Genomic DNA, 57,671 nt, shown 5'->3' with positions numbered 1-57,671 from the left:
GGGATGGCGGGAATGCCGTAGAAGAGAATCTTGACCTTTCGGCCCACATTGAGCAACGGGGCATCGATGCCGTCGGCCACCATTTCAAGGGCCCTGTCTACGCTGTTCGGCGAAATTCTGACGAGTTTTTCTCCGGGCCGCACGGTTTCGCCGGCGCCCGCCTGCGCCATTTTTACGACGGTGCCATCGATGGGGGAGAGAATGCGGCTGGCCACCCGCCGTTGATTGGCGTTGGAGAGACGCAGGGACACGTCCGCAACCTGATCGGCGGCTCGCGCCGCTTCTCCGATCGAGGCATCCCGCGCCGCTTCTGCGTCAAGGAGACGCTGAAGAACTTCTGCGCTCACCTGTTCCCGTCCGAAACTCAAGGCCTTCATGCTCTGTTCGGCCGCGCTCAAGTTGGCCTGCGCGCCCTGCAGGTCGGCCTTGCTGGCCAGCGCGGATTGAATTGTGAGTTCCAGTTCGCGCTGAGAGACCAGGCCCTGCTGCGCCAGTTGCTGATGCCGCTCCACATTGAGTTCGGCTGTGGCCACGGCGATCTTTGACGCTTCGATTTTTTGCCGCGCCTCGCGCACCTTGCTTTCCGCCTCCAACACCCGCGCGCCCGCCGAAGGCACGGCCGCTTTCACGAGGTTCTGCATTTCTTTGATTCGTTTATCGAGCTGATCGGCGCGACTGAGGGCGGCTTTCCGGGTATCCTCCAGCGCCTGCTTCCGTTGTTCGAGAAGGTTCAAGAGATCCGGGGCCATAAAGTTCGGGTCGTAGTCGTCGAGTTCGAGGATGACGTCGCCTGCTTTGACACGCACCCCTTCGAAGATGTGCCACTTTCTGATGCGGCCGGTAATCTGCGCCTCGATGTCTTGCGGGCGTTCAAAGGGGGTGTAGGCGGAGAGTTGGCCGGTGACCGTAATGGTCTGGGTCCAGGGGACGAAGGCCACGATTAGCATGAAGAAGCCGACCAGAAGAATAGCCAGCCGTGACGAGAACCGAAGCCGTTCTGGGATTTGGACGGCTTCCCAGGACTGGAGCCTGGTCGAGGTCGCCAGGTCGTCGACGGCCATTTCATCCAGGCCTGTCCGCTGGGTGACGAGGGAGCGGAATCGGGTTTTGAGTCCCTCACGGATACGCTGCACGTGACCCCTCCGGGCGCAAGAACACGTAGGCGTATCATAGTGGAAGACAAAGGAGTTGGTCAATTCAATGAGGGGTTCCGTCGGGGATCGGCTTGACCCCTCCACTGGAGAACGGCTATGGTTCGCCGCATCATTCTTTCTTTCAGCCAGAGGTGTGGTGTCCATGCCGAAGAACAAGAAAGCGGGTCGGGCGTTGGTCGGGGTATTGGGCGGTAGCACATCGGACTTCCCCATTCTTGAAAAGGCCGTGGCCATGTTGAAGGAGCTGGGGATTTCCAATGAGCTGCTCGTGGTGTCGGCCCATCGTACCCCGGATCGCCTCTTCGCCTATGCGGAACAGGCTGTGGCGCGGGGGATTCAAGTCATCATTGCCGGCGCCGGAGGGGCGGCTCACCTTCCCGGAATGGTGGCGGCAAAGACATCGTTACCGGTCATCGGGGTGCCGATTCCCACCGAAAATCTTCGCGGGTTAGATTCCCTGCTGTCGATCGTCCAGATGCCCAGAGGAATTCCGGTCGCGACAGTCGCAATCGGGGGCGCTGAAAACGCGGCCATCCTGGCGGCGCAAATTCTGGGAGTACAATCCGTCTTGATCAGGCAACGCGTCGAACGATTCCGCGCCGCTCAAACACAAGCGGTTCTCGATTCCCAGGACGACGCCCGATTGTCTCCTCCCTTTCCGACGCCACGCAGCGCCAGGACGAGCCGCCAGCCGTGAACGTACCAGTGATCGATCCCGGCTCGACCCTGGGTGTGCTCGGAGGCGGGCAACTCGGCGCAATGTTCGCCACCGCTGCCCGCCGCATGGGGTACGCGATCACCGTCTGGGATCCCGATCCTGAAGCGCCTGCCCACCGGATTGCCGATCATTCCCTCATTCATCCCTTCACGGACGCCGACGCGCGTGCAGAATTTACCCGTCGCGTCCGTGCTGTGACCTATGAATGGGAAAACGTGCCGGCTGACCTTTGCGAACAATTGGAGCGTGACCTGCCGGTGCGTCCTTCGAGCCGTGTGCTGCGTGTGATTCAGGACCGCATCGAACAGAAGACGTTTTTGCGGACTCACGGGCTGGCCGTGCCGGCCTTTTCCGCTCTGTCATCGCCGGATGACCTCGGCCGTCAGTCCATACCCTCGTATCCGCTGGTCTGTAAAACCGCTACCGCCGGCTATGACGGCAAGGGGCAGTGGAAAATCCTTCGAGCGGAGGATTGTCTTGCGGTGCAGCAGGAGTTGGCTCGGAACACGAGGCCGGATTCACGATGGATTCTGGAAGAATGGCTTCCGTTCGAACGCGAGCTGTCGATTCTGGTCGTGCGAGGGGCCGACGGCGCTTCACAGACTTATCCATTGGTCGAGAACGTCCATGAGGACGGGATTCTTCGCCAAACGATTGTACCGGCAGACGTGCCGGAATGGGTCGCCGGTCTGGCCGGTAGGATGGCTCGCGAGGCGGTGCAAGTTTTGGATGGGGTGGGTGTGTTTTGCGTCGAAGTATTCCTCATGGCTGACGGACGGTTGGTGATCAACGAAATCGCACCCAGGCCGCATAATTCCGGACACTACACCCTGGATGCCTGCACCGTCTCGCAGTTCGAACAACAGGTGCGGACACTCTGCGGCCTGCCGCTGGGAGAAGTCCGATTGCTCAGTCCTGCCGTGATGCTGAACCTCATCGGTGACGATGTTCGACTGGTGACGCACTCCCCCTCAGCGCACGATCTCCTGCGTGTGCCTGGCGCGATTGTCCACCTGTATGGAAAACGCACAATTCGACCAAAGCGGAAAATGGGCCACATTTCATTCCTCGCTCCTACGCGCGCGGAGGCCCTCACCGCCGCGTCGACCTTCCGCTCGCGCTGTGTTCCGCCTCGACCCTAAGAAAGCGACAGCCACGACGATGATCCGGCGGGGTACACGGCTGGATATTGTCCATTCCTTTCGATTGAAGTTGTTCGGCCGGTCTGAGACTGTCCGTTTTTGTGAGACGAGGAGAGTTCACCGGCCGTTCATGGCCATCCTTCATTTTCCTCTCCCTGAAATTGCGATGACTTGCCACAATGGAAAGACGGTATGGGACTTGCTGCCTTCCAGACTCGTTCCACAGTCTTCTCTTGAGGGCAGGCACAGCGGTGAGCGTTCCACTTTCCTCCGAACTCGATCAAACCGGGCGGCATCCCACCATGCGAGGATTGGGCCGGTGGCTCTCCCATTCGCGGGTTCGGGTGATGTTTCTGCAGAGTCTCGTGGCCGGCATCCTGTCGTACGAATTGCTGGTCAGTAACGAGACGGTCTATGGGCAGACCGTCAGCCGGATGGTGGCACTTGGACTGATGCTGATCAGCGCCGGAATCATGTTGTTGCCGAAGACGGCGTTAGAGAGCGCCTGGTTTCCCGGCGCCTTGATTAGCATCAATACGTTGCTCGTGACGGGAACCATTTATCTCTCGGGTAACGCCAGCTCGGAACTGTATCTCACCTATTTTCTTCTGCTTCTGATTGCCTCATCTTCGCCATCCATCAAACACCTGCTCGGCCTCTCGGTCATCATCTGTGCCGGGTACGGTGTCCTGGTGTATGAACATGCCATGCAATCCGGCACCCTTGCGGTCGGGCATCTGCTTGGCATTCCTGTCTTGCTGATCATGTCGGTGTTTTACGGCCTTACTCTTGAAACGGTCGCAGTCGAGCGGCGGCGGAACCGTCTGTTGCGGGAGGATGTGCAAGGGTTGAAGCAGTCCGAGCAGGTCCTGGAGGAACGGCGCACGCAACTGGAAACCCGTGTGCAAGGGTTAAAGCAGGGTTTGTCCCGCGCGAATCAGGAGATCCGCCAAGGCAGGGTGGAACGCACCGGCCTGGAGCGGCAGTTGCGGGAGGCGCAAAAGTTCGAAGCGATGGGCCGCCTGGCTTCCAGGCTGGCGCATGAATTCAACCAGGTGTTGGAAGTGATCGGCGCTCAGACCGGAGCCATGGTCTCCAGGCTGAAACCCGATGATCCGCTGCATGGGCCGGTGGAGGCTATTTTCCGGAGCGGGGAGCGTGCCGCAACTCTGACGGCGCAACTGCTCGCCCTGGGGGCGCACGAAACGACCATTCGCGACACGTTATCGCTTGGCGCGGTGATGGTGTCGATGCGTGAGACGCTTCAAGGTCTGCTTCCCGGACGGATTGATATGCGGGTGCCTGACGAGTCCACGCCCGTATTGGTGGAGATCGGGCATGACCGGTTGGAGTGTCTGTTGTTACACTTGGTCGCCAATGCGCGGGATGCTATGCCGAGTAGCGGACGGGTCGAGATCTCGCTGGAGGTCGTGACCGGAGAGTTGTTGCCGGCTGAGCAACTGGAAAAGAATCCCCGCAAGCGTATGGCGCGGATTGCTGTGAGCGATAGTGGCGGCGGGATGAATCTGGATGTCCAGGCCCAGATGTTTGAGCCGTTCTTTTCGACCAAGGAGACTCATGCCGGTCTGGGGCTCACGCTGGTGTATGGGATCGTGCGTCAATCCGGAGGGACGGTTGAAGTACAGAGCCAGCCCGGACAAGGCACCACGGTACGTGTCTATCTGCCCCTGGTTGAGCGTAACGGGGTGCTGCGGGACACGAGGGTTCTCCCCGAAGCGCTGTCGAAAGGCGCTGAAACGGTACTGCTCGTTGAGGAAAATGAAATCGCCAGAAAACTGGCGCTCTCGACGCTGCACTGCCATCGCTACCATGTGCTCGAAGCGGGGTCGGCGGTGGAGGCCTTGCTCGTGGCCCAACAATACCAGGGGCCGATTCACCTCACGGTCAGCCATCTCTCGCTCCCGGAAATCAGCGGCCGGGAGCTGGCCAAGCGGCTGGTGCAACAACATCCAAAGATGAAGGCATTGTTCGTGTCAGGATTTTCTGACGAAACGATCGCCAGTCATCGGGTGAATAAAAAGTATTTCCTGCAGCAGCCGTATCGCCAGCACGACCTGGCCGGAAAAGTCCGCGAATTGTTGGATGTCTGAGAGATGGCTTGCGGAGTTAGTATCGCCAGGACTCGGTGCGGCCTGGCTTGAAAAATCGCACGTCCGGCCGCTTGAAGAAGCCGATTAGCAGCATTCCCGCAATGAACCCGCCGATGTGCGCAAAGAACGCCACGCCTCCTCCTTGCGATCCCAGGCTCGCGCCGCCGTTCAGCAGCTGCATGACAAACCACAAGCCCAGCACGATGCCGGCCGGCACATAGGTTGTCCCCACCACGGGGGCAATCAGCAAGACGCGGGCATGGGGAAAGAGCAGCAAATAAGCGCCCAGTACTCCTGAAATCGCTCCGCTTGCGCCGACCATCGGAACCGTGGACGTCGGGTCGGTCAACGCGTGGCTCAACGCCGCCAGGATTCCACATCCCACATAAAAGACGATAAATCTGCCGTGCCCCATGATGTCTTCGATGTTGTTGCCGAAGACCCAGAGGTAGAGCATGTTGCCGATCAGGTGCATCCAGCTGCCGTGCAGAAACATGCTGGTGAGAATGGTCGCATAGGCGGGAATGGTCGCAATTTCCCGGGGGAGGGATGCCTGGCCGAACACGATGGAGGGGATGGCCCCATATTGATAGACGAAGGTTTCGCCGGAAGCCGACCCTAATGAACTTTGGTACAGGAAGACGAGTGAACAGGCGACGATGAAGGCAACCGTGACGGCGGGGGTGCGTTCGGTCGGGTTGTCGTCACTCAGGGGTAGCATGGTGACACCTGGTCGAAGAAGGCTATGAAGCTGCCGGTCGTGGAAGCCGGGGATTCGACGAGGGGACACCGTCGGCTTGCAGCGGAACCGAAAAGCCGGCCGCGTGGGTATGGCCGCCGCCGCCAAAGGACGCGGCGATCGCGCCGACATCGGTGCCATCCTCGCGGGAACGCATACTGAAGTATCGGCGACCGTTGCGATCATGCCAGATCACGCAGAACGGATGGTCGGCGGACAACCGTTCGCCGATTTGACTGGTGAGGACCGAGCTGTGGACCGACGGAACCATGGCGCCTTCGAACCGAACCAGCGTCGCGTGCGAGGCCAGTTTTGTGACGAGTTCGTTTTCGTAGCGGAGAATGGCCCGGCCTTCCCGTTCGAGCTCCTGTTGTTCGAAACGGGTCCAGAGGTTGAAGTCGAACGGGTAGGACGCCAGGGCGGCGCTGATTTCACGGCTGTGTGGAAGCGCCCACTGCCATAAATCCTTGTCTTGGATGTAACGCAGCAACCAGGGCGCCGGTTCATCGTGGGCCCATTCCCAGCCCAGTACTGCGCCCGACTTGTTGAGGTCGAAGTAGGCATAGGGGAGGTCAGCCAGCGCCTGCTCGGCTGTGATGTGGTGGTCCAGCACGACCAGGCTGGCCGCGTCCTTGGCCATGGCTTCAAGCGTCGACCGGTTGTAACTGAAATCCACCATGACAATGTGATGGTTGGTGAGATTGGCCGGCGGTGCTTCGCCGTGCTTCACCGGGCGGTACTCCGCTTCAGGATAACGACGCCAGATGGCCCAGGCGGCGCCGAAACCATCCGCACATTCGGCGTGATAGAGGATCAACGTGGGAGGAAAGGAAGACAGCGTTCGCATGGTGGCTGCGCTCATAGGCTGCCCACCTTAGCATGTCCGTTCATGGAGACTAAAGGGCTATCTCAGGAGACGGGCGAGCCGGATTGGCTACCGGCATCGCCTGAATTCACTTATGCAGTCGCCGGTAGGTGGTTGAGGTGATTGATCAATTGCCGGAGGCGGCCCGCATTGCGGCGATTGAAGGAAAAGGTCAATCGTGCGAGGTCCTTCAAGCCCGGCTCATCGATCTCTTCCGGAAGCGACGGCCGTTGCTCAAACGTGCCTTCCGTCAGCATATCCTTGAATTGACGCTGCACCTCTTCGACTTGCTCCGCCGTCAATGGAGTTTTGAGTCTGATAGCGAGCTGGCGTCCAACGAATCGCAGGGAGTGATAACGCCGATAGAACGTGCGGATTTCCGTGACCGCATCCTCCACGTTATCGACGATGGTGAAGAGGGCGAGATCTTCAGCATTGATCAGGCGGCGCTGCAACAGTTGTTCGGCAATAAATGAGTTCCAGTGGCTCCAATAGTCGCAGCCGGGAGCCTGAAGGCACACGATCGGCTTCGGATCGCTCTTGCCGGTTTGCACGAGGGTCAGGATTTCAAACCCCTCGTCATGGGTGCCGAACCCGCCTGGAAATAGAGCGATCGCGTGTGATTCTTTCTGAAACATGAGCTTGCGGGTGAAAAAATACTTAAAGGTGACGAGTTTGGGATCATCGGCGATGACGGCATTGGCGCCCTGTTCAAAGGGCAGCATGATGTTGACGCCAAAACTATGTTCGCGGCCGGCGCCTTCCTGCGAAGCCCGCATAATGCCGTCGGCCCCGCCGGTGATGGTCATGTAGCCTTCCTCCACCATTCGCCGGGCAAACTGAAACGCCAGTTGGTAGTTCGGATCGTCGGCGGGTGTGCGGGCTGAGCCGAATACGCTGATTTTCAAGCGATCTCGATAGCCTTGAAATACCCGGAAGGCATGCCGCAGTTCTTTGAGCGCCCGGTTGACGATTTTCAGGTCCAGGACATCCAATTGCGATTCAGACAGCCGGATGACGCCCGCGAGGATTTCTTTCATGAGCGCGGCCTGAACATCGTCGTCCGGGCGATCGAGAAGGGCGGTAATTTGTGTGAGAATTTCGTCTTTGGTCGGAACCGGTTTGGAACGCGGGGCAGGACTTTTCATGAATGACCACCTACAGCACGGTAAACTCCGGACGGGTATCGCCGGAGAATGAAATCATAACAAGCCGGGGAGCTCGAAGCAAAAGATTCATCGGAGGATGCTTAGGAGAGGTCCGAGGCGCGCGGCAGGTTCTGCAACACCCACGCACGAATTTTCGATTCGTCGGTAGACGGCATGGGAGTGAATTGAATGTCGACCCCAGGATAGGTTCCGAGCATGCTCCGGTCTTCGTGGAATTCCGGCTCGTAACTGCTGGTGAGAATGGTGCCTTGCAGAGAGAAGCTCAAATCCGATCCGGGTAGAATGAACGATAGCACGATGCTCGTGCCGGGAAGCAGCAACGTGCGGCTCTCGATCGACGCGCCGACATGGCTGAGTTGCCGGATCGTGGCGGTGTGTTTTGCGCCTTCGCCCTCGCCGTTGGTTACGCGAACAGTTGCGGGAAGGCAGGTCTCGCAGCGTTTCGGCGCCAGGGCCAGGTCTCGTGCCGTCAGGATGCCGACCGGTTGCCCTTGTTTGGTGACGATTAGGAGAGACGTGCCAGTGGAGGCCATGACGCTGGTGGCGTCGTCAAGAATCTGGTCAGATTCGACAGAATGGACGGGCTTCGACATGATGGACCGCACTTCCACATCGTGCGGTTCAAGCCCCTGGGCGACGACTTTTTTCACGATGTCGCCGGAGGTCATGATGCCGAACGCGGCCTCGCCGTCCTTGACCAGCAGGCAGGGCATCTGTTCCCGATCGAGGAGCGAGGCGGCCTCGCTGACAGAGACATCCCCGGGAATCTGTACCACGCCGGGTGTCATCATATGGGCCACCATAGGAGTTGTGGAACGAGTCGGTTTGTCGCGGAGCATGGAGCCGGTTTTTGTCATGGTGTAAGCCTATTTCTCGCCGTGAGAGGGGCTAACGGTGCGGCCCGGCGACCACCACGTCGAAAGAAAGTATATCAGATGGATGTGCCGGACCCGTTTCTCCATCTTCCCTTGTCAACCAAGAGGTTAGGCGCTTAGACTGCACATGAACTATAGTCACTATGATTGTTCCAAAATATGCCAATTGCGGTCTGATGAAAAGCGAATTCACACAACGTGCGAATAACCTTCCTGCGCATGGTCTGGGGCTGTCCGTGGACGTGTATTCTCCGGATCTGCTGCACCTGGTTCAGGCGCTCCGTGATACGGACTTGGAGCCGGGATACCTGGAAGTGTTCAAAGCGACGACATCTGCTCTGCAGTGGGTGCGGCGGCAACTGCCGGATATCAAGCTCTCCTACCATGGTGAGGGCTTGTGGAGTACGCAACCGGAGTTCCCCCGCAGTGGCTCCGGCCGACAAGGCGTGGCGGAAGCCTGTGCGCAGATCGCAGCCTTGCACAGCGCCTGGCTGAATCATGAATGCGCGACGAAACAGATGGCGGGTTATGCGGTCGGTACCTATCTGCCGCCTTTATATACGGAGTTGTCAGCCAGGATGACGGCTGAGAACGTCGCCTATCTCCAAGGCCGAGTGGATCAGCATGCACGAGAACATGTGATCGATCCGGCGCTGGTTCTCTTGGAAATGCCGCCGCTCACGTATTTCGGCTGCGGTGCGCTAGCGATTCCTGAGTTTTTCCGCGCCGTGACCGACCGGTCGGCCTGTGGCTTAGTACTGGATATCGGGCATCTGTGGACCGTGTATCGTTACACGGGGAGCTGGCGGCAACAGCGGTTGGAGGATTTCGCCGCCGAGTTCTTGGAGGCGTTTCCCATGGAGCGGGTGATCGAGATCCATGTTGCAGGACTGGCTGAATTTGCGAATCCCCGCGCGTCCGGAATCGCCGCGGGTGAGCCTGCGTTGCCATACTGGATCGATGCCCACGGGGCTCCGATTCCAGTCGTCTTGTTCGACCTGCTGGATCAAGTCCTGGCCCATCCCGGCCTGACAGCCTTAAAAGGCGTCGCGCTCGAAGTTGATACGAAGCCGATTGCGATGATCGTTGAGGAGTTCCGCCAATGTTGCGATCGGTTTGGACCAACGGTTGATGAGATGGTACACCGCGGACGCCCCGCATCGTTGCACCCGCAACGGCCGCCGATCGCCCGTCCGGTTGCGGAGATACCGTGCCTGACTCCGGAGGAACAAGCGGTTCTGCAGCACCAGTATCGGACCTACGCGCAACTCGTCACCACGCCTGCTTCTCTGCCCTCTCCGGGAGATCTGTCACTGTTGGGCGGATCGCTGGAAGATCTCAACCGGTATCGAGACACCTACCTGCCGCATGAATTACTGCATTGGGGCGGCGATGTGCACGACATGTTTCCAGAAACCTGCCGCGCTCTGGCAGGAGCGGACCTTCCGTTGGAACGGTTTGTTCCCTTCTGGTTTAGCCGGCCGAGACCTGAGCAGGAGGACTATGATTTTTTCCTGCTGAAGATCGATCGATTCGTTGAGTTTGCAACGGAGACGTGCCCGACCGTTGCCATAACCGTCCTGAATGAGGCCGAAGCGCTACGCCATGCGTATTGCGAGGCGAACGAGCCGGTCGGATCGGCCGAGGCGCGGGCATGAACTTTTGGGCGGCGTTGCCACAACCTATCTTAGGGTTGGCTCCCATGGATGGGGTGACGGATGCCGCCTTCCGTCGCGTGGTGGCCTCTCAGGGACGGCCCGACATCACCTTTACCGAGTTCACCAATGTCAATGAGATCTGCCGTGGCCCGGACCATCTGCTGTCGTCATTGATTTACAGTGAGGCCGAGCGGCCGATTGTGGCCCAACTGTATGGCAAGGATCCGGAGCAGTTTTATCGCGCGGCGCAGGTGGTCTGCGAACTCGGGTTCGACGGACTTGATATCAACATGGGCTGCCCGTCGAAGAGCGTCGCGGCTTCAGGCTCCGGGGCGGCGCTGATCAAGACGCCGGATCTGGCCCATGCCATCCTGCGGGCATCCAGACAGGGGTTGGAGGATTGGGCCGGGGGGCAATCGATTCACAGCCAGGGTTTTAAACCCTCGCGCATCGAATTTATTCATACGCTGAACTACAATCGGTGTGGCGTGCCCGTCGTTCCACGCCGGCTGCTTCCGCTCTCCATCAAGACGCGGTTGGGGTTTGATTGCGTGGTGGTTGAGCGATGGGTGGAACATTTGTTGGAAGTCCGTCCCGCAGCCATCACCGTACATGGTCGAACCTTGCAGCAGATGTATCGCGGCGCGGCCGATTGGACGGCCATTGCCGAGGCGGCCAAGCTCGCCCGTGGTACGGAGACATTGATGCTGGGCAATGGCGATGTCGGTACCTTAGTCGATGCCGTGCGGCGCGCGGCTGAGAGTAACGTGCAGGGCGTGTTGGTCGGACGAGGAACGTTGGGATCGCCCTGGTTCTTTCGGGAAAAGGAACAGGCCAGGCGAGCGTTCAGCGAGCAGGGAGACCTGTCCGCGTTGCCCGCCACCGCGTGGGAGCCGCAGGTTTCGGTGAGCCATCGCATGCAAGTCATGCTCGACCACGCCAGGCAGTATGAAGCGATCGCCGGGCTGGAACGGTTCCGGTCCATCCGGAAACATCTGGGCTGGTACTGCAAAGGATTTCCTCATGCCGCGGCGATGCGGGGCAAGATGTTCGGAGCGTCCAACGTGCAGGACGTCGAGCGGATCGTGGCCGAGTTTTGCCGGGCCCTCATGCAGTCGGAGCGAGACGCGTCTGTTCCCGTTCCGCTTGCGGCACAGACCTCTTCCGTCTCCGCTGCGTAACCCATGCGATTGATTCTCGCTTCCACCTCGCCGAGACGGCATGAATTATTGACCCTCCTGGGGCTGCCCTTCGACGTCGCGGCCCCGCCGTTTGTCGAACAGGTGGTGCCAAATAGGTCAGCCGAGCAGCAGGCAGTCGAATTTGCGGCAGGTAAGGCCAAATCCTGCATCGAGCAGTGCCCCGATGCGCTTATCCTCGGCAGCGACACCCTGATCAGCCTTGGCTCGGAGGTGCTGGGAAAGCCGGCCAATCTGGCCGATGCTGAATCCATGCTCAGGCGTATGGCCGCACAGACGCACAAAATCTTTACTGCCGTTGCGCTGGTGGGGCCCTGGCCTGAGCCCTCCGAGGTGCAGATCGCCATCGTGTCAGTCTCGATGAAACCCTTGAATGAAGAGGCCTTGTCCGCCTACCTGCTGACGGGGGACAGTCTGGGGAAGGCCGGCGCCTATTCTATTCAGGGTGGTGGTGCCGAGCTGATTGAGCGGATCGAGGGCGATTACACCGCGGCCGTGGGGTTGCCGCTGCGGCTTGTCGCTGAGATGTTGCAGCAGCGCGGCATGCCCTGTCCGGTCGACATCGAGCAGCTGTACGCCCGCACACCCTATCCCAACTGGAACCGCTTCAGTTCCTAGCAGCGCCCAATCGCCTATCGATATCCCGATTCGCGCGAGATTGAAATGGCCTTCCCAATCCTTTTACAATGCGCCGTTGCTTGGAGATAGGTCAGGGAGGTAGACATGCGCGCGAATGATGGCAGGGCAGGTCGGCGTAGAAACACTCAAGCGGTAATCGGGTTGGTGGTTGGAGCCATGGCGCTGGCAGTCAGCGCGCCGGCGTGGGCGATCGATGTCAAGTTGTCGCCAGAAGAAGCCAAGAAGGCCTTGGAAGTCGGGCGAGCGCCTATGGAGAAAGCCGGTTCGCCGGAAGACGTGAAAAAAATCTTGCAGCAGGCCTCACTCGTCACACGAGTCGGCGCAGATCCCGAAAAAGATCCCTGCGGCGCGAGCGCCATTCTGCGCACCAAGCGCTACCGCTTGGAGGCGTTCGGCAGGCAGGAAGCGGCCGAATCGAAAAAGCAGAAGAAAGAGGTGCGCATGCCCGACGAGTTTATCCAAAAAGTCGTGGACATGCCGAATATGGAAGTTGAAGTGCAACTCTGCGGCGATGACGAATACTTCGCGGAAAAGGCGGACGTCGTGTTTCAGCAAAAGGGCAAGAATATCCGCCCGGTCGATCTCAGTCCGGCTGATCGAGGGAGAAAAAACGACGGCACGGGTCCCGCCTACCGGTCGCGTTTCACGGCCCGGTTCGGGTACGAGTCGTTTGACCCCAATGCCAAAACCGCGATCATTGTGACCCTGCAAGATGGTCAGACCATGCAGTTCGATGCTGATTTTTCGCAGGTGAAATAGCCTCCCGTGTTGGTGCGGGCATATGTGCCCGCACCAACATCGCCGTGCGATCCCATTCCTCCTTCGACATTGGGTTTTTCATTCGTGCCATGCTGTGCTGACGACCGATGATCGCGGTTGAGTCGTCCTGTCGTGGACATGCATAATGGCGGACATGGACAAGGCCGATCTGCTTTCCCTCTATCGCCGGATGTTGCTGATCCGCCGGTTTGAAGAAAAATCGGCGGAGATGTATGCGCTCGCCAAGATCGCCGGATTTCTCCATCTCTATATCGGGGAAGAAGCCATTGCGGTCGGCGCGATTGCCGCGCTGCGTCCGGATGATTATGTGATCAGCGCCTATCGCGACCATGGACACTGTCTGGCTCGCGGGTCGGATCCCGGCAAGGTGATGGCCGAGCTCTTCGGCAAGGCGACCGGGCTCTGTCAGGGCAAGGGCGGCTCCATGCATCTGGTGGATCTCCAGAATCGCTTCATGGGCGGCTACGCCATCGTCGGCGGGCATATCCCCCTGGCGACAGGATTGGCCTTCGCGTCGAAATATCAAAAGCAGGATCTGGTCACCGTCTGTTTTTTCGGCGAAGGCGCCGTGCCGAGCGGCCAGGCGCATGAAGCCTTCAATCTGGCGGCTCTGTGGAAACTGCCGGTGATTTTTATCTGTGAGAATAATCGATACGGCATGGGTACGCCTGTGCATCGGGCCGTGGCCTTGTATGAGAACGTGGCGGAGGCCGCGCGCTCCTATGGCATTACGGCGGAGCGGGTGGATGGTATGGATGTGTTAGCCGTGCGGGCCTTGATGCGACGGGTGGTGGATCAGGTTCGCGCAGGACAGGGGCCTTGTTTCATCGAAGCGATGACGTATCGCTTCATGGGCCACTCGATGGCCGATCCCTCCCATGGCCACTACCGGAGCAAAGACGAAGTGGAGGAACATCGCAAGCGCGATCCGCTGACGCTGCTGAAGGAGGCGATGCCGAGCCAGGCTCAGTGCAGCGAATCCGACGTGAAGCAACTCGAGCGGGAGGTCGGTGATGCCGTGGCGGCGGCGGTCAAGTTCGCCGACGAGAGCCCGTTTCCCGATCCTGCAAGCCTGCATGCCGATATACTGGCGGAAGATTAGCCCATGTTGATGTCCTACCGGGAAGCCCTCAACCAGGCCATGCGGGAAGAAATGCGTCGAGACCCGCGCATCTTTTTGATCGGTGAAGAGGTGGGCTATTACCAGGGCGCCTTCAAAGTCACCAAAGGATTTGTCGAGGAATTCGGTCCGCAGCGTGTGGTCGATACGCCCATTACGGAGGCCGGATTTACCGGGCTGGCCATCGGAGCGGCTATGGCCGGATTGCACCCGATCGTTGAACTGATGACCATGAACTTCGGCATCGTCGCGCTCGATCAGATCGTCAACAACGCGGCCAAGATCCGGTATATGTCAGGCGGCCAGCTTTCGGTGCCGCTGGTGATTCGCGGGCCCGGCAGCGCGGCGCATCAGCTGGGGGCGCAGCACTCACAAAGTTTGGAGGCCTGGTTCTGTCATGTCCCCGGCTTGAAAGTCGTCGCGCCGTCCACGCCTCATGACGCAAAGGGATTGTTAAAGAGCGCGATTCGGGATCAGAACCCGGTGATCTTCATCGAGGCGCAACTGCTCTATGGCACAAAGGGTGAGGTTGACGAAGGCGAGTATACGATTCCGCTTGGCCAGGCTGACGTGAAGCGGGAAGGGACCGACGTGACGATCGTGGCCTATTCCAAAATGCTCCTCGTCGCGCTGGAAGCCGCCGAACAGCTGAGCCGTGAAGGCCTTGACGTCGAGGTGATCGACCCGCGCACGCTCAAACCCTTGGACCTCGATACGATCGTCACCTCGGTTAAAAAGACGGGGCATCTGGTGATCGTCGAAGAAGGCTGGCGATTTTGCGGGCTGGGCGCGCAGATTGCCGACAGCATCTACTCGGCGGCATTCGATTATTTGGACGGTCCCATCGTTCGCGTGACCGGCGAAGAGGTGCCCATGCCCTACAGCCGTCCGCTGGAAGACGCGGCCATCCCGGATGTGCCGCGTGTGGTCGCGGCCGTCAAATCAGTCTGTGGTGCCGCGTGAGAAACGGTCGCCGTTTGATTCGAGCCGGTGTACGGAGATGGTCCGCATCCTGGAGGAGGATCCATGGCTAGTCGCGTGGTCATGCCAAAATTGACGGATACGATGGAAGAGGGTGTGTTGCTGGCCTGGAAGAAGCGCGAAGGTGATCCGGTGCATGCGGGCGAAGTGATCGCTGAAATCGAAACCGACAAGGCGGTGATGGACCTGGAAGCTTTTGCCCCGGGCGTGCTGCGCAAGATTCTCGTGCGAGATGGTGAAACCGTACAGTCCGGTACGTTGATCGCGGTCATCGCCGCGGCCGATGAAGACATTGCGTCGGCCTTGTCTGACGGCGTGACGGCTGCGCCTTCGATCGGCAATGGCGCCAAAAATGGTGCCGCGCCGGGAGCGGCCCCTGCTCCACTTGCAGCGGCGCGCCCGGAGGGCGCTCGTCCATTCGCCTCTCCGCGAGCCAAAGCCCTGGCGGCTGAACGGGGCATTGAGCTGTCTACTCTCACCGGCACCGGTCCGGGCGGGCGTATTGTCGAAGACGACGTGGCCGCCGCCCTGTCTACCGGCGCGCAAGCATTGCCCGCCGGCACCGATCAGCCGTTGAACCAGATGCGAAAGGCCATCGCCAGAGCGACGGTGCAGAGCAAGGCGCCGGTCCCGCATTTTTATCTGACCATCGAAATCGACATGGAGCAGGCGGAGCGGGTACGCGATCAATTCAAGCAGAGCCGCCAGCCCCATCCCTCCATCACCGATGTGCTGATTAAGGCTGCGGCCTTGGCGCTCACACGGCATCCGGAGGTCAACGTGTCGTTTGCAGGGGACGCCATTCGAAGGTATACGCAGATCGATATCGGCGTGGCGGTCGGCATGGAAGACGGCTTGATCACGCCGGTCGTTCGAAATTGCGGCGCGAAGACCCTCACGGAAATCTCTGCGGAGACAAAGCCGCTGATTGAGCGGGCGCGGCAGAAACGATTGTCACCCCAGGAATATACGGGGGCGACGTTTGCCGTCTCCAACCTGGGTATGTTCGACGTCGACAACTTCATTGCGCTGCTCATGCCGCCCCAAGCGGCGTCGATTGCGGTGGGTGCGATTCGGGATGTGCCGGTCGTGTCGAAAGGCAAGGTGACGGCCGGGCGGCGGATGAAGGTCACGTTGTCATGTGACCATCGGGCGCTCGATGGCTTGATGGGCGCCCAGTTTCTCAAAGAGTTCAAGCGCGTCCTGGAGCATCCGCAGGAATTACTCGCTCCGGTGGGGGCATCATGAACTTCATTCACATCGATTCGCGCCACCCCTCTGAAGCGCAGCAGCCGTCAGCGCCTCCCTCACGCCGCCTGCCGCCCTGGTTTAAGGTCCGGCTGCAGACCGGTCCGGACTATCACGACATCCGCCGCACGATGGACCGGCTCAAGCTGCACACGATCTGCGAGGAGGCGCGTTGCCCGAATGTGTGGGAATGTTGGAATGCGCGTACTGCGACGTTTTTGATTCTCGGCGACATCTGTACGAGGAGATGCCACTACTGCTCGGTCGCCACCGGCCGGCCGCACGCGGTGGATCATGAGGAGCCGCTGCGCGTCGCCGAAGCCATTCAGGCGCTCAGGTTGCGCCATGCCGTGATTACGTCGGTGAATCGCGACGAACTTGAAGACGGCGGGGCGTCAGTCTTTGCGGACACCATCCGGCAGATCCGTCGCCTGATCCCCAGCTGTACGATTGAAGTGCTGATTCCGGATTTTGAGGGCAACGAAGCGGCGCTCGCGGCAGTTGCGGCCGAGCGCCCGGATATCCTGAACCACAATATCGAAACAGTGAAACGGCTATTCCCTTCGATCCGCCCGCAGGGGAAGTATCAGCGGTCGATTGAATTGCTGCGCCGGGCGAAGCAGATGGGGATGACGACGAAGTCCGGCCTGATCGTCGGCATGGGCGAATCGACGGAGGAAACACGCGAAGTCATGCGGGATTTGCGGTTGGTCGATTGCGATATCATGACCATCGGACAATATCTCCAGCCGACGAAGGAGCATCTTCCCGTCGCGCGCTTCTACCACCCCGACGAATTTGCTGCCCTAAAAACCGAAGGCCTCGCGCTCGGCTTCCGTCACGTCGAATCAGGTCCGCTGGTCCGCAGTTCCTACCACGCCGAACAGCAGGTGTCAGGATGTTGAACGCTGTTCGGTTCTGATGTTCCGCGCCCCGGCGAGCCGGGAGGCATCTCTCTCGCGTGCCACATGTAGGCGTCCTGTCATCCATCCGCGCTGTTGCCTCGACGTCTTCCGTCACGAGGGTTCGTGCATCACGGACTCGGCGCCTGCAACGATCGTCACGAATCGAAGGCCAGGATCAGCGACATCAGTAGCAGATGCTGCTCGCGCGCGAGTCCGATGACGCCCGGAGTGATATCCCCTCGTTTGAAGAATCCTCCCTCGATTCCGGTGGACTCATCATATCGATGCTCCAAGCGGATCACCGCGCTCCGGGGTGTTCCGGCCCACCTGTACTCGAGGGTGGTGGTCAGTGCTTTCAGGAGCTGTTCTGATCCGGAGATTCGTCCATTACGATCCCAATAGAATTCAGGCCGCAGGGCAAGGCTCCAGGGCCCGGAGACGTTCCACCGGGCATAGAAGGCCGCTGCCGTCCAAAAGGTGCGCGGATGACCGGTCTGGTCGGCGGCATTCTCCGTACCGAGGTCATAGGCGAATGCCAGGGTCAGCCGGTCGCGTTTCCACTCGATGATGCTGTCGGAGAAGAACCGCCAGAATTGGAGGGACGTATCGGACTGGTCTGGTCCGTAGTAGAGGTTTTCCGTGACGGTCCATTCGTCATTCAACCGGTAGGCGACTTGTGTGCCATAGCTGAATTGATTGTTCGGATGGGAAAGATAATTGTAGCCGTTGATGGCATACAGATTGATTTGCAGACGATCGGTCACAGGGTATTGGGCCGCCAGGCCGAACATGAAATAGGGGGCATTGTCGGCCATGTAGCTTCGCGTATAGTTCAGGTTGTTGATGGCGTAAAACGACTGGTATCCGATGTAGCTATTGAACAGGCCGGCCGTGATGGTGAGTCCGTTGCCGATCGGCGCCAGATAGGAGACATTGGCCCGTGAAATGTGGCGGAGTGTATCCGCCCCGTCCACCGGCTTGTCGCGCCCGGGGTTCGGAGACGGCACCAGGGCGTTCGTGTCATACCCGGCTTGCAATCCCAACTCCAGCCCCCAGCGGGATGCGTTCGTCGCATCCTTGCGCACATAGCCCATCGCCACGTTCGGGGCCAATTCATTGACTCGTGGTGTGGTGCTCTTGCTTCGCCAGAGATGGTTTTCCGGGAAGTTGAAGTTCAGCGCGTAGCTCACGTCTAGAAACGCGCCAGCGTGCCAATCTGCCGCGTCAGACGAGGAGTCGGCCGTCGCCGCGACGGACGGAAGGCCGACGGCTAGGTATGCCCACAGCCGCAGCGAGGCGATGAGCACGCGACGTGCTCGTGTTCGCCACGCGGCACGCTCGGAAGGCTGACTGGGAGATGATAGGTGTCGAGCCCCTCCTGCCCTGTATCCTGGTTCGCTCATGGCGTCGGGGATGTTGGTGAAGCCCCGCCGGGTGCGGGCTTGCCCAGGAGGCTATCCAACGGTGCGACGCGAAAGGCCGGCGCCTGGTAGGTAGGCGATACGTACGACTCTGGAATCGTGGTTTTGTTGCCGTCGCGCACTTGGGCATAGTGCGGAGACATAATTTCTACACCGGCTTCATTGAAGGTATCCTGAATGTTCTGGTGGAGATCCGAGTAGGTGCCGGCCATCTTGTTTGGGGCGCCCGTATACGCATTCAACTCATAGACGACATAAAAGTCATTGAGCGCCGTCTGCAGCACGAACGGCTCCGGGTCCGAAAGGATATTTCTCGTGGCCAGCGCCGATTTCTTGAGCAGCTCATGGACGGTCCGCCACGGGGCATCGTAGCCGAGGGTGACGGAGGTGTTAAGGATCAACGGAGGCGCCGTCAACGACGTGGAGCTGTAGTTGATGATGTGCGCGCCGAGCACGAGGGAATTGGGAATGGTGATGTCGACATTTTTGATGGTCCGAATTCGGGTCACGAGCAGGGTCTTCTCCGTCACGTCTCCGACAGTATCGGCGATTTTCACTCGGTCGCTGATTTGAAAGGGCCGCATATACGTCAGGATAATGCCGGCGATTGCGTTGCTGACGGCACCGGCAGAGCCGAGAGAGAACAAGACTCCGAGAAACACCGAGACGCCTCGGAACGCTTCCGATTGAGAGCCGGGGATGTAGGGAAAGATGGCCATGGCCGCGAAGGCGATGATCAGGAAACGGACAATCTTGTATGTCGGATTGGCCCAATCGCGATGGAAGCCGGCGAAGGTGATCGCGCCGCGCTGGATCCCATTGAACATGATTCTGAACAACGTGATGATATATCGCGTCACCAGGGCGATGACGATGATCGCCATAAGGTTGGGCAGCGCGCTCAGGAAGGTTTCGGCGATGGTGGAGAGCGTCGTCACCACAGCCTGTACGAGGGTTGTGGCGAGGTGCCGTGTCCAGGGGAACAGCCCCAGCACGGTGGTGAGGTACACATAGAGGATCATGATCGTCAGCAGGAACCGCAGGGTTCTGGCGGCGGCGATGACCTGCTGGGTAAGTGTGCGGGCGGAGAAGACTTCCACCCGCTGGATCTTGATCGCCTTAATGTGCGTGTCCTGCCATTGCTCGATACGGCGGTAGAGCTTCGGAAAGAGCTTATGGAGCACGAGCAGGATCGCGACGAAGACGGCGGTGGCTGCCACTGCCAGCGCGACATCCGTGAGCAGCATCTCTGTGCTCAGCTCGTCTTGCGCCCGGCGCAGCGCGTTTCGTAGTTTGCCCGTGTATTCCTGCGCCAACTCCTGTCGATTCCGACCCAAGGGTCTGGCATCTTCTTCGGTCACGGTCAACAACGCGAGACCGTCGATGGCGATGTCGGTTCCGTGTTCGGTTTCAACGGCGGTGATCTCCTTGGCGTCGCTGAACGGGTTGCTCGCGGCTTGTTCGAGTCGGCGCTGAATGGCGCGGGCGCGTTGCTGGGGCGTGAAGGAGCCAACCTTTTTATGCAAGACGAAGAGGGTTTCTCCAAGGTAGACCACAGGCGCCTCGTGGCTCTGCCCCGTGGATGTGTCCGTGGAAAGTTGCGGAGGGGGGGCTGGCGCTTGAGCAAGGGCCACGCTCGGGAGGAAGAGCGCGTAACACAGATATAGGCACCGTCCCAGACAGGACTTCATGATCGGCCTCCATGGAGTGATCTCGACGGACTCGTGCGCGGAGTGTCTATCACCGCGGTTGGCGTTGTGAGGAGCATTGCGGCAAGATACTGTACCCGAGGTCAAACACGTGATCAATCCGTATATTCCAGGGAGCGGGCATGGCTTGTGAAGACAGCAGCTGTGTGTTATCCGTAGGCGTGCGGTGTCGAGGGTGGACGATCCGGTCGTATGCCGGCGCCGGCGCACGCGCGCTTGTGGCTGGGTATGCTGTGCGCATTCGCCCCCGCTTCCCTGGCGGGCCCGTCAGATTTGCGATCGACAGAGCCGAGTGCGGAGCGCGGCGGGTCGGATCCCGCAGAGGACCGGGAAGACATCCCCGTGCATGATGAATCCCGCCCATCACATCATCTCGGACCAGGCTTGGAGTTGACCATGAAGGGAGAGGGTGCTCCACAGCGTGAGTGTCGCACGTCACACTTGGAGAGCGCTCCAAGGCCTGTCGAGTCGCGATGACCTTGATGCAATCCATCACAATTCTGGTCTGCCTGTCGGCTGGCTTCAGCTACCTCAATCACCGCTACATCAAATTGCCGGTCACGATCGGTCTGATGGCCATCGCCTTGGCCATGTCGCTCGTGCTGCTGTTCCTGGGCAAGCTGGGGTATGGCATCGAGAGCCAGGCGAAGAGTTTCGTTCAGGGCATCGACTTCGGCGACGCGCTCCTGCACGGCATGCTCAGTTTTCTGCTGTTCGCCGGGGCGCTTCACGTCAATCTCCATGATCTGCTCGATCAAAAATGGTTCATTGGGACGTTAGCATGCGGAGGGGTGCTCGTTTCCACGGCGATCGTGGGTTCGCTCACCTATCTGGGGTTGGATTGGCTGGGGCATCCGATTCCGCTGATTGCCGCCTTCCTGTTCGGGGCGCTGATCTCACCGACCGATCCGATCGCCGTGCTGGGAATTCTGAAGAATGCGAATGCGCCGAAGCGCTTGGAAGTCAAGATCACCGGAGAATCGCTTTTCAACGACGGCGTCGGGGTCGCGGTGTTTCTGGTGCTGCTGGCCATGGCGGATTCCGGACGAGTCACGCCGGAGGCGGTGGGTTGGTTGTTGCTGCAGGAAGCGGTCGGAGGCATTGTCCTCGGGCTCGTGTTGGGGTACGGCGCCTATCTGATGCTCAAATCCATTGATCAGCATAGTGTCGAGATCCTGATTACGCTGGCGCTCGTGATGGGCGGGTATGCGGCGGCGGACGTGTTGCACACGTCGGGTCCCATCGCGGTGGTCGTGGCGGGGTTGTTGATCGGGAACCAAGGTCGGCTCTTGGCGATGTCGGACACCACGCGGGAATATTTGGATACGTTCTGGGAGTTGATCGACGAGCTGCTGAACGCCATTCTCTTTGTGCTGATCGGACTGGAAGTGCTGGTCTTAAGTTTTAAAGATGAATACCTCTTTGCCGGATTGCTGGCGATTCCTCTGGTGCTGTTCGCGCGGTTCATCAGTGTGAGTCTTCCCGTGCAGTTCTTTCGGCTGTTCGAGGACTTGACGAACCGCGCGACCTTGATCCTGACCTGGGGAGGTTTACGCGGTGGCATCTCTGTCGCCATGGCCCTCTCGCTGCCCGCGTCGCCGTATCGCGACGCGATCGTGACCATGACCTATATCGTGGTGGTCTTCTCCATTCTCGTGCAAGGACTCACCATCGAACGGCTCATTCGAGCTCCGGAACAGTCATAACGCCACGCGGGGATGTTCGACTTCCGTCACGTCGAACGGGTCCCCCGGTTCGCCGTTCCTGCCACGCCGACCAGCCTGTCTCAGGATGTTGAAGATCGTCCCGCTCGCACTCGGCGCGCTGTGCCTTGTCGCAGGCGTCGTTCTCCCGAATGTGTGTCAGCGCTGTGAATTCCGCTCTCAGCCGTTGGCGCTCAGCCATCCGCGCCGGTGTGCTTATTCGTAATGCAGCGCTTCGATGGGGTTCATATGCGAGGCCTTGTTGGCCGGATAGAGACCGAAGAAGATGCCCACGGCCAACGAGAACAGAAAGGCGACGGCGACGGACCGGGATGAAATGATGGTGGGCCAGCCGATGAGGTGTGTGAGCACACGCGCTCCCAGGATGCCGAACAAGACGCCGGCTACGCCGCCGATGGCCGTGAGGATCATCGCTTCGACCAGGAACTGCAGCAGAATGTGGGCGCGTGTGGCTCCCACCGCCATGCGAATGCCGATTTCCCTGGTACGCTCCGTCACCGAGACCAGAAGAATATTCATGATCCCGATGCCACCGACCACCAGGGAGATGGAGGCAATGCTCAGGAGCATCATCATCATGGTGCGGCTGGCCCCGGCCACGGTGTTGGCCACGTCTTCCATCGTGCGGATGGTGAAGTCGTTTTCCTCGGCGGGGTGAATCCGGTGTCTCGTCCGCAGGAGTTCCTTGATTTCCTCCACGGCGGCGGGAATGCTGTACCGATGTTGAGCGGCGACCATGATAATGCCGACCGTCCCGAGAAACTTCGTGCCCAGGACCTTTCGTTCCGCGGTCGTGAAGGGGAGGAGGACGATGTCGTCCTGATCCTGCCCTGACAGGGACTGTCCCTTCGACGAGAGGACGCCGATCACGCGCAGAGGGACATTCTTGATCCGGATCTGCGCCCCGATGATCTCTTCGCCACGCTCGAATAAATTGCCTGCGACAGTTTTCCCCAATACGGCAACCTTGGCGGCGGCATCTTCATCCGCCTGGGTAAAAAACGCACCCTCCGCGACGGGCCAATTGCGCAGTTCGGTAAATGCGGTGGTCGTGCCGATCGCAATCGCGTTCCAATTCTTGTGTTCGTGAATGACCTGCAGAACCGAACGCGATGCATACGTGACGAGGCCGATGTCGCCGACCCGCTTTTCGATGTCCCGGGCATCGTCGACGGTCAGCGTCGAGACACTGCCAAGCCCGCCGCGCACCCCACCCGTCGTGGTGGCGCCGGGGATGATGATCAGCACGTTGGTGCCGAGGCTGGCAATCTCCCGTTGCACGGACGCCGTAGCGCCCTGTCCGAGACTGACCATGCCGACCACGGCGCCGACTCCGATGATAATTCCGAGCATGGTCAGGCCTGCGCGCAAGGGATTGCGCCGGAGCACGCGCAGCGCGGATTGAATCGTCAACCAGAGAAAGTTCATGAGGGATGCATCACCGTATTTTGGGCCCGAACTCAAAACCCGGGGGCAGTTTTTCCTGGGCGCTGTCTTCCGCGGTCACGATGCCCACAATAGCGGCGTCGCCCTCACGGACCTCGCCCGACGTGATGTCGGTATACAGGGAATCTGCAATGCCGAGGGTGACCGGCGCTGACCGCACGTGCCCCGCCGCGTCCAGCACCCAGAGTTGAGGGGTTTTACGATCCGCTGGCACGCCCGGCATGCGAAATCGTAGTGCGGAGTTCGGCGCACGAAGCGCACCCTCGTTACGAGCCGTGATGATGGTGATGTTGGCGGTCATGCCGGGCTTCAGTTTGAGTTCAGGGTTATCCACAGAAATGATCACATCGTAGGTCACGACATTCTGGATGCTGACCGGCGCATTTCTGACCTGCGTCACGATGCCGTGAAACGATTCCCGCGGATAGGCATCCACCCGGAAATCCGCGGATTTGCCCTCGGTGACGCCGCCGATATCGGATTCACTGACGTTGGCGATGACCTGCATGCGGGTAAGATCCTGCGCGAGGACGAAGAGCGTGGGCGTTTGAAAACTCGCGACGACGGTCTGTCCCTCCTCGACGTTGCGCGAGACGACAGTGCCATTCACCGGGGAATAAATCGTGGTGTAGCCCAGATCCAATTCGACGGATGCCAGCGTGGCCCTGGCCTGGTCGACCTGCGCTTGAGAAAAATCCACCTGCGCTTCGGCGTCGCGAAAGTTGGTGCGTGCGAGATCTACGTCCGATTGCGCAACGAACTGCTGTTCCCGCAGCACGGCCATGCGATTCAGTTCCAGTGTTTTTTGCACAAGCATGTTCCGTGCTTTGGCGAGACCGGCTTGCGCGCTCTTGAGCGCCGCCTTGGCTTGGCTCACCTTAGCTTGATAGGGTTTGCGATCAATCGAAGCCAGGACCTGCCCTTCCCGGACCACCGAATTAAAGTCGGCATAGATTTTCGCGATCTTTCCGGAGACCTGGCTGCCGACCTGCACGGAGATGACCGGATTGACGGCTCCCGTCGCGGTCACGAGTGAGGTGATCGGCCCACGATCGATGGTCAGCGTTTTGTAGTGACCGCCAACCGGGTCATTGGACCACCAGTACCAGAGGGCGACGATCAGAAGGGCGAGAAAGCCCGCTGTCCCAATGATGATCGGCACTCGTTGCCGACTGCGAGGAAACGTCCGTTGGTCGATGGTCGCCGGGACTTGGTCATGGCCTTGACCTTGCACTACCGGAATCGCAGTCATCACGACAGGCGTGGAGTGGGCGGTCTGCGGCGGGTCGGGTCCCGGATGGTCTGCGGTCATATATTCCCTTCGATGTTTCTCAAGGAGGACGCAAGAGAAGTGCCGTTTCTATTCCGGTTGAAAATGTGACGATGCCGGATCAGCCCGGTGTCCGGAGCAGTGCGCAAGTCATCCAGGATGGGGCATTATGCAACAGAGCGCAGAGGCAGGCTGCGGCAGGACGCCACTTGACCGCATTGGAGCGTGCCCTTTAGTCTGTGCGTGCGGAGACCGGGGAGGCTGGTGGTGCGGGCGGGAGCGAGTGAGGAAAGAACTATGACCGAGGAATGGGGCGCGGTATTGGTGGTGGATGACGATGCCGACATGCGGAGCCTCCTCTGCGATGTCCTGCAAGGGCGTGGGCATCAATGCACGGGTGTCGGCGGCGGGGATGAGGCGCTCAAGGAACTGAGTGAGGAGGATTATGCCGTCGTCCTCACCGATCTCCGGATGAAAGGCATGCAAGGCACGGAATTGCTCGCGGAAATCAAGCAGCGGTATCCTGACATCGGCGTGATCTTGATGACGGCCTTCGGCACGGTGGAGACCGCGGTGGACGCCATGCGGCATGGGGCGAGCGATTACCTGACGAAGCCGGTGAAGACCGAGGAATTGGTGCGGGTGGTCGAACGTGCGATCCGCGAGGCGGCTCTCCGCCGCGAGGTGAGTCGTCTGCGCAAGGAAGTGCACAAGGAATACAGCTTTCATCAGATACTCGGAAAGAGCAAGCCGATGCAGGCCGTCTTCGATTTGATCCGACGGGTAGCCGATAGTCCGACCAATGTGCTGATCACCGGCGAAAGTGGCACCGGCAAAGAATTGGTGGCCAAGGCGATCCACTATAACAGCGACCGGCGGGATGCGCCGTTTGTGCCCGTCAATTGTGCGGCGATTCCCGAACAATTGCTGGAAAGCGAACTATTCGGCCATATGCGGGGCTCCTTCACGGACGCCAAAATGGATAAGCGCGGGTTGTTCGAGGAAGCGCAGAAGGGCACGCTGTTTCTGGATGAAATCAGCGAACTTCCGCTCATGCTCCAGGCCAAACTTCTGCGGGCGATTCAGGAACGGGAAATCCGCCGCGTGGGCGCGACCAAGTCGATTCCCGTGGATGTGCGGATCATTGCCGCAACGAACTTGAATCTCGTCGATGAAGTAAAGCAGAAGCGATTCCGTGAAGATTTTTACTACCGGCTCAATGTCATCGAACTGCGATTGCCGCCGTTGCGGGAACGGCGTGAAGATATTCCGATCCTGGTGGATGCCTTTCTGAAAAAGTGCGCCGCCGCCCGCGGCAGGCAGATGAAGGGGCTCAGCGAGCCGGCTCTTGCGATGCTGGCCGACTATGCCTGGCCGGGCAATGTCCGGGAACTGGAGAATGTCATCGAGCGGGCCGTGACGTTGAGCCATGGCGACCTGATCGGCGCGGAAGATTTGCCCATACAGGTCCAGGGCGCTCGCGGAGACCGCCGGATTCTCGACGAAGCGGCCGAACGCACCTTGCCGCTCCATGAAGTGGAGAAGGAATATATCGTGAAAATCCTGGAGAAGACGGGCGGTAACAAATATCAGGCCGCGCATGTGCTGGGCATCGATCGGAAGACCCTCTACCGCAAGCTCGCCGAAATCGAGGGCAAACCACACGCCGACGCGTGACGTTACCGTCTTCCCCGTCGTGCGGGGAGCCATTGCCGTGCAGCCTCTGTCGCATAAACCCCTGCTTCTTGAATACGGCGGCCCTGCGCTGCTGACCTTTGGAGTATTTCTTCTCGATCTCTCGGTATCGGCGGAGTATGCCGTGTGGCTGCTCTATGCGATTCCACTTGCGCTAACAGCCACATCCTCCCGGGCGCGCGCCCCTCTGTATGGAATGGGACTGACCGCGTTGCTGGTGGTGGTCGGGGCAGTCGTCTCGACGGCGGGAATTGTGCCGCTTGCCTCATGGTTGAATCGACTCCTGGGCATCGGACTCATGGTGGCCGTCGCGGTCTTGTTGGCGGATCGCCGGAACGGCTCGGGGCCGGCAGTCGCTGAGCACGCCCGGACGGAATCGGCCACCGCCGGCGCGATCGCCCTTGCCGAAGCTGGCGTGGAAGGGGCGGTGGCTGGACAGCGCCGGGCCGAAGCGGAACTGCATCGTGACAAACTGCGGTTTGAAGGCATTGTGCAGTCGGCCATGGATGCCATCATCACGGTCGATGAAGGACAAAAAATCGTCCTGTTCAATCAGGCTGCGGAGGACATGTTTCAGTGGAGTGCGCAAGAGATGCTGGGACGGCGGTTGGACCGTCTGATCCCCGAGCGGTTCCGCAGCGCGCATGCGGAACACATCCGCGAGTTCGGCCGGTCTGGCATCACTACGCGTCAAATGGGGGCGTTGGGGGTGATCATGGGCATGCGCTCCACCGGCGAGGAATTTCCGATCGAGGCGGCCATTTCGCAAATCGGCGAGGCGGGGATGCGCTACTACACCGTCATTCTTCGCGACATCACGGCGCGGAAGCGGCTGGAACAGGAACTGGCGGAGCGAGAAGCCCTGCTGCGAGCGATCATCGAAACCGAGCCGGAGTGTGTGAAGGTGCTTGCGCCGGATGGAACGGTGCGAACGATGAATGCCGCAGGACTGGCCATGATTGAGGCCGCGAGTAATGCGGACGTCGTCGGCAAAGATATCTGCCATCTCGTCGCCGCCGAATCGCAATCGGTATTTCGCGATCTTGTCCGCAAAGCGGGCGAGGGGGAGGCGGGCCGGCTCGAATTCCAGATCGTGGGCCTCCTGGGGACCCCGCGATGGCTGGATACGCATGTGGTCCCCCTGCGTGCCGCCGACGGGACTGTCACGGCGGTGTTGGGGGTGACGCGCGATGTCACCGAATGGAAAAAGGCCGAGCAGTTGCTGCGTCAAAGTGAGGAGCGGTATCGACGCCTCCTCGCCGTCTTGCCGGATGCCATTCTGGTGGTGCGGGAGAACCGGGTTGTGTTTGCCAACGAGCAAGGGCTGCGATTGTTCGGCGCCGCAAGCGGAGAAGAACTCCAGGGAAAATGGATCTATGACGTGATTCACCCTGACTATCACGAGCCGGTCGCCCAGCGCATCCGGCATCTGCTGGAAGGCGGGGGTACTGTCCCGGAGGTCGAGGAGCAGGTCATTCGCCTGGATGGGGCGGTGGTGGATGTCGCGGTCAGGGCGGCCCACTTCCGGGACCAGGACGGGCCCGGCATCCTGATTGTGCTGCGCGACATGACGATGCGGAAGGTCGGGGAGCAACGATTGCGGGAAAGCGAGGAGCGGCTTCAAAGTTTGTTGGGGGCGATGGAGGACGTCATCTGGTCGTCATCGTTGGACTTGTCCGTCGTGCACTATGTGAGTCCGTCCGTGGCGGTGATCTATGGGCGGCCGGCAGAGGAATTTATCGCCCGGCCGTCGTTACGGCTGGCGCTCGTGCATGCCGATGATCGTGCCCTGGCTGAACAGGCCGTGCGGGACCTTCAGACCGCGGGAGAGTTTGATGTCGAGTATCGCATCGTGCGGCAGGACGGAGATGTGCGGTGGGTGCACGACCGCGGGCGAATCATCAAGGATGACGCCGGTCAACCTGTGAGGATCGATGGGATCGCCAGTGATGTGACGGAACGGAAACGGTTGCAGGCGCAGCTTCGCCGGACCGAGCGTGTGGCTGAACTCGGGACCGTGGCCTCCGGCATGGCGCATGAGATCGGGACGCCGATGAACGTCATCCTGGGGCGGGCCGAGTATTTGATGGAGCGAACCAAAGAGGAGTCGGTCAAAAAAGGCCTGCAAACGATCATCAGCCAGGTCGAACGGATCACGCGAGTCATGAATCAGCTGCTGGCATTTGCCCGCCGGCGTCCGGTCGAACATCGCGCGCTCGACCTGCGTCAGACCATCGAAGATAACCTTGAAATTTTTCAGGAACGCCTGTCTCACGGCCACATCACCGTGGAAACCTCGTTTGCCGAAGCCTGCCCATTCGTCCATGCCGACGCCGACCAGATGAGTCAGGTGTTGATCAACTTGGTCATGAATGCCATCCATGCCATGCCGGAAGGAGGGACTCTACGAGCGACGTTAGCGCCTGTGCCGGATCGCGGGATGGTCCTCCTCACGATTGCCGATACCGGCCACGGCATGCCGCAGGAGGTCATTGGAAAAATCTTCAACCCGTTCTTTACGACCAAGGAGTTCGGGAAGGGGACCGGTTTGGGCTTGACCGTGGTCAGGGGCATTATCGAGGAGCATGGCGGGACGATTCAGGTGGAGAGCAAGCCAGGAGTAGGAACGGTGTTCACCATCTGCTTGCCGATTCACGTTGCGCCGAATGCGAGATCGTAAGGGGCAACTTTTTTCCTCTCCAAGTTGAAGGACCTTGCCAGATGCGGTTGTAGCGCTTCGGGGCAGCCCGTCTGGGGTAGTGGGGTCTTTCTCGCCAACGCCGCGCAGTCCCCACTCCTGTTTGAAAAGTCCTGCATTGCAAAATTGCCAATAAACATAAGGTGTTACCGCATGCAAGGTGAGTGGCATGATGGCACATAGTTTGCGTTGGCTGCCTTGTCATGAGTGTTGCCTACCGGAGCCTCGACGTGAACGGGAGAACCCCAGCCGTGTTACTGGTGGTGGAAGATGATAAGGATATGCGCAGTTTGCTGTGCGATGAGCTGTGGGGGGAAGGGTACCAGCTGCGGGAAGCCCGCAATGGGGTCGAGGGGTTGGAGGCCGTGATGAGGGCCGCGCCGGATCTGATCGTCACGGACCTGAAAATGCCATCCGGAGGCTTCGATTATGTCCATCGGCTGAGAGACTGTGCGCCTGGCTGCCCCATCATTGTGATGACGGCGTTCGGTGATGCCCGGACGAAGGAAGAGGCGATGAAAAGCGGCGCCACGGCCTATTTCGACAAGCCGGTGCGGCTGTCGGAATTAAAAGCCACCGTCAAACGGCTTCTTCACCGTTCCGACTCCTTGCCGGAAGAGCCCTCGCTTCACTAAAGGCCCGCGCTGGACGGGCCCTGAGGCCTGGTCGCCCTCCAGCGGGGAGGGTTGTCTTCGACCCATCAGGCGTAGTACATATAGGGCCTTCATTGTGAAGAAAGGCCCTGCTTGGTTTCTTCTGAGATAAGGAGTGATGAGATGGCCGGATCTCACGCGCCAAGAGTAGCCTCTTCTCCCTTCGCTGATCCCATTCTTGCCGCACGATTGGAAGCGCTTCGGCAACTCGCGGATGGATTGACCGACCGTGTTGCCGTCATGGATCGGGACCTGAATGTGGTGTACGCCAATGACGCGGCTTGGGCCAGCGGAGGCAGGGATCCCTCGGTCAGCAAACCGGCCAAATGTTATGAAGCCTTTGTTCAGCTGAAAGATCCGTGCGGAACCTGTCCGGCCGAATCGGTGTTTGAGACACGTGAGGTTCGTACCGTTGCCTGTAACAGTTCTGGCGATGGCACCGCCTGCGGCATGCATCAGGCCTTCCCGCTCATGTCGGCCTCAGGCGAAGTCGGCTCGGTCCTCGTCCTGTTCCATAAGCCGTCTGATCCCCAATCCCTTCCGACGCCTGTGCTTCAACAAAAATCGGGTCGGTCGCGTCCGGAACGGACCGAGTCACGTTTGGGCGACCTTGTCGGCGCATGTGCGGTCATGCATCAATTGTTTGATCTGATCCGGCTGGTGGCCGATAGCTCGGCGACGGTCTTGATCCAAGGAGAGAGCGGGACAGGGAAAGAACTCGTCGCCAGGACCATTCATCACACCAGCTATCGTCGAGACAAACCCTTTGTGGTCGTGGATTGCGGTGCGCTCCCCGAGACCTTGTTGGAGAGTGAGCTCTTCGGCCACGTCAAAGGCGCCTTCACCGGCGCGGCAGGGGCAAAGCCCGGTCTGTTCGAAGAGGCAGACGGCGGGACTATTTTCCTGGATGAGATTGCCGACACATCTCCGACATTTCAGGCGAAACTGCTGCGTGTTCTGCAGGAAGGCGAGATTAAGCGAGTCGGCGGGACCCAGCCCATTAAGATCGATGTCCGTGTCATTTCAGCGACAAACAAGGATTTGGCCGACCTCGTCAAGGCCAAGGCTTTTCGGCAGGACCTCTACTATCGTTTGGCGGTGTTGCCTGTTCACTTGCCCCCGCTGCGAGAGCGGCGAGCGGATATTCCTCTCTTGGTGACCAAGTTCATTGCGGATTCCTGCCAACGACATCGGCAAGAGCTTCGTCAGGTGAGCGATGAGGCGATGCGCGCCTTGACCGCGGCGCCTTGGCAAGGAAATGTGCGCGAACTGCAGCACTATATCGAGCGCGCGGTCGTCACCACCACTCATTCGGAGTTGACCTGCGCGGATCTGGTTGCGTTGGGATCCCGTGCAGAGCCCGCCGATCTGCGTACGGTTGGGCGGGATGCGGCCAGGCAGGCCGAACGGGCCCGCATTCTTCAAGCCTTGCAGCAAATGTCCGGGAACCGGGTGAAAACTGCCCGTCTCCTGAAGATCAGCCGGGCAAGTCTCTATAACAAGCTGCACGAGTTCGGCATCCAGTAGCCAGGCAACGATTCCCGTTTTAATTGCCCTCTCATCCCGGCATCATCAAAATTCCCTTCAGCATCAGTCCGATACTTCTTTCTCTCGCTGCCGTTTTGGCCTGTCCACTGCCCCGTATCGCCACAGAATTGATGATTCCGGCGTCCAGTAGGTTGGACAGTCTAAGTGATTGTATTTTAATGGTTCATATCGCCTTCCTCGTCAGCTGTCTAAACGGCTAGAAAAACTGTCGCGTTTCACGCCCCTTCAAATTGTCTGACGCGCTTCGATAACGTGTTAAATGTAAAGGCTTTTTCTGTTTTTAATGGGGTATCCCTAGTGGGGCACATCAATTGCGAGGTTGGGCGGTGCTGGTGAAGGTGCGGGTGATTAGGACCGGCCTCCGAATAACCTGCTCCCTCGAACCTTGAGGACATCCTTCACCAGCCCTTTCTTCCTTTGGAGCGTTTCGTGGAGGAAGACAGGAGAGGCCGGAGCAGCCGGGGTCCTGCCTGACGGAGGCCGGTCACACGACCACGTTTTTTAACCACTCCCGCGGAAGGGCGCGGGATTATCTAAGGAGGGAGGCCGACATATGAGGTCTTCAGTGCAGTCAAAACGCAGGCGCATCAGTCGCAAAGCGATGCTGAGCCTGCAGGCGGCGCTGCTCTCGGGCAGTTTGCTTGCCGCGCCGTGGGTGTTCGCGGCCGGGCCGGGCGATCAGTCGCATGAGGGACATGCGACGCCGGTTGCCATGCCGGGCTGGACCCAGACCCTGAAGGGTCAGACCGTGGTGGAAAACGCCATGGAGGGTCGTGCCGGGAATGCAGAGAAGATGGAGATGCAGCATCACCGCCTGATGGAGAAGCTGGAACAGCAGGCGAAGACGGATGCGAAGGCGCAGCAGACGTCCGGTGCATTCAACGAAATGTCGATGATGCACCAGTATATGGGGCAGGATGGCAGCAGCTTCCTGCTGGCCTCCGATGCGTCGAAGGGTGAGCCGGTCATGACTTCGGGCGGGAAATGTCCTGCCAATGCGCCGGTCAAGAAGTACGACGTGTCGATGATCAACATCGAAATCAGCTTGAATCGGTGGCTCGACTTCTATCCCGGCTATATGTACGTCCACACCGGTGATATCGACAAGGCGCGAGCCGAGGAAGCGAAGAACAAGGAAGCGCGCGAAAAGGACGGCTTTGACCCTGGTGCGGTGACAACCGGAAACCAGGGGGATGTCATCCAGCCGCTGGTGCTCCGCGCCAACCAGGGCGATTGCGTCAAGATGACGCTGCGCAACCAAATGGAAGGCGAGGACGGCAGCTTGGTGATCCAGGCTTCCAGCATGATCGTCAGTTCCACTGGAAAGCCCGCCACGACGACCAATCCGGATACGGTGGTCTCGCCAGGAAAGGCGCAGGAGTTCGAGTGGTACATCCATCCGGGCATGCAGGAAGGTGTGCGTCAGTTCCACTCCTGGAGCCATGATCGTGAGTTGACCGTGCTCGGACTCTTCGGTGCTTTCATCGTTGAACCTAAGGGCTCCAAGTACCTCGATCCGCTTGGCACGGGCGCCGCGCCCGATACGAACAGCGGATGGCAGGTCATGATCGATAACGGGTCAGGACCGGACTTCCGCGAATTCGTGTTGTTCTATCACGAAATCGGCGACGAAGCCTTCCGGCCGCTGAACAAGAAGGGCGACTTCTTGCCCCAGCGCGATCCGTTGACCGACGCCTATCGTCCGGGTGGCCGCGCGATCAACTATCGCAGCGAGCCGTTCGGCATCGATCAGATGCATTTGCAGCATGAATATTTCGGCTTCGAAGATGAGTCGCTGGCCTACAGCGCCTACACCTTCGGTGACCCTCCCACCACGGTAGCCCGCGGCTACCTCGGTGATCCGGTCAAGTGGCGGTTGGTCCATGGTGGATCGGAAGTGTTCCACTCCCACCATCCGCACAGCGGCACCATCCGTTGGCAGCGCAGCCCGCGTGCCGACCAGGAAGAGCACTGGTTTAAGGGACAGGACGGACCGGTGAAATATCCCGTGGTCCGGACGAAGTCCGATCGGGTGGACGTGGAAGTCGTCGGCCCTTCTGAGGCCCTCGACCTGGAACCGGAATGCGGCGGCGGTGGCTGTCAGCATCTGGCCGGAGAATTTCTCTATCACTGCCACGTCGCGCATCACTATGTGGCGGGCATGTGGGGGTACGGCCGGTTCTATAATACGTTGCAGGTCGGCAATGCGCACACCGACACGATGCCGGATATGCGCGAATTGCCGGATCGCTTGGGCCGCATGAAGCAGGGTGTCTCGTCCGACAAGTTGATCGGCACCACGGTCGACTGGTTCGGCAAGACCTTCAAGATCGTCGATAAGAGCCAGAAGACGAACTGGAAGTCCGATCCTGTGATTGTGAACATCAAGGATTGGGTCGAAATGTTTGTCCCGGCCCAGGGTCAACCGGGCCACACGGGCGATGAGAAGGGCCAGATCATGGCCTACGATTCGACGGTGTGGGACTGGAAATGGGACGGCAACATCGCCCGCGGTGAGCGGGAGAGCACGGCTCCAAATCCGAAGTATCAGTGGGCCGCCAAGTGGGATGACAGCACCAGACCGGCAATCCTGTTCGATCCGACGACAGGAAAAATGGCCTGGCCGTTGTTCAAGCCGCACTTCGGCAAGCGCGTGCCGTTCTCGGCGAACCACAGCGGTGCGCCATGGTTGGAGCCGATTCACCAGGATGCAAATGGTGAGCGGACCTCCGAGCCGGCGATGCCGGGCGAACAGGGCCGTTGGAGCCTGTGCCCTGATAACGCCAATCGGAAGCATTACAACATTCACTTTGTCCGCATGCCGATCACCCTCGCCAAGAAGCAGGGGAAAGAGCCGGCCATGGTGGACAAGGATGGTCTGATCTACGTCCTTCACGAAGAAGAGCGTTTGACCAGAGCCAATGACGATCTGAAACTGCCCGCCGTCATCCGCGCCAACGTGTATGACTGCGTGGACTTATTGTTGACCAGCGAATGGGACGACGACGATTACACGAACTTCCAGTCGTCCAAGATCAACATCCATCCTCACTTCTTCCAGTTCGATACCGGGAACTCGGACGGTGTGATCTCCGGGATGGAGTACGAAATGTCGGTCCGGCCGTTCACCATGTGGGGCAAGAAGACCAAGCATGGTTTGCCGGCACCGATGGTGGCGAAGCTCACGGGCGAGGCGAAAGCCGGCGCCACCTCCATTAAGATCCAGATGGCGCCCGGCGCCACCGCGTTCCACGTCAACACCGAGTTGATGGTGGGCATGGATTGTTTGGAGAAGGGCAACGACCCTGCAGCGTCACTGCCGCGGGATAAGAGCTGTCAGGAAGTCGCCCGGGTCAAGGAAATCAAGGGCGATATGGTCACGTTCTTCAAGCCACTGAAGCACAGCCACCCGGCGGGTGATCTTGTGTCGCCGGAGTTCGTGCGGTACCGGTGGTGGGTGGACGTGGACATGGGAACGGTGTTCTGGCATGACCACGCGTTCGGCGCGACGACCTGGCCGCATGGCGGGTTCGGCGTGACGATCGTGGAGCCATACGGATCCACCTATCATGATCCGAAGAACGGCAAGTTGGTGTATAGCGGTCCGATCGCGGACATTCACAGCAACGAGCCGATCGGCGCCGGTGTCAGCGGCAGCTTCCGTGAGTTGATGGTCTCCATCCACGACACGGTTCCGCACACCGTCAATGTCATCGAGGCCGGCAATCCTCCCGGACAGCCGATCGAAGTGGCGTTGGAAGCAGGAAAGACGGTGTCCTTCCAGATGCCGGAGAAGATCCTGAACGCGCCGAACAAGTACATCAACGGCGGCACGCATACGACCGGCAGCGGTTTCAACTTCCGCGCGGCTCCGTTTGCACAACGCCTGTCCAACAATCCTGACACCTCGAAGCTGTTCAGCAGCGCGATCCATGGTGATCCGGGCACGCCGCTCCTGCGGGCGTACACGGGCGACACCATGGTGTTCCGCCTGTTGCATCAGCTGATGAACGAATCCCACGTCTGGACGATCGCCGGACATACCTTCCTCACGGAGCGGTATGCGCCGGAGGCCAACCGCAAGAACTCGATTCACGTCGGGATCGCCGAGCGGTATGACCTCGTCACCAAGGCGGGTGGATTCCAGGGCATGCCGGGTGACTACATCCACTTCAACGGCAGAACGTCACACTTCGCCGAAGGTGGTTGGGGCATTCTCCGTGTGCTCGACAAGCCAGTGGCGGATTTGATGCCGTTGCCCAAGGGGACCAATCCTCTCGGGATTCCGGCGACTCCCAATTCCGTCTGTCCGTCGGATGCTCCGGTGAAGAGCTTCAACGTCGTGGCGTTGGATCGCCCGATGAAGCTCAATCCGAAGGCCCCGGATGCGATCGAGGTGGACTTCGAGCGGAAGATCGAAATGACCATGCCGGAAGGCAAGATCTTCGCGTTGGAGGAAGAAGCCGCGACCGTGGCGGGCAACGTGATGCCGAATCCGCTCACGCTGCGCGCGAATCTGGGCGATTGTATCAAGGTGAATCTGAAGAACAAGATGAAGGCGAGCCGGGCGTCGTTCTTTGCGCCGGGCCTGGCCTTTGATCCGAAGGATAGCCAGGGCTTGAACGTCGGCAACAATGCCGGCGACCAGACCGTGGCGCCGGGCGAGAGCCGCACCTATACCTACTACGCGCATCCTGCAAACAAGGAAACGACGTCGTTGGTGTGGGACGGCGGGAACATCGTCGTCAATCCGCGCAACGGATTGTACGGCGCGATCGTCATCGGTCCGAAGGGATCGCAGTATCGTGATCCAGTCACCGGTGCCGATGTGTCGCAGAAAAACACATGGCGGGCCGACGTCATCGTCGACACCACCTTGTCTGAAAATGCCGGCAAGCGGAACTACCGGGACGTGGCCCTCTTCTTCCAAGACGAGGACAACATCATCGGCACCGCCTTCATGCCCTATGTGCAGAACGTGGCCGGTTTGACGTCGGTGAACTACCGCGCTGAACCGTACAAGTTCCGCGAAGAACAAGGGTGCTCCTTGGGCAAAATCTTCCAGCCTTGCGCGGTGGATAAGCCCGAAGATCCCGTCACGCCTCTCATCGAGGCGCATGCGGGTGACGCGCTCCGTATCCATGTGATCGGGGCGAACAGCGAGCAGAACGGCATGTTCAGCGTCGAGGGCCACGAGTGGCCGATCGAGCCGTACATGGCGGGTGCCGACATGATCAGCGTCGTGGAGTACGCCGGGTCTGAGATCCTCGATGTCTTCATCCGTGGCGGTGCGGGCGGACCGTATCGTCAGGTGGGTGACTTCGTGTGGTCGAATGCACGGCTGCCCTATACGCAGTCTGGACAGTGGGGGTATCTGCGCGTCTTGCCGACCGGCGATTCGCGAATTCAGCCTCTCAGCGCAAGTGGCGCGGGTGCACGTCAAGCCGACGTGCAGCCTGAGCCGCAGGCGATTCCGACTGCCATGAAATAGGCGGACACGTCATGGCGTAACACCGGATGGGGGAGCTGCCTGTATCACGCAGCTCCCCCATCTGCGTTTTGAGTTTCGAGAAAGGAATTCAGTGACGGGTTTCCTGTATGATCACGACGATAGGTCGATCGTACAGAAACCCATCACAGAGGAGGCCGGTTGTGACAGGTGTGACATTGAGGACTACAGCACAGAGCGAGCAACAACAGATGAAGCATCGTGTTTCCGGTTGGGGGCTAGGTCTGGCGGCGATGGCTATCGCAGGATTTCTCGCGAGTGATCCGGCGTCGGCCTATGAAGAAATCACCGTGTCCGATGGAGGAACGCTATCCGGACTCGTCAGGCTCGAGGGTACGGTTCCGAAACCGAAAGGGTACAACCTGACTACGCTGCCTGACCCCTACTATTGCGGGCGCATTTCCGACGGAGAAGGCTGGCGCATTCTCCAGCCATTTAATGTGGGCCCGAACGGGGAGTTCCGGGAAGTCGTTGTCTATCTGGAAGGGATTGAGCAGGGTAAATCGTTTGCGGAAAAAGAGGTTCCGCAAATCGAGGCGAAGGACTGCCTGTTCCTGCCGTTTACGACCGTCGTGCGTGACGATCAATCGGTGACGGTCGTCAATATGGATCCGGTGATGCACGACATTCAGGCCTATGAAACGTCGAATTTAGGCGCGCGTGTCCTGTTCAATGTGCCGCTTCCGATGAACCCCCAGCATCCGCGCAATTTTAAGGATCGCACCGAGGCCGGCATGTATCACAAGCACATGGCCGGTCCGCCGATGAAGGAGTTGGTGAAACTCAGTAAAGGCCGCCGGATTTTTGTGATGCAATGCGGTTTCCACGCGTACATGGAGAGCTGGGGCGTGGCCATTACCAATCCCTACTTTGCAAAGACCGATGAGCAGGGCCGGTTCACCATCACCGATGTGCCTCCCGGCACCTATAAGTTGGTCATCTGGCATCCCTATATCAGAACCGAGACGTCACAAACTGTCACCATCGGTCCGAAGGGCGCCGTTGAGACAACGATCGGCGTGCCGGCGCCGACCGGACGGCTGTACGCCAATGAGGTCTTGGACCATGCGTATACCCGGTACAACGTGACCGAGGAAGCGAAGAAGGAAATCGATCCTCTGCTCCAAAAGCAGGAGCACTGAGAGCAGGACGTGCAAGTGTTCGCGAATCGTTGGACTCACTGATCGCATGGATCAGTGAGTCCCCGGAGTGATGGTGGAATGAATACATGGCTATCTGGGTCAATCTCGATGCTCCTGCTGGGCATGGCCGCGGGGCTGGTGCTCGGCTCTGTTGTGCCGAGCCACGCTGACCATGAATTGCCAAAACCGCCGCCGCTCTGGTCTCCGCTCGACGAACTGGAGCGGTTGGCGTTGATTGAGGTGCCGAACGGAATGGCCGAAGTGCCGGCCGGACCATTCTTGATGGGAAGCGATCCGAAGATTGATCGAGCCGCAGGACCGCAGGAATTGCCTCAACATCAGGTCCATGTGGATGCATTCAACATCGACCGGTACGAAGTCAGCAACGTGAACTATCTCCGGTATGTGTTGGCCACGGGCGCGGCCTGGCCCCAATACTGGCGTGCCCAGCCCTTCCCGGAGAAGATGGCCAAACATCCGGTCATCGGCGTGTCCTGGCGGGAAGCCGATGCCTATTGCCGGTGGCGCGGAGCTCGTTTGCCCACCGAAGCTGAATGGGAAAAAGCGGCACGAGGTGAGGATGGGCGCATGTTTCCCTGGGGCAATGAGCCGGCCGGGTGGATCAAAAGCAACATCGCGCACCCGGGGTCCAAGCGAGGAGCGAAGTATCCGCCGCTGGCCAATGTGGACCGCTACGACAATGGCGTGAGTCCGTACGGCGTGCATCAGTTGGCCGGCAATGTGAGCGAGTGGGTTTCGGATTGGTTCGATCCGGAGTATTACCGCCGCCAGGAGAATCGCAACCCTCAGGGACCTGCGACGGGCCAGGACAAGGTGTTCCGGGGAGGATCTTGGAATGAAGATCCCGAGGTGGCCCGTTCCGCCGGACGCAATTCCGGAGGACTGGACCACTGGAGTTACCTGACAGGGTTTCGCTGTGCAACATCGGGCGAGAGTGGTCGTCAACTTTCGTCCATCGATCCAGCCATGGGACGCGCTACGGATCGATGAATTTTGACGGCAGGACAACGAGGAGGCCAGAGATGAAACGAGTGCACATGGGCATGAAACGAAAACGCGCACGATGGGCGCAGGCTCTCATGATCGGAGCCGCGCTGTTCGCGCTGGCTCCGGTGGCACGGGCGCTGGATACGCAGGACATCGTGATTGAGTGGACGGAGGACGGCAAAAAAATCGCTCAGGAACGGGTGGCAAAGTGGAAGACCAAGGAAGACATGGTCCTCATTCCGGCGGGCGAGTTTCTCATGGGGAGCGACAAGAAAACGGATCGCCTCGCCTATCGGAGCGAGATTCCTCAACGATCCGTGTATCTGGATGCGTTCATGATCGGCAAGTACGAGGTCACTGCGCTGGAGTATCTCAAGTTCGTCCTGGCCACGGATCGCCTGCCGCAGTTGGACTGGCGGTACGACGGAGGCAATTTCCAGGACACGATGGCGCATCATCCGATCATGCACGTCAACTGGTACGACGCGGACGCGTATTGCAAATGGGCAGGCAAGCGGTTACCGACAGAAGCCGAATGGGAGAAAGCGGCGCGTGGAGTGGACGGCAGACTGTTTCCGTGGGGAAGCGAGTATGCCGGTCCGACCCGGGCCAATTTCGGCAGAACCGGATTGTCCGGGCCGGTGCGGGATCGTCCCGAACGGTTGCTCCTGTATCCGCCGATCATTTCCGTCGACAGGTATGAGAATGCGCTGAGCCCCTACGGGCTGTATCAAACCATCGGCAACGTGGCCGAATGGGTGTCCGACTGGTACGACCAGGATTATTACAAGACCGCGCCGGCCCGGAATCCGAAGGGACCGGAAACCGGAACCCAGAAAGCCTTCCGCGGTGGCGGGTGGATGGATAGCACCACCACCATGCGGGCGGCGATGCGGAACGGCACTGATCCGAAGACCAAGATCAATTGGATGGGTTTCCGTTGCGCGCAGGATGCCAAGGAGGATGCGGGAGCGAAGGTTTCACTGATGAAGGAGTAGCAGGGCAGAGGGGAGAAAGGTATTCCTCCTGCCAAACCTATGGGCCGGTTCGTCCCCAGCTGAATAGGGGCGACCGGCTCTCCGTCGCCCTGCTTGCGCGCCGTGCTGTTGCGTCAGTCCCTTAGCACGTGCAGGTGGAAGTCACCCTGGCCAACAGGAACGGTCGACCGGAGGCGGACGGCCGGGAATACAAACTTCATCTGAATTCCGGGCGAAAGAGCCGGTTCACTTTGTCGCGAGTCGTCTTCGAAAGCACAGTGTTGGATTAGCGCCAGGAATCGGCATGTCGTGAAACGGAAGCCCTGCCTTATTGAGAATTGCAGCACTTGCACGCTTCGCGCGAAGGTTGTGCTCTGCGATATTGCAGGAAGCGATCTCGTCGAATTTCAAAAAATCAAACGCACGCTCGAATACGCGCCTCACCAGACCATGTTCTACGAAGGTCATGTGTGCCTGGGGCTGTACGTGTTATGCTCGGGCAAGGTCAAGCTCACCCGCTCTTCGACGCGAGGCCGGCGGCAGATCGTCCGCATCCTGGGCCCTGGTGAGTTGATCGAGAAACACGTCTTTGGCGACCGAGCCCTTCATGAAGTGACGTGCGAGACCTTGGAGCCCTCTCAAGTCTGCGTCATCGATAAGGAACGCTACCTCGCCGTCATCCACAGAAATCCTCAACTGGCGATCAAGCTGATCCAGCTCCTCAGTAACGAAGTCGGGGTGAATATGGATCATCTCGATCAATTCACGTTCAAAACCGCCCGCGAGCGGTTAGCCGGCCTGCTGCTGGAACTCGGCGATCGATTCGGAAAAAAACATGACGATGAGGTCCGGGTTGGCCTGACTCTCAAACGGGAAGAAGTGGCTGAGATGGCCGGGATTACGGTTGAAACCGCCATCCGCCTGCTCGGCGTCTTTCGCGATGAGGGAGTCCTGACCATCGATGGAAGAGCCATCACCCTGCTGAATCCGGACCGCCTCTCCAGAATTGCCCAGCGCTGAACCGCAACCCGTCAAACGTTATTCGTAACACGTGAAGCGCGACAGGGACGACGTGCGAGCCAGGCGCGACACGAAGTTCAACGTTCTGGTTCGAAATTCAGAACACCTCGGACGCTCTCTCGTCTCGCCAACTCCGATCAGTCAACATTCCCAATGCGCCTCCCCCGGTCTCGTTTGTCTCGCAAGGCTCGCTCCTCTCGCCGCTTGCCCCTCGCCACGCTAGTGCAGGCATAGGTCCAATGGCCTATTCAAAAACATTGAGATAGATCATAGAGCCGCCTAGTCGATCGCAGTGTGAGCCGGCCGTGCTCTTCGGTACAGTGCGCGCGGTATCACGCTGCCTGGTTGTTCGCACGTTGGAGCGGCCGCACGTAGGATCCTGAATGATGGTGTCTCAAGACCGCACGCGAACGAGTATCACCGTCGATCCGGTGGCCCTGCTCAAGCGGGAGCACCGAATGATTCTGGACCGACTGGCTATGGTCGAAACGGCGATGAGTCCCTGCGCCGTCGGAACCGGAGCGGTGAAGCGAACGAATCGGGATACGCTCCGAGAACTGCTCGAATTCTTTACCGGCCCCGTGGACGTGCATTTCAAACGGGAAGCCATGCTGGTGGGCGATCTCCGGCGAATCCTCGGCCGGAAGCCGGAGGAGCAGGAGCAGTTCCAGAGCTTCCTGGACGAACACCGGGCGCTGAAAGCCGACGCGACCGCGGTGATGAGGCAGCTTGCGGGAAAGCGGACCGGGGGGCAGGACGCAGCGGCGTCAAAAGCATGCGGGGGATTGCGGACGCTGACCGGGGAGCTTTACGCATTGATTCGCCGCTATCGTGAACACGTTGCCTGCGTGGAGCGGCTGTTGTTCGCCTTAGCCGAGATGCGGTTGACCCCCGAGCAAAGACGGCGAATCAGCCGGCGGATGTTGCAAGTGTGACGTCTCGCATGCGCGGCAACGGCCGCGGGGCCGACGAGGAGCGCGGCTGGATGGGATGAGGCCCGTACGGGCGTCGCTGATGGGTTCGACCATCGAAGCAAGGCTCAGGCGAGGATTATCCACGATGTTCATGAGACTACGCCACATGCTTGCGCTGCTCCTGCCTCAGGCCGGTGAAGACAGGACGGAAAGCCAACCCGGACGCCAGTCAGGCGTTTCGGTGACACATCAAGGAGGGGAACATGATGCGGGTTCGGAGAGTCGTGTGGAACATTGGAATGTGGGGTGCGGGAATTGCGATCGCCGCGGTGTTCGGTGTTGCTTGTGCGCAGCCGGTATCGGCTGAGGAAGGCACCGGCAACATGGTGTTCTTCAAGGGTGGGTTCATGAATTTGAACCAGGATCGAGGGGGGCAGATTTTTACAGACACGGCAGGGATCGCCGGCGTCAATGGAGGCAATGCCGGATGGTATGCCGGTGCGGGATTGGATCTCGTCATGTCGAAGGATGTCTGGGGCGGAATGGATAAGACCTGGGTGGTCGGTGAAATCGGACTGCAATTCAATAGCATCAATTCAAACCGCGTGAACAATGTCGCGGGAAGCATTGCGACCAGAACATTGACCGACACGCTGGCCACAGATCCGCAAAAGGTCCAGCTCACGATGGTCACGATCGATGTCGCTCCGAAAATCAAATTCATGGAAGGCAGCGCATTCAGGCCATGGGTCATTCCGGTCGGTCTTGATATTCATGTCATCAGCCCCCCCTCGAATCGGACGCAATATCTTGATTTGGGCGTGCAGTTTGGCGCCGGGTTCGAGTATGCGGTTTGGAAGGCGTTCAAGGTTGGGGTTGATGCCCGGTACCATCTGACGGCACGGCTGACCAACACCAATAACGATTACTTCCAGGTCGGGCCCTATGTTGGGATTTCATTCTAGGGAACGGAATAGAGACGGCGGTTGAGACTGTATTGCACGATAGCGAAGTCGATCGCAGGGTAAGCAACTCGAAGGTTGCCATGCCGGTCTTGCTCTGAAGCAAGTCGGCATGGCGCCACTTCTGTGCAGAGGGCGCCGGAGGCCGCGCGTTGGTGGATATCACGCTGTATCTTCCCGACGAGTCTTCCTTGCCGGTTCCGATTCGTGCACACTCCCCACGGCACGCCTTCACGTATCGGATTGAGGAGACCGGCGCCGGGCTCCATCATGTGGTGACCTTCACTAACCTTCCCGAACGCATCGACATCGCATTGCAAGCGCTCGGTGAATCCGTCCGGATTCCCGGAGCGTGGGCCGCAGTCGGTGGACAACGGATGTCCAGTCTCGTCGCCCTGTGGAACCGGCTCGACTGTTACCGGCAGAGTCTGTCCTGTTCCGATCGGGCGGCCTACTGCAGGAACAAGGCGGCGGATGTCCGGACCGGCTTGGGCTGCGGGCTAGTCTTCTGTTCGCCTCCGTGCCAGTTTTTGTGTCCGCTGTGCACCCTGAAAGACACTCACCTCGCGCAGTCCATTGTGCATCCGGAGACGCAGGTCTTGGCGGTCCTGGGTGAAATTGACTGGTGCCCGAATTTAGCTCGTCCCGCCGACCCATAGCGTCACCCGCCTTGCGTCCCCGTTTGTTCCTCTGGCATGGTGCTGTAGGTCACAGAGCACAAAGGAGGTGTTGGTGTTTGCATTGGTCTGGATTCACCTGCTGGCGGCAGTGGTATGGGTCGGCGGGATGGTGTTTTTGTCGGTCGTTCTGGTGCCTGTGCTTAAGCGGGATGGGGGCTTTGCGCGGCACGCCGCCCTCTTTCGAACGGCTGCGTATCGATTCAGGACTCTCGTATGGGGCGCGATGGGGATCCTGGTTGCCACCGGGTCGGCGTTGGCCATCGGCCGGGCGATTCCCTTGACCGATCCATTGCAGTGGCCGTCTATTTTTATGGCGAAGATCGGATTGGTGGCCTTGTTGTTCACGCTTACCCTGCTGCACGATCTGGTAGTGGGACCACAGGTGCGACGCATTCTTGGAACGGCTGAAGCTGCAAGAAGTGCGCGGGAACGGCTGTTGGTGCGTTACTCCGTGCTTGTACCGCGCGTGTCGCTGTTGGTGGCGTTGCTGGTTCTGTTGACAGCGGTGGTGCTTGCCAGGACCTAGCCCGCGTCATTGAGGAATATCTATGAAGTTGCAGGAAGGTTGCCGGAGGCGCAGGCGTTCAGCGCGTCCGGTGGACGTCCTGATCGCGCGGGAGCGCGAAGATCCTGTAGCGGAGAGTGGTTATCGTATCGCAGAAGTCGCCGATGGACGCAGCGCTTGGACCAGACGTTCGGCTTGGGCTTGGCTCGACAGAGCCAGTTTCATCACCACGCCGCACAACGTGAACACGACGGCATTCAGCAGGAAGAATACGAGGGCCAACGAGCCGGTCGTAAACGCCCAGGTTTCGGAGTCTGCCCGATTGCGGGCTAACACCCGGGATTCCTCGTCACCGATTTGGCCGGTGATGTTGTGGATTGTCTCCATCGTCCGATTCTGTTGATTCTGAGTCACGACTGATTTGGCAATCGGAAGTCCCTTGGCCCGCCGTGTGACAATGGCCTGGTCCAATTCGTCCGACCGTTGTTCGACCTGGGTGGCAAGATAGGCTACTCGGTCTTGCTGCATGGGATTGTCTCTGGTCAAACTGCCGATACGTCGAATCTGTTCCTCGAGCATGTTGATCGCTTCCCGGTACGATGCCAAATATTCCTCGGACCCAGTGATGAGGTATCCGCGCTGCTGGGTCTCTGCCCCCGTCACGATGCTCCTCACCCGTTCCAGCTCAATCAAGACCTGTTCACTCCTGGTCGCCCAATTATTCGAAGTTTTAACATGCATCAGGCTGAGGAAACAGGCGCCCACGAGGCCCTCGACCGCGAGGAATCCGACGATAAGGGCAATGAGGAGGCCTTTGCCGGCGCACATTCTACGGAACCACATACAATTTCCCCTGACAACACGTGTCTTATACGACTACCCACCCGTGGGTCCCTCTGTCAACCCGATAAAATACCGCCCGGGATCGGCAATGTGTCAAAGTGTTTCATCAAGATACGGCGCACATGTCTCCGCCCCGATCTCCACTGGCGATCGGCAAGACAGGAACAGCCGCAGGCGGCCTCCTTCCCGGTGAATCCAATTCAGTCCGTCGTGCCTCTTAACCAATGACCGCAGTCGCAGCCTGTGCGGGGACTCGGTTGATGGAGGCTGCGCGGATGGAGGCTGCGACGTGAACGGGTTCAAGAGCAGGTCAAACTGGCGGGTTGCTTTGAAGGAGGTACACCATGGCGAGGGTGGTTATTATCGGGGCATCGATCGGCGGGTTACCGGCAGCCTACGAAGCGCGCGAATTGTTGGCAAAGAAACACAAGGTCACGGTGATTTCCAACGTGGAGTCCTTTCACTTCGTGCCGTCAAACCCGTGGGTTGCGGTCGGATGGCGCACCCGGCAGGACATTAGTTTCGCGCTGGGACCGGTGCTGGAGAAAAAAGGGGTGGAGTACATCCATGCGACGGCAGACCGAATTGAGGCGGAACAGAATCGTGTCATCACGTCAAAGGGCGAAGTCCCGTATGACTATCTGATTATCGCGACCGGCCCGAAGCTGAATTTTGGTGCGGTGCCGGGGCTCGGCCCGAGCGGGTATACCCAGTCGGTCTGCAACGTGGACCATGCCGAGCAGGCCTGGGGAACCTATCAAGCATTTCTGAAGGATCCCGGCCCCATTGTGGTGGGCGCGGCGCAGGGCGCATCCTGCTTTGGTCCGGCGTATGAAATGGCGTTTATTCTCGATGCCGATCTTCGCCGGAAGAAACTCCGGAAGAAAGTTCCGATCTATTTCGTGACGCCGGAACCCTATATCGGCCACATGGGGCTGGCGGGGGTAGGCGCTTCGCGCCGGCTCATGGAAGATGAGTTTGCGGAGCACGCGATGCAGCCGATTTGTAATACGTCGATCAAGGAAGTGCAGGCGGGGAAGATGATTCTGGAGGGAGGGCAGGAGATCCCATTTCGATACTCGATGATCATCCCGCCCTTTGCGGGGGTGGATGCGGTGGCGGGAACGCCGGGACTGTGCAATCCCAAAGGGTTTGTGAATATCGATGCCTATCAGGCCAATCCCAGGTATAAAAATATCTATTCCGTCGGCGTCTGTGTGGCCATTCCTCCGGTGGAGCAGACGCCGGTTCCAACCGGCGCGCCGAAGACCGGATACATGATCGAGTCGATGGTGTCGGCGGCCGTGCACAACATCAAAGCCGATATCGATGGCGACACGAAACGTGAAACGGCGACCTGGAATGCGATCTGCCTGGCCGACATGGGCAATACCGGTGTGGCATTCGTGGCCCTGCCGCAAATGGCGCCGCGCAATGTGACCTGGGCGAAGAAGGGTAAATGGGTGCATCTGGCGAAAATCGCGCTGGAAAAGTACTTTCTGCGAAAAATGAAAAAGGGCGTGAGCGAGCCCTATTATGAAAAGGTCCTCTTGAAGGCGATGGGTATTGCGAAGCTGGAAGAGCCCGCGTGAGAGGGAGCTGGTAGAGTTCTCATGATTGAACAGGCTCTCCGCGCGATGTTGTCCGGGGTGCCGATCGGCCTGCAACTGGGTGCGACCGGAACAGGCGGCGCCATTCTCGGTGTGCCGCTGATGGTCTATATCGCTGGCATGTCCCTGCAGCAGGCGGCGGCCATGTCGCTGATGATCGTGGCTACGTCTTCGCTGGTCGGCGCCTGGGAGTATGGCCGGCAGGGGATGGTCAAGCCTAAAGCTGCGGCGGCATTCAGCTGGACGGGCATGATTGGATCGTGGGGCGGTGCGTTCGGACACCGCATGGTTCGAGAGGAAGTGCTGCTCATTCTGTTCGGATTGCTGCTCTTGCTGGTCAGGACCATCATGGCGCGCCAGCGGCGCCTCCTCGCCGGGCGCGTCGACGACGAGAGTTGCGCAACCCTCTTCCCCCGCACCTGTTGGCTGAAGGTCGGAGGAATTGGTCTGATCGTGGGGACTCTGAACGGGTTATTCGGTGTCGGCGGCGGTTTCATGGTGGTCCCGGCCTTGATTCTGGTCCTGGGCTTTCCCGCACGCGCGGCGATTGGCACCTCGCTCATGATCATAGGTCTGATCTCCATCGGCGGCGTGGTGGGACATCTGCAATTCGGTCATGTCGAGTGGAGCCTATTGGGGTATGTGCTGTTGGGCAGTGTGACCGGCATGCTGGCGGGTGTTCGCTCGGAGACCTGGGTGTCGCCGGCGGTGATGGGGCGGGTCACCGCCTCGGTCACGATGTCCATCGCCGGAACACTCATCGTGGTGAATCTTGCGAAGCTCGCCGGGTGGCTAGGCTGAACTTTGTTGACAGGCGGCGTATTCCGTCGGACTCTCAACGGAATGTCGCAGTGAGAACGGCGGCCTGTCCGGCAAGGGTCTGCAGTTATCGGAGTGGCGTGTTCCGTTCAAGATTCAAGCGGGCTCTCTATCTGAATGATGCCGTATCAGCGTGCCTTTCTCTCCGCCGGTTTCCCTGTGGCCTTGTGGATGGTGGCAGGACTGCACATGGCGACGCCGGACCGGGCGGCGCAAGCCGAATGGTCGGCTATCGCCGAGCAAAAAACCAGCTATACGACGGATGCATTTCAGTTTTCTTCTGCTCGCCGGCTCCGTTTGACGGAAGATCCCTCCCTGCCAACGGTGGTTTCGACAGACAAACCGCAGGATGTGATCTGGGAGCCGGGCCTGGAGGTCATCCACTCCACCCCCACGATGCAGGGAAAAAACGAACTGTCGGTGAAGGCTCAGGGCGCGATTTTCACCAACAATCCCATCTTCAACCATTCCGACTTTCGCATTCAGGACCGCGTTTCGCTCGATCAGGCCACGTCGCTTCTCCTTCGTTACCGATACGTGCCGAATCTCTTTCTCGGCCCGAATTTCGAGCGTCGCACCGGGACTCGTTCGATTCAGGAGGAACGAGTCAGTTCCCACCATTGGCGCGCCGAAGTCGAACGCCGCTTGTCGGACCAGGTAACCGGCGCGCTGATCACCCGGTTTGGGATCCGGCGCTACAACGATGTATTTGCGGAACGCAATACGAACTTCTGGACCGTCGGCCCGCGCCTGGACTATCACGCGAAGGAGTGGCTGACGCTGACGCTCTCGTATTTGTATGAGCGAGGCCTGGCGGATGGCCACAAGGAATCCCAATTTGCGGATGACGTATCCTACTATCTTCACATGGTCTCGGCCGGAACGGAGTTCCGGTTGCATCGCCAATGGGACCTCGGCTTGACCTATAGCCATCGCCGGAAGACGTTCACCAGCGGCATTGCCGGCGACACGCATGTCGATCGCGTAGACGTCACACACCAGGGGATTGCGGACCTGCGGTACCACCTCTCGGCTGCCGCGTCGGCTACGCTGTCGGTTCAGTACGGCAAACGTACGTCGACGAATGTCCTCAGGGACTTTCAAGATGCCATCGTCTCCATCGGCGGCCAGTATCGGTTCTGATGTCGTCCGGATTGCATCGTGACGGCCCTCGCAGGCTAAGTGATTGATCCGGTGTCGAAAATGAACTTCTGCCGAATCCTTTCTCTCCCTGACTACTCATATGGAATAAGAATGGAGGCTCAGATGAAGTTGAACGAGTGGCTTCGATTGATCGCCGGATTGTTCGTGTTGATGGCGGTCGTGCTGGGTGCAACGGTTCACCCCTCCTATCATTATTTCGCGGCCTTTGTTGCCGTGAATCTCATCCAGTCGTCATTCAGCGGCTGGTGCCCGATGATGGCTCTTTTGCGGAGGCTTGGTGTTCAAGAGTAAAGACAGCAGTCTGAGGATCGGAAGCCTGGCTGCCGCGCTGCTCCTGGCAGCGGGCTGCGGGCCCTCGCAGGAGCCGGCGAAACCCGGAGAGCCGCCGTCGGCAGCCGCTCCGCAGCCGCCGATCCAGGCTGCGGTCGTTGAGGTGAAGACCGGTCGCGTGCCGGTCAGCGTCGAGGTTACTGGGCAGGTCACCCCGGTGTATCAGGCCACGTTGGCCAGCCGGATTCAGGGCACGATCGACAATCTGCTAGTCCGTGAAGGCAGCGTCGTGCGCAGGGGCGACACGCTGGTTGTGCTGGACAATCGGGATCTGCAGGCGGAGTTGTCGCGGGTGACGGCGGAACTCGACAATGCCCGGGCGCAACGTGACCGGATGGAAGATCTCTATCGCAAAGATGCGGTTTCCAAGCAGGAATTGGAAAATTCCACGCGCACCTTCAGGGTCGCAGCGGCTGGTCGTAAGGCCGTGCTGGCACAGCTGAGGTACACCATCGTGAAGGCGCCCTTCGACGGGGTCATCACGGAGAAGAAGGTGGAGCGAGGAGAACTCGCTTCACCCGGGCAACCGCTTCTGAAAATGGAAGATCCTTTGCAGCTTCGACTGGAAGCCACGGTGGCTGAAAGTGATGTGCGAGTGGTCTCGGTCGGGTCATCACTGCCGGTGGTGATCGATGCGTTGGGCGCCGATCCGTTGAAGGGGAGGGTATCGCAAATGCTCCCTGCCGGTGATCCGCAAACCCATACGTTCACGATGAAGGTGGATCTTCCGGCCACCGCCGGGCTCAAGTCCGGCATGTTCGGGCGGCTGCGGCTCGAAAAGGGCGTCAGTACGACGCTGCTGCTGCCGAAGTCGTCGTTCATCGAGCGCGGTGAACTCGCCAGCTTGTTTGTTGTCGGGAGTGATCAGGTGGCGCGTCTTCGGTGGGTCAAAATCGGTCGCACGCTGGAGCAGGGCGTCGAGATTTTATCCGGTGTCGATGCCGGAGAGCGAGTGGTGGTGGAGGCCTCCAAGGGGCGCGATGGCGCGCCGGTGCAGGACATCACGAGGGTGGCGTTGCCCCAATGAACGGGTTCGGCGCGTACCCCTGCCGATGAGGTGGCATGAGTTCTGATTCGACCCAACGGCTTGGTGTCAGCGGTCGGCTCGCCGGGCTTTTTGTCGCGAGCAAACTCACCCCCCTGATCATCATTGCCAGCCTTCTCCTCGGTCTATTCGCTGTGCTGTCGACCCCGCGCGAAGAAGAGCCGCAGATCGTGGTGCCCATGGCTGATGTGTGGCTGCCGTTCCCCGGCGCTTCCGCGAAGATCGTTGAGGAACAGCTCACCAAGCCCATCGAGCGCAAACTCTCAGACATCAAGGCCGTCGAATACCTCTACTCGATTTCGCGGCCCGGCGGAGCGCTCATCATCGTGCGTTTCTATGTCGGCCAGCCGATGGAGCAGAGTCTGGTGGACCTCTATGACAAGTTGATGTCCAACCAGGACCTGTTGCCGCCCGGCGCCGCGCCCTTCCAAGTCAAGCCGCGGGACGTCAATGATGTCCCGATCGTGACCCTGACACTGTCGAGCGAGCGTTATTCGGATTTCCAGCTGCGTCAGTTGGGTGATCAGGTGCTGGAGGATGCGAAGAAAGTCCCCGGCACGGCGAGCGGTTTCGTGGTTGGCGGTCGTGGCCGCGAATTACGCGTGCAGATCGATCCGGCCCGGCTGAAAGCGTACGGACTGACGCCCTTGCGAGTGGCGAGCGTCATTCAGGGGGAGAATCTGTCGCTGCCTGCCGGCCGGTTTGAGAGTCGGAACGAAAGTTTTCTCGTCGAGACGGGTCGCTTCATCCGTTCAAAGGACGACCTTGATGGCGTGGTGGTCGGCGTGAACGAACAACGGCCGGTCTATCTGCGCCAGGTGGCGGAGGTGATCGACGGCCCCAGCGAAACGAATCAGTACGTGTGGTTTGGCGAGAACTCGAGAGGCGGCGCTTCATCTTCAGGGGAAGCGCCCGCCGTGACGGTGGCGATCGCCAAACAGGCCGGCACCAATGCCGTCACGGTGGCTGATGGCGTCATTCGCAAGGTTGAGGAGATGAAGGGGGGCCTGATTCCGGCCGATGTACGCGTCACGGTGACGCGCGACTACGGAGAGACCGCCGATGAGAAGGCCAATGAGTTACTCTGGCATCTCCTCATTGCCGTGGCGGCGGTCGTGGTCTTTCTGGGGTTGGCGCTGGGGCTGCGGCCAGCCCTTGCGGTCTCGATTGTGATCCCGCTGACGCTGGCGCTGACCCTGTGTATCTCCATGCTCATCGGGTACAGCATCAATCGCGTGACCTTGTTTGCGTTGATCTTTTCCATCGGCATCCTGGTGGACGATGCGATCGTGTTGGTGGAAAACACCTATCGGCATCTGACACTGGGGACACGGCCACATCGGGAAGCCTCGCTCTTCGCCGTTGATGAGGTCGGCAATCCGACGATTCTGGCAACCCTGACGGTGATTGCCGCCCTCCTGCCCATGGCCTTCGTCTCCGGTCTGATGGGGCCGTATATGCGTCCGATCCCCGTGAATGCTTCGATCGCCATGTTTGTGTCCCTGCTCGTCGCGTTCATTGTCATCCCCTGGTTCTGCCAGACCTGTTATCGGCCCGGTGTACACATGGCGGGCGTCGATCACAACTCGGTTGAGGAGAGCCGCAGTTATCGGTTGTATCGGCGGTTGCTCGCTCCGGTGTTGTCTCATCCGGCGATGGCCTATCTGGCGCTGGCAGTCATCGCGTTATTGTTGATCGGTTCGCTGCTGCTGTTCTGGACGCGTGATGTGGTGGTGAAAATGCTGCCGTTCGACAACAAAAGCGAACTGCAGCTGGTGATCGACATGCCGGAAGGCACAACGCTGGAAGAAACGGCCCGAACGACCAAGGCCCTGACGCAGTATGTGCGAACCATTCCCGAAATGCGCGATTACCAGGCCTATGTCGGCACCGCCTCGCCGTTTAATTTCAACGGCCTGGTCCGGCACTACTATCTGCGTGACCAGCCGCACGAAGCCGACATTCAAATCAATCTGGCGGCCAAGGATCGGCGGCAGGCGCAGAGTCACGACATCGCGCAACGGATTCGTCCGGCGGTCCAGGACATCGGACGGCGGTACGGGGCGAATGTGAAGGTGGTCGAAGTCCCGCCGGGCCCGCCGGTTCAGTCGGTGTTGGTCGCCGAGATTTACGGACCTGAGTACGACCGGCAGATCGAGATCGCCAGGGATGTTCGCCGGATGTTTGAGACGACGGCCGGCGTGGTCGATGTCGACGATTACCTGGAGGCGGACCAGGTCAAGTATGTGTTGACGGTCGACCGCGCGAAGGCGGCATTGGCGGGCATTCCGTCGGAGGAAATCGTGCGGACCCTGCGCCTCGCGCTGGAAGGCGTCGACGTCGGTCTGGTGCATATGCCCAAAGAGCAGCGTCCGGTGCAGGTAAAGCTACGCCTGCCGATCATCGAACGAACCGGTCTGGAACATCTCGGAGAAATCGCCCTGCGAACGACAGCGGGTCACATGGCGCCGCTCTCCGAACTGATCCGTGTCGAACACACCGTGCGCGAACAGGCCATCTATCACAAGAATCAGAAGCCGGTCGTCTATGTCATTGCGGATGTCGGCGGAACCGGCCCCGACAGGGGCGAGAGTCCGGTCTATGGCGTGATGGGCGTCGGGAAAAAATTGGAGCAGTACACGTTGCCGGAAGGGTACCGGATGGAGCAGCAGTATGCCGTGCAGCCCTGGTCGGAACAGCGATTCGCGATGAAGTGGGACGGCGAGTGGCATATTACCTATGAAACATTTCGAGACATGGGTATCGCATTCACGGCGGCGCTGTTGCTGATCTATCTGCTGATCGTGGCGCAATTCCAATCGTTTCTGACGCCGCTCGTCATCATGGCGCCCATCCCGCTCACGTTGATCGGCATTCTTCCGGGGCATTGGCTCACCGGATCGTATTTCACGGCCACGTCGATGATCGGGTTTATCGCTCTCGCCGGCATCATCGTGCGAAACTCAATTCTATTGGTGGATTTCATCCAGCACCAGGAAGCGGAGGGCGTTGCGGTGGTGGAGGCGGTCATTCGCGCGGGAGCCATTCGAACCCGTCCTATTCTGCTGACCGCTGCGGCGTTGATGGCCGGCGCCTTCGTTATCATTCTCGATCCGATCTTTCAGGGGCTGGCAGTCTCGCTGCTGTTCGGGGTGGGCGCCTCGACGGTGTTGACCCTGTTCGTCATCCCTGTGCTCTACTACCTGTGGATCGGCGATTCCCGGCCTGTATCTGTCTGCCCCTTGCCTCGAGCGGATCATATGGAAGCGCCACGACATGTCGTGGGCGACCGGCCGGGATGAGCCTGCGCCGATTGTCCTCCCGTCCGCCGCCGATCTCCGTTTTCAGTTTCCCTCTGTTTCCTCCACATCCGGTCGTGCCCGTCGCCATGATCCGTATCGCTGTCTCTCTGGAAAACAGCGCAAGGAAACTACGCAGTGTGGAACAGATGGTTGTTGCGACAGCGGCGAGGCCGGAAAAGGGCTTCTCAATGGCCCGGTGAAAATTTATACTGTGCCCCCTGGAGAAGAGTTGCGGCAACATTGCGCAGCCTGATGTGTGCCGGGTGCGGCATTCTGAGCGAGATGGAGCGGTGTCGGTTGGAGGCGTGATGAACCAGGCAGCGATGGACGAGCGTCAGGGGCAGACGGCAGGAAGCCGGCGGTATGTCGAGATGATGGTGCTGGCTCTTGTCGGCGGCTGGGCCTATTTTGCCAACCTCCACCTGTCGCTGCTGGAAGGCAGCGAAGGGCTGTATGCGGGCATCGCCGGAGAGATGGCCCGCCGGGGACAATTTTTCGACCTCACCTATCAAGGCATTCCCTACTTCAATAAGCCGCCGCTGTTTTTTTGGCTGCTCAATGTGTCGACATCAATCTGGGGAGACCACGAAATCGCCTTGCGCCTTCCCGGTTCGCTGGCCGCGGTGGGCACCATCCTGCTGACGTATGTGCTGGGGAGCCAGTTGATGTCGTCGAGAGCCGGGTTCTGGGCGGCGCTGGTGGTGGCCACCAGCCATGTTTTTATCTGGTATGGGCGCCGCGTGTTGTTCGACTCGACATTGACGTTTCTGGTCACCCTGGCTCTCTTCGCCTGGATTCAGGTTCAGATCCTGGGGCGCAGTTCACGATGGTATCTGGCCGCATTCCTCAGTATGGCACTCGGAGCGATGCTCAAGGAGATGCATGGATTTTTCCTGCCCCTTCTGATCATGGTTCTGTATGTCGTGATTCAACGCGACGCCCGGATGGTGCGCGACAGATTCTTCTGGATCGGCCTGGCAGGGGCCGTGGCCTTGCTGGCGTGGTACGCGCAACTTCTGAGTGCAGGGTACCAGCATCATTTTTTACTGGAGAGTGCCGTCAAATCCATCTGGAGTAGCGGCTTGTCCGGAGCGGCCGGAACTGCGAAGGACGGGCATCCTATCTACTGGTATCTGGGCATGATGTGGGCTGATTTTTTCCCCTGGTGCGCGCTGCTGCCCTCCGCCCTCGTGCTGTTGTGGGCACAGCGGCCGTTGCGCTCGCATCCCACGGAGCTGTTATTGCTGGTGTGGGTTCTGGGTCTTTTCACGGCGTTCAGCCTGGCCACGCTCAAACGGGAGCCCTATCTGACGACCATGGTGCCCGGCATCGGCTTGATGATCGGCTATTTGTATCATCGGTCCGGTTCTTCCTCCGAAGGCCCTGAGCCCATGTCTCCGTTGTTGAGAGTGTTCCTGGTGATCCTGGCCCTCGTCTTCATCGGGGGAATGTTCTTCGGCGCTGCACCGTTGCGCCGTCGTTGGCTCGTATCGGAACCGGTCGTGTCTCCTGTATTCGTCGTGATCATGGTCTCCCTGGCCGGGATGCTGCTGTATGCGGCCATCACAGCCCGTCTCCGGTTCGCGCTTCGTATGGTCGGTGTGCTTGCGGTGGCTTACGTAGTGCTGGTGGTGAACTATGTCTTTCCGGCGATCGATCAGGCTGCTTCACCGCGAAAGGCCACAGAAGAGCTCAAATCCATGGCGAAGGAAACGGGCCCCGCCATGTTTCTGTACATTCCCGGTTGGCCGAAGAACGAAGATGCCGTGTACTACCTGAAGCGGGACTCAGTGGTGCGTGATCTCCCTGATGAGGAAGCGGTGCGTCATGCAGTGCGTACGCAGGGGCCTATCCGGGTCATTACGGAAGAATCGCACCTGGTCTTCCTGCAAAGGCAGGCCGGACTGGCCGTCGAAACACTTCAGGAGTTCCGGCAGCCAGGCCGCAAGCATCTGTATCTGCTGTCCATCCAGGCGCAAGGCTGAGTCGGGTTTCTGCCTGTCTGATCTGTTGCATTCTGCCACAGGAGCGTAGGTCGTTTCTGTAGCAGACCTCCCCGATCCTGCCGCCGCACCTCGATCATCAGCGCGTATCCCGGTACCTAGGAGATACGGTTGACCGTGCCCCACGCTGACGCAGGGCAGGGCTCTATCCTTGCACGTCTCTGCCCAGAGCCGTGCATCTGTTCAGGAGTCGAGGCATGTGTGTCCGCCCTATGGTAGACCGGGACGGGGTATGCCTCGTCGCGGAGGATGATGCGGACCCGGCTATCAGGGTTCTGCCGTGAACGGAGGAGGGGACATGCATCCTATTCACCCGATGGTCGTTCACTTTCCCATCGCGCTGCTTCTGGCGAGCCTGTTGTTCGATCTGGCCGCGCTGCGATGGCGGGGGGAGGAGTTTCGATCGACGAGTCTCTCATTGCTGGCGCTCGGGGTCCTGGCCGCCTTGGCGGCCCTGCTCACCGGTCATGTCGCGGAAGACGCAGTCGAGCACAGTGGGAAGATTCCGAAGCAGGCGATCGAAACGCATGAAGAACTGGCATTCGCGGTCTTTTGGGTGTTTGCCGGCCTCCTGGGGGTGAGGATGCTCTCCTATTGGGGATGGATGCGGGAGCGCTCGCTACTGGTGCTGTTTCTCGGTGTGGGTGGTTCGGTGCTGCTCCTCGTCGCCAGTTATTACGGCGGCGAACTGGTCTATCGCTACGGCGCAGGAGTCCTATCACGATGAACATCATCGGCGTCATCACTCGCGTCGTCCTTCTCACGGTGGTGAGTCTCGGTGTGCCGTCTGTTTCTGCGGAGACTCCCAACGCCCGGTCGCCGCTTGACGGGAGAGCGGTGTTGCGGGCGGGACAGGTGGTGCAGGGTGATTACTTTGCGGTCGGTCCGCACGTTGAAATCTCCGGCATCGTGAACGGGGATCTGTATGCGGCGGGTGGTGAAGTGATTGTGGATGGCGTCGTGAACGGGGATGTGATCGTGGCGGGGGCCAAGGTCGTGTTGTCCGGCACGATCGCCCAGGATGCCCGCGTGGCCGGCGCGCACATTACTGTCAGCGGGGCCATCGGCAGAAACGCCACCCTCGGCGGTGTCGATGTCCATCTGACAGAGAAGGCGACCGTGCGGGAGAATCTTATCGTAGGCGGCGGCTTTGTGCAGCTTGCCGGAGCGATCGGCCGCGATGCAAGGGTGGGCGCGTGGCAGGCGACTTTCTCCAATGGGATCGAACGGGATGTCATCGTCGCAGCTGAGTCTGTGCGTCTGACATCGAAGGCATCGGTCGGCGGGCGGCTGCGGTATTGGGGTGAGGCTGCTCCTTCCATTGACGAGGAGGCCGTCGTGCAGGGGCCGATCACGCGTCGCCCCTTGCCCGAGGGGTGGAGCGTCGAACGGGCTCGCCAGGGACTGATCGGGATGCGATTTCTGGCGGCCTTCGTCAGTTTCCTCTCCACGTTATGTTTGGGATTGATCCTCTTGCGACTATTCCCGCAGTTTTCCGGGGAGGCTGCGGCGGCCATACGCGAGCGTCCGGGGGCTTCCCTGGGATGGGGTTTGGCCGCGTCGGTCGCCGCGCCCATCGTCGCCATCAGTTTCGTGGTCACGGTGCTGGTGCTGCCGGCGGGAGTGATTCTGCTCGCGCTGTACGGCGTGACGGCGTATCTGGCGAGAATCTTTGCCATCACCTATGCGGGACAATTCCTGTTTCGCCGGCCGGGCGATTCGTCCTCCTTGGCCCGGCCGTTTCTGGCGGGGCTGGTGTTGTATTCACTCCTGACGTTCGTGCCGGTCGTCGGAAACCTGCTGACCCTGGTCGCCGTGATTGTTGGCTTCGGCGCGTTATTGGTAGCGGGGAGGCAGCGTCTCGCGGTTTCGCAGGATCAGGACCCGGTGCAACGCGTGTACTGAAGCAGGTTATGAATCGCCCTCACATCACGGAGTCTCCGGGGGAGTCGGCTGCGGTGACCTTCGTGGACCGCCGAACCCTGCGGTGTCGTGGCTCGTGGACGATGTCCGGGGTTGGGCGAGTCGAACAGGCCCTCGGGGTGATGGAGTGGCCTGCCGGTGGTGCGTTGAGATTTGAGGGAAGCGGGATACAGGCCTTCGATACGGGCGGGGCTGTGTTGTTGTCCCGGGCGGTCATGGAAGCCCGGCGGCGCGGCTGTGAGGTGACGGTCGAAGGGTTGCGGTCAGAACATGCGCAGCTCATGAGCCTGGTGTCGGCCCACTGGGACGCCATGATGGCCCATGTGGCTGCGCGGCCGAACGGCGCGACGCGGCTCCGATCGTCGATCAGCAATCTGGTCGCCGGACTCCTGCGGGGATTGGAGTTTATCGGCGACAGTTCAATCGCGCTGCTGCGCGTGTGTTCGTC

General features: G+C 59.8%; 45 protein-coding genes (2 of these 45 only partly in view). 35 read left to right on the top strand and 10 right to left on the bottom strand.

The genetic code is table 11. The features are described from left to right. Nucleotides 1-1,283, bottom strand: partial view of a biotin/lipoyl-binding protein gene (locus GDA65_01595; GenBank protein ID MBA5861394.1) — the 5' portion only. The gene continues 304 nt to the left of window position 1, outside the view; the window shows 1,283 of its 1,587 coding nt (coding positions 1-1,283); the start codon lies at nucleotides 1,281-1,283; its stop codon lies beyond the left edge, outside the window. A gap of 13 nt (nucleotides 1,284-1,296) precedes the next feature. Here GDA65_01595 and purE point away from each other — a divergent pair, with 13 nt between their 5' ends. The 3 genes from purE (at nucleotide 1,297) to GDA65_01580 (ending at nucleotide 5,125) form a co-directional block, all read left to right on the top strand. After that, nucleotides 1,297-1,851, top strand: coding sequence for a 5-(carboxyamino)imidazole ribonucleotide mutase (purE, locus tag GDA65_01590; GenBank protein ID MBA5861393.1), 555 nt, complete (start codon nucleotides 1,297-1,299; stop codon nucleotides 1,849-1,851). Beyond that, the gene (locus GDA65_01585; protein MBA5861392.1) at nucleotides 1,848-3,014 is read left to right on the top strand and encodes a 5-(carboxyamino)imidazole ribonucleotide synthase; all 1,167 of its coding nucleotides are present in this window, start codon (nucleotides 1,848-1,850) and stop codon (nucleotides 3,012-3,014) included. Before purE ends, GDA65_01585 begins: the two co-directional genes overlap by 4 nt. Before the next feature lie 179 nt (nucleotides 3,015-3,193). Further along, nucleotides 3,194-5,125, top strand: coding sequence for a response regulator (locus GDA65_01580; protein ID MBA5861391.1), 1,932 nt, complete (start codon nucleotides 3,194-3,196; stop codon nucleotides 5,123-5,125). A gap of 16 nt (nucleotides 5,126-5,141) precedes the next feature. On the opposite strand, the gene GDA65_01575 is transcribed toward GDA65_01580, so the two are convergent. The 4 genes from GDA65_01575 to GDA65_01560 form a co-directional block, all read right to left on the bottom strand. Then, on the bottom strand, nucleotides 5,142-5,846 hold the full coding sequence (locus tag GDA65_01575; GenBank protein ID MBA5861390.1) for a rhomboid family intramembrane serine protease: 705 nt from the start codon (nucleotides 5,844-5,846) through the stop codon (nucleotides 5,142-5,144). Between the two features lie 22 nt (nucleotides 5,847-5,868). Beyond that, nucleotides 5,869-6,726 carry a phosphoesterase gene (locus GDA65_01570; GenBank protein ID MBA5861389.1) on the bottom strand — a complete coding sequence of 286 codons (858 nt, stop codon included), beginning with the start codon at nucleotides 6,724-6,726 and terminating at the stop codon, nucleotides 5,869-5,871. A 95-nt stretch (nucleotides 6,727-6,821) separates the two neighbouring features. After that, nucleotides 6,822-7,877 (bottom strand): TIGR00730 family Rossman fold protein, encoded by a 1,056-nt coding sequence (locus GDA65_01565; protein MBA5861388.1) that lies wholly within the window; start codon nucleotides 7,875-7,877, stop codon nucleotides 6,822-6,824. A 101-nt stretch (nucleotides 7,878-7,978) separates the two neighbouring features. Continuing rightward, on the bottom strand, nucleotides 7,979-8,755 hold the full coding sequence (locus tag GDA65_01560) for a CBS domain-containing protein (protein MBA5861387.1): 777 nt from the start codon (nucleotides 8,753-8,755) through the stop codon (nucleotides 7,979-7,981). A gap of 161 nt (nucleotides 8,756-8,916) precedes the next feature. On the opposite strand from GDA65_01560, the gene GDA65_01555 reads away from it, so the two are divergent. The 8 genes from GDA65_01555 to lipA all read left to right on the top strand — a co-directional run bounded on the left by GDA65_01555 (nucleotide 8,917) and on the right by lipA (nucleotide 17,303). Then, entirely contained in the window at nucleotides 8,917-10,431 is a 1,515-nt protein-coding gene (locus GDA65_01555) for a DUF692 family protein (GenBank protein MBA5861386.1), read from the top strand. Next, entirely contained in the window at nucleotides 10,428-11,612 is a 1,185-nt protein-coding gene (locus GDA65_01550) for a hypothetical protein (protein MBA5861385.1), read from the top strand. The genes GDA65_01555 and GDA65_01550 overlap by 4 nt, the downstream gene beginning before the upstream one ends. A gap of 3 nt (nucleotides 11,613-11,615) precedes the next feature. Then, nucleotides 11,616-12,248 (top strand): septum formation protein Maf, encoded by a 633-nt coding sequence (gene maf / locus GDA65_01545; GenBank protein ID MBA5861384.1) that lies wholly within the window; start codon nucleotides 11,616-11,618, stop codon nucleotides 12,246-12,248. Between the two features lie 105 nt (nucleotides 12,249-12,353). Then, a complete protein-coding gene (locus GDA65_01540; GenBank protein ID MBA5861383.1) occupies nucleotides 12,354-13,028 on the top strand; it encodes a hypothetical protein in 675 nt (224 codons plus the stop codon). Between the two features lie 145 nt (nucleotides 13,029-13,173). Then, nucleotides 13,174-14,151 carry a pyruvate dehydrogenase (acetyl-transferring) E1 component subunit alpha gene (gene pdhA / locus GDA65_01535; GenBank protein ID MBA5861382.1) on the top strand — a complete coding sequence of 326 codons (978 nt, stop codon included), beginning with the start codon at nucleotides 13,174-13,176 and terminating at the stop codon, nucleotides 14,149-14,151. Nucleotides 14,152-14,154: 3 nt separating this feature from the next. Continuing rightward, on the top strand, nucleotides 14,155-15,132 hold the full coding sequence (locus GDA65_01530) for a pyruvate dehydrogenase complex E1 component subunit beta (GenBank protein ID MBA5861381.1): 978 nt from the start codon (nucleotides 14,155-14,157) through the stop codon (nucleotides 15,130-15,132). 63 nt (nucleotides 15,133-15,195) lie between these two features. Next, on the top strand, nucleotides 15,196-16,398 hold the full coding sequence (locus GDA65_01525) for a dihydrolipoamide acetyltransferase (GenBank protein ID MBA5861380.1): 1,203 nt from the start codon (nucleotides 15,196-15,198) through the stop codon (nucleotides 16,396-16,398). Continuing rightward, the gene (gene lipA / locus GDA65_01520) at nucleotides 16,395-17,303 is read left to right on the top strand and encodes a lipoyl synthase (GenBank protein MBA5861379.1); all 909 of its coding nucleotides are present in this window, start codon (nucleotides 16,395-16,397) and stop codon (nucleotides 17,301-17,303) included. Before GDA65_01525 ends, lipA begins: the two co-directional genes overlap by 4 nt. Before the next feature lie 155 nt (nucleotides 17,304-17,458). On the opposite strand, the gene GDA65_01515 is transcribed toward lipA, so the two are convergent. Both GDA65_01515 and GDA65_01510 read right to left on the bottom strand, forming a co-directional pair. Further along, nucleotides 17,459-18,706, bottom strand: coding sequence for an outer membrane beta-barrel protein (locus GDA65_01515; GenBank protein MBA5861378.1), 1,248 nt, complete (start codon nucleotides 18,704-18,706; stop codon nucleotides 17,459-17,461). Next, nucleotides 18,703-20,415 (bottom strand): mechanosensitive ion channel, encoded by a 1,713-nt coding sequence (locus tag GDA65_01510; GenBank protein ID MBA5861377.1) that lies wholly within the window; start codon nucleotides 20,413-20,415, stop codon nucleotides 18,703-18,705. The genes GDA65_01515 and GDA65_01510 overlap by 4 nt, the downstream gene beginning before the upstream one ends. A gap of 491 nt (nucleotides 20,416-20,906) precedes the next feature. Here GDA65_01510 and GDA65_01505 point away from each other — a divergent pair, with 491 nt between their 5' ends. Further along, on the top strand, nucleotides 20,907-22,139 hold the full coding sequence (locus GDA65_01505) for a sodium:proton antiporter (GenBank protein MBA5861376.1): 1,233 nt from the start codon (nucleotides 20,907-20,909) through the stop codon (nucleotides 22,137-22,139). A gap of 213 nt (nucleotides 22,140-22,352) precedes the next feature. Here GDA65_01505 and GDA65_01500 read toward each other — a convergent pair whose 3' ends face one another. Further along, nucleotides 22,353-23,585, bottom strand: coding sequence for an FtsX-like permease family protein (locus tag GDA65_01500; protein MBA5861375.1), 1,233 nt, complete (start codon nucleotides 23,583-23,585; stop codon nucleotides 22,353-22,355). 10 nt (nucleotides 23,586-23,595) lie between these two features. Then, nucleotides 23,596-24,915, bottom strand: coding sequence for an efflux RND transporter periplasmic adaptor subunit (locus GDA65_01495; GenBank protein ID MBA5861374.1), 1,320 nt, complete (start codon nucleotides 24,913-24,915; stop codon nucleotides 23,596-23,598). Nucleotides 24,916-25,170: 255 nt separating this feature from the next. Between GDA65_01495 and GDA65_01490 the strand changes: the two genes are divergently transcribed. The 13 genes from GDA65_01490 to GDA65_01430 all read left to right on the top strand — a co-directional run bounded on the left by GDA65_01490 (nucleotide 25,171) and on the right by GDA65_01430 (nucleotide 44,205). After that, nucleotides 25,171-26,550 (top strand): response regulator, encoded by a 1,380-nt coding sequence (locus tag GDA65_01490; GenBank protein MBA5861373.1) that lies wholly within the window; start codon nucleotides 25,171-25,173, stop codon nucleotides 26,548-26,550. Then, nucleotides 26,474-29,248, top strand: coding sequence for a PAS domain S-box protein (locus GDA65_01485; GenBank protein ID MBA5861372.1), 2,775 nt, complete (start codon nucleotides 26,474-26,476; stop codon nucleotides 29,246-29,248). Before GDA65_01490 ends, GDA65_01485 begins: the two co-directional genes overlap by 77 nt. A 221-nt stretch (nucleotides 29,249-29,469) precedes the next feature. Then, nucleotides 29,470-29,901 carry a response regulator gene (locus tag GDA65_01480; protein ID MBA5861371.1) on the top strand — a complete coding sequence of 144 codons (432 nt, stop codon included), beginning with the start codon at nucleotides 29,470-29,472 and terminating at the stop codon, nucleotides 29,899-29,901. Between the two features lie 141 nt (nucleotides 29,902-30,042). Continuing rightward, the gene (locus tag GDA65_01475; protein MBA5861370.1) at nucleotides 30,043-31,446 is read left to right on the top strand and encodes an AAA domain-containing protein; all 1,404 of its coding nucleotides are present in this window, start codon (nucleotides 30,043-30,045) and stop codon (nucleotides 31,444-31,446) included. 574 nt (nucleotides 31,447-32,020) lie between these two features. After that, nucleotides 32,021-36,958, top strand: a complete 4,938-nt coding sequence (locus GDA65_01470) for a hypothetical protein (GenBank protein MBA5861369.1) — start codon at nucleotides 32,021-32,023, stop codon at nucleotides 36,956-36,958. A gap of 170 nt (nucleotides 36,959-37,128) precedes the next feature. Continuing rightward, nucleotides 37,129-38,118, top strand: coding sequence for a carboxypeptidase regulatory-like domain-containing protein (locus tag GDA65_01465; GenBank protein MBA5861368.1), 990 nt, complete (start codon nucleotides 37,129-37,131; stop codon nucleotides 38,116-38,118). Between the two features lie 78 nt (nucleotides 38,119-38,196). Beyond that, nucleotides 38,197-39,129 carry an SUMF1/EgtB/PvdO family nonheme iron enzyme gene (locus GDA65_01460; GenBank protein MBA5861367.1) on the top strand — a complete coding sequence of 311 codons (933 nt, stop codon included), beginning with the start codon at nucleotides 38,197-38,199 and terminating at the stop codon, nucleotides 39,127-39,129. A gap of 32 nt (nucleotides 39,130-39,161) precedes the next feature. After that, a complete protein-coding gene (locus tag GDA65_01455; protein MBA5861366.1) occupies nucleotides 39,162-40,124 on the top strand; it encodes an SUMF1/EgtB/PvdO family nonheme iron enzyme in 963 nt (320 codons plus the stop codon). Between the two features lie 288 nt (nucleotides 40,125-40,412). Continuing rightward, on the top strand, nucleotides 40,413-41,123 hold the full coding sequence (locus tag GDA65_01450) for a helix-turn-helix domain-containing protein (GenBank protein ID MBA5861365.1): 711 nt from the start codon (nucleotides 40,413-40,415) through the stop codon (nucleotides 41,121-41,123). A gap of 383 nt (nucleotides 41,124-41,506) precedes the next feature. Continuing rightward, nucleotides 41,507-42,058: a hypothetical protein gene (locus tag GDA65_01445; GenBank protein MBA5861364.1), complete on the top strand. Its 552-nt coding sequence runs from the start codon at nucleotides 41,507-41,509 to the stop codon at nucleotides 42,056-42,058. A 242-nt stretch (nucleotides 42,059-42,300) separates the two neighbouring features. Beyond that, a complete protein-coding gene (locus GDA65_01440) occupies nucleotides 42,301-43,002 on the top strand; it encodes a hypothetical protein (GenBank protein ID MBA5861363.1) in 702 nt (233 codons plus the stop codon). 152 nt (nucleotides 43,003-43,154) lie between these two features. After that, a complete protein-coding gene (locus tag GDA65_01435) occupies nucleotides 43,155-43,658 on the top strand; it encodes a hypothetical protein (protein MBA5861362.1) in 504 nt (167 codons plus the stop codon). A 73-nt stretch (nucleotides 43,659-43,731) separates the two neighbouring features. Further along, a complete protein-coding gene (locus GDA65_01430; GenBank protein MBA5861361.1) occupies nucleotides 43,732-44,205 on the top strand; it encodes a copper resistance protein CopD in 474 nt (157 codons plus the stop codon). 120 nt (nucleotides 44,206-44,325) lie between these two features. Here GDA65_01430 and GDA65_01425 read toward each other — a convergent pair whose 3' ends face one another. Beyond that, nucleotides 44,326-45,027, bottom strand: a complete 702-nt coding sequence (locus GDA65_01425; protein MBA5861360.1) for a hypothetical protein — start codon at nucleotides 45,025-45,027, stop codon at nucleotides 44,326-44,328. A gap of 344 nt (nucleotides 45,028-45,371) precedes the next feature. Between GDA65_01425 and GDA65_01420 the strand changes: the two genes are divergently transcribed. From GDA65_01420 to GDA65_01375, 10 genes are all read left to right on the top strand, one after another. After that, nucleotides 45,372-46,619: an NAD(P)/FAD-dependent oxidoreductase gene (locus GDA65_01420; GenBank protein MBA5861359.1), complete on the top strand. Its 1,248-nt coding sequence runs from the start codon at nucleotides 45,372-45,374 to the stop codon at nucleotides 46,617-46,619. 21 nt (nucleotides 46,620-46,640) lie between these two features. Beyond that, nucleotides 46,641-47,438, top strand: a complete 798-nt coding sequence (locus tag GDA65_01415; protein MBA5861358.1) for a TSUP family transporter — start codon at nucleotides 46,641-46,643, stop codon at nucleotides 47,436-47,438. A 135-nt stretch (nucleotides 47,439-47,573) separates the two neighbouring features. Further along, on the top strand, nucleotides 47,574-48,599 hold the full coding sequence (locus GDA65_01410) for a hypothetical protein (protein MBA5861357.1): 1,026 nt from the start codon (nucleotides 47,574-47,576) through the stop codon (nucleotides 48,597-48,599). A gap of 123 nt (nucleotides 48,600-48,722) precedes the next feature. Continuing rightward, complete coding sequence (locus GDA65_01405; GenBank protein MBA5861356.1) at nucleotides 48,723-48,911, top strand: DUF2892 domain-containing protein; 189 nt, start codon at nucleotides 48,723-48,725, stop codon at nucleotides 48,909-48,911. Beyond that, entirely contained in the window at nucleotides 48,895-49,977 is a 1,083-nt protein-coding gene (locus GDA65_01400) for an efflux RND transporter periplasmic adaptor subunit (protein ID MBA5861355.1), read from the top strand. The genes GDA65_01405 and GDA65_01400 overlap by 17 nt, the downstream gene beginning before the upstream one ends. Nucleotides 49,978-50,012: 35 nt before the next feature. Continuing rightward, complete coding sequence (locus GDA65_01395; GenBank protein ID MBA5861354.1) at nucleotides 50,013-53,297, top strand: AcrB/AcrD/AcrF family protein; 3,285 nt, start codon at nucleotides 50,013-50,015, stop codon at nucleotides 53,295-53,297. A gap of 308 nt (nucleotides 53,298-53,605) precedes the next feature. Further along, the gene (locus tag GDA65_01390; protein ID MBA5861353.1) at nucleotides 53,606-55,282 is read left to right on the top strand and encodes a phospholipid carrier-dependent glycosyltransferase; all 1,677 of its coding nucleotides are present in this window, start codon (nucleotides 53,606-53,608) and stop codon (nucleotides 55,280-55,282) included. A 316-nt stretch (nucleotides 55,283-55,598) separates the two neighbouring features. After that, nucleotides 55,599-56,027 carry a hypothetical protein gene (locus GDA65_01385; protein ID MBA5861352.1) on the top strand — a complete coding sequence of 143 codons (429 nt, stop codon included), beginning with the start codon at nucleotides 55,599-55,601 and terminating at the stop codon, nucleotides 56,025-56,027. Beyond that, a complete protein-coding gene (locus GDA65_01380; GenBank protein ID MBA5861351.1) occupies nucleotides 56,024-57,205 on the top strand; it encodes a hypothetical protein in 1,182 nt (393 codons plus the stop codon). Before GDA65_01385 ends, GDA65_01380 begins: the two co-directional genes overlap by 4 nt. A gap of 8 nt (nucleotides 57,206-57,213) precedes the next feature. Next, a protein-coding gene (locus GDA65_01375) for an MlaE family lipid ABC transporter permease subunit (protein ID MBA5861350.1) crosses the window boundary here: on the top strand, nucleotides 57,214-57,671 show its 5' portion. Its footprint extends 682 nt past the window's final position; only the first 458 of its 1,140 coding nucleotides appear in the window; it begins with the start codon at nucleotides 57,214-57,216; the stop codon falls past the right edge of the window.

Source organism: Nitrospira sp. CR1.1 (assembly GCA_014055465.1).
Taxonomy (GTDB): domain Bacteria; phylum Nitrospirota; class Nitrospiria; order Nitrospirales; family Nitrospiraceae; genus Nitrospira_A.
The sequence above is the reverse complement of the archived record's forward strand: the minus strand, read 5'-3'. Positions and strand labels throughout refer to the sequence as shown.

Excerpts from the sequence above, each read along its gene's own strand:
- purE (MBA5861393.1), top strand. The coding sequence starts at position 1,297 with ATGCCGAAGAACAAGAAAGCGGGTCGGGCGTTGGTCGGGGTATTGGGC.
- GDA65_01580 (MBA5861391.1), top strand. The coding sequence starts at position 3,194 with ATGGAAAGACGGTATGGGACTTGCTGCCTTCCAGACTCGTTCCACAGT.
- GDA65_01575 (MBA5861390.1), bottom strand. The coding sequence starts at position 5,846 with ATGCTACCCCTGAGTGACGACAACCCGACCGAACGCACCCCCGCCGTC.
- GDA65_01570 (MBA5861389.1), bottom strand. The coding sequence starts at position 6,726 with ATGAGCGCAGCCACCATGCGAACGCTGTCTTCCTTTCCTCCCACGTTG.
- GDA65_01565 (MBA5861388.1), bottom strand. The coding sequence starts at position 7,877 with ATGAAAAGTCCTGCCCCGCGTTCCAAACCGGTTCCGACCAAAGACGAA.
- GDA65_01560 (MBA5861387.1), bottom strand. The coding sequence starts at position 8,755 with ATGACAAAAACCGGCTCCATGCTCCGCGACAAACCGACTCGTTCCACA.
- GDA65_01555 (MBA5861386.1), top strand. The coding sequence starts at position 8,917 with ATGATTGTTCCAAAATATGCCAATTGCGGTCTGATGAAAAGCGAATTC.
- GDA65_01550 (MBA5861385.1), top strand. The coding sequence starts at position 10,428 with ATGAACTTTTGGGCGGCGTTGCCACAACCTATCTTAGGGTTGGCTCCC.
- maf (MBA5861384.1), top strand. The coding sequence starts at position 11,616 with ATGCGATTGATTCTCGCTTCCACCTCGCCGAGACGGCATGAATTATTG.
- GDA65_01540 (MBA5861383.1), top strand. The coding sequence starts at position 12,354 with ATGCGCGCGAATGATGGCAGGGCAGGTCGGCGTAGAAACACTCAAGCG.
- pdhA (MBA5861382.1), top strand. The coding sequence starts at position 13,174 with ATGGCGGACATGGACAAGGCCGATCTGCTTTCCCTCTATCGCCGGATG.
- GDA65_01530 (MBA5861381.1), top strand. The coding sequence starts at position 14,155 with ATGTTGATGTCCTACCGGGAAGCCCTCAACCAGGCCATGCGGGAAGAA.
- GDA65_01525 (MBA5861380.1), top strand. The coding sequence starts at position 15,196 with ATGGCTAGTCGCGTGGTCATGCCAAAATTGACGGATACGATGGAAGAG.
- lipA (MBA5861379.1), top strand. The coding sequence starts at position 16,395 with ATGAACTTCATTCACATCGATTCGCGCCACCCCTCTGAAGCGCAGCAG.
- GDA65_01515 (MBA5861378.1), bottom strand. The coding sequence starts at position 18,706 with ATGAGCGAACCAGGATACAGGGCAGGAGGGGCTCGACACCTATCATCT.
- GDA65_01510 (MBA5861377.1), bottom strand. The coding sequence starts at position 20,415 with ATGAAGTCCTGTCTGGGACGGTGCCTATATCTGTGTTACGCGCTCTTC.
- GDA65_01505 (MBA5861376.1), top strand. The coding sequence starts at position 20,907 with ATGACCTTGATGCAATCCATCACAATTCTGGTCTGCCTGTCGGCTGGC.
- GDA65_01500 (MBA5861375.1), bottom strand. The coding sequence starts at position 23,585 with ATGAACTTTCTCTGGTTGACGATTCAATCCGCGCTGCGCGTGCTCCGG.
- GDA65_01495 (MBA5861374.1), bottom strand. The coding sequence starts at position 24,915 with ATGACCGCAGACCATCCGGGACCCGACCCGCCGCAGACCGCCCACTCC.
- GDA65_01490 (MBA5861373.1), top strand. The coding sequence starts at position 25,171 with ATGACCGAGGAATGGGGCGCGGTATTGGTGGTGGATGACGATGCCGAC.
- GDA65_01485 (MBA5861372.1), top strand. The coding sequence starts at position 26,474 with ATGTGCTGGGCATCGATCGGAAGACCCTCTACCGCAAGCTCGCCGAAA.
- GDA65_01480 (MBA5861371.1), top strand. The coding sequence starts at position 29,470 with ATGAGTGTTGCCTACCGGAGCCTCGACGTGAACGGGAGAACCCCAGCC.
- GDA65_01475 (MBA5861370.1), top strand. The coding sequence starts at position 30,043 with ATGGCCGGATCTCACGCGCCAAGAGTAGCCTCTTCTCCCTTCGCTGAT.
- GDA65_01470 (MBA5861369.1), top strand. The coding sequence starts at position 32,021 with ATGAGGTCTTCAGTGCAGTCAAAACGCAGGCGCATCAGTCGCAAAGCG.
- GDA65_01460 (MBA5861367.1), top strand. The coding sequence starts at position 38,197 with ATGAATACATGGCTATCTGGGTCAATCTCGATGCTCCTGCTGGGCATG.
- GDA65_01455 (MBA5861366.1), top strand. The coding sequence starts at position 39,162 with ATGAAACGAGTGCACATGGGCATGAAACGAAAACGCGCACGATGGGCG.
- GDA65_01445 (MBA5861364.1), top strand. The coding sequence starts at position 41,507 with ATGATGGTGTCTCAAGACCGCACGCGAACGAGTATCACCGTCGATCCG.
- GDA65_01440 (MBA5861363.1), top strand. The coding sequence starts at position 42,301 with ATGATGCGGGTTCGGAGAGTCGTGTGGAACATTGGAATGTGGGGTGCG.
- GDA65_01425 (MBA5861360.1), bottom strand. The coding sequence starts at position 45,027 with ATGTGGTTCCGTAGAATGTGCGCCGGCAAAGGCCTCCTCATTGCCCTT.
- GDA65_01420 (MBA5861359.1), top strand. The coding sequence starts at position 45,372 with ATGGCGAGGGTGGTTATTATCGGGGCATCGATCGGCGGGTTACCGGCA.
- GDA65_01415 (MBA5861358.1), top strand. The coding sequence starts at position 46,641 with ATGATTGAACAGGCTCTCCGCGCGATGTTGTCCGGGGTGCCGATCGGC.
- GDA65_01410 (MBA5861357.1), top strand. The coding sequence starts at position 47,574 with ATGATGCCGTATCAGCGTGCCTTTCTCTCCGCCGGTTTCCCTGTGGCC.
- GDA65_01405 (MBA5861356.1), top strand. The coding sequence starts at position 48,723 with ATGAAGTTGAACGAGTGGCTTCGATTGATCGCCGGATTGTTCGTGTTG.
- GDA65_01395 (MBA5861354.1), top strand. The coding sequence starts at position 50,013 with ATGAGTTCTGATTCGACCCAACGGCTTGGTGTCAGCGGTCGGCTCGCC.
- GDA65_01390 (MBA5861353.1), top strand. The coding sequence starts at position 53,606 with ATGAACCAGGCAGCGATGGACGAGCGTCAGGGGCAGACGGCAGGAAGC.
- GDA65_01385 (MBA5861352.1), top strand. The coding sequence starts at position 55,599 with ATGCATCCTATTCACCCGATGGTCGTTCACTTTCCCATCGCGCTGCTT.
- GDA65_01380 (MBA5861351.1), top strand. The coding sequence starts at position 56,024 with ATGAACATCATCGGCGTCATCACTCGCGTCGTCCTTCTCACGGTGGTG.